Genomic DNA, 57,671 nt, shown 5'->3' with positions numbered 1-57,671 from the left:
TTCTACTTTTGTTTTTTTATTTTTTTGATTACACCGATTAAACAGATTGCACTAACACCATATCAATATGTGGAATGTTATCTTCAAGATACGTTTCTGAATCGATAACAAAGCCATTTGATTGATAAAATGAGACTAAATATGCCTGTGCCATTATTTTGATTGTATGGGTATTAAATTGACGGCACGTAGTTGCAATCGCCTCTTTTATTAACTGATGTGCAATACCACTTCCCCGCTGATTTTGAGCAACAATCACCCGCCCTATTGAAGCTTCTTTAAATGCGATACCTTGCGGCAACAAACGTGCATAAGCAATAAGTTGCTGACTCTCTTCCTCTTTGGCAAACAAGTGCAATGTATTTTGATCAATCCCGTCCAGATCTTGATAAGCACATTGCTGTTCACAAATAAAAACCTGATTTCTTAAGGCCAAAATAGCATATAGCTCATCTGTGGTGAGTTGTGAAAATGATTTTAAAATCCAATTCATGTGCTTTATCCCGTGGTTTAAAGTAATAAAAAGCACTCAATGATAATGTAATATTATCGAAAAAAGCTTTATTTTATCGTTTTGTTTAATATAAAGAGTGAAATAGAAATCGCCCACGTAGTGTAGGCGACATATTAGCTCATAGTAATTTGATAAATAATAATTTATTTAATCACGTCATAAAGTTGCTTATCTGATAAATAATCTGCAGTTAAACCTGCTGATGGATTATATTGTACGCCAACGATCTCAGAGAATGCTTTACCCTCTTTACCTAGTGAAACCTTACGTTCATCTTTACCTGTACTTTCATGGATAGAATAGGTTTTACGACGCATTGCTGTATATTTATCTGCATCATTAGCAATATCGGTGTGATAGCCCGTAATTTGTGCATCCGTTAAAGCTAATTTATTGGCTAAATCACAGCCCCAACGGGTTAAACAAACTTCTGCAAAATGGCGAACCACTAAACCCGGTGCATATAGTGCATTTTCACCTTCACTACCATCAATAGACGCATTACCTACTAATGTAGCGTGACGCCCTGAAATAGGGAAAATATGCATTTTAGTCTCAGATGTAACTGTTGGGATCACACAAGTAAATCCTTTTGAACGTTCATCTTTTGCATAAAATCCAACATATTCTTTGACGTTTTTACCCAAGGTGACTTTTTCAGGTTGGAAATTCAGAGGGCCAGGAACAGGGTCGATCGCAAAAATATTTACTGGAATATCTTTTAATTGAGGATCTGCCAACATCGCATTTGCTAGCATATGGCAAGTAATACCACCACGACTCCAGCCCACGAGGTTAACTTGTGTTGGAATAATGCCATCTTTACGGAAGATACGAATAATTTGTTGTTGGAGTTGCTGTTGAGTGACATGGCGATCGCCATAGTCATATTTACGCCATAAAAAAGAGCCTGTTACCTTAACATCATCAATAGGAATGCCCGCTTTTTTTAGTTGGTTATACTGCTCTTCTGTCAATTTTTCACGTTGCCAATCAAAGTTACCTTTCATTAAGCAAAGCGCATGGTTGACGTTTTCTTCCCAACCACTACCAAATAGCGAACCTTTAATATCAGAGTAATTAGGGCTTTCAACCCATAAATCATCCTCTTGTAGATTACCACTACCTGGGCCATCAACAATAATCCACTGTGCGAACTCTCGTCCTTGGTTATTTTGCGCTAAAGTGGCAACTAACTCCCCTTGCCAAAAGGTAGGATTATTATTATCAAATGAGTTAGAGCTGGTACCACATAAATAAACGGTTAATACTGTCATAGTGTAAATTTCCTTTTAATAATGACTAAAAAATCAAAATAATGATTTTTATTTCCTTGTATTGAGCTATTCCTTAGCCCACCAGCACATTACCTATAAGCCTTTTTTTGTTCAATTATAAAAAATGAATTAGCAGAGTCGAGATCACATAATTGAATTTTATTTAAGTAAAAGAAATGAAAAAACTCTATCAGATCAATGTAATTAAATAATATAAATGAATTCTTTATTTTTTATTATTTCTATTAGTAAATCAGCTTATAAAAAGAACATTAAATAACCAAATTTAAAATTTAAATAAAAAAAATCCCACATTAAATAAATGCAGGATTTTCTATTAGGTAGAATATCTTATAAACGATTAAAAGCAACTACTCTCACCGCAGGAATATCAGCTTGTGCCCCTTCAGCAACTTCCTGACATGCTTTATCTAACGCAATATGGGGTGTGATCCCACTTTCTGTTTCTACAATTTTATGTCCGGCGTAGGTATCACCATTTCTGGAACGCACTTTATACGCAATAAACCAATATTCCATATCATCACCGTTTACGTTATTAATCATGTAATTACCATAGCGGTTTATGACTCGCTTTAATGTGATAATAATCAATAATTTTTAGTTTAATAAAATTGTTTTATAAAAAAATGAACAGTATTGTAGAAAAATCAGGCGTGATATTCCATTTCTGATTGCACTAATTTTTTTATTTTTACTGCTTTTTCAAAGTGATCCAGTTTATGCGTTATTATCCACCATGTTGCAGCTTCCATTAATAATTCAGGGTTGTCATTTTTATTTGCAAAAAAAGCATAAAAGGATAATCCCACGCCCTCTCCTTTGGCTGAAATCTTATCATTACATATTTGAATTATTTTTTGTTGTAGTAATTTTCTCATATTCTCTCTATTTTTATTTTTCAACATGCCAATAAATAGGATAGAGCAAAGACCCTATCCATGAAATTTGTTCCATAATTGAATAAGTAACCAAGCAGCAATAACCCAGCAAATCACTGCCGTAACTAGTGCCGTAAATAATTTGACATAGTTAATCATCACATAGAGTGAAATTAGATAAACCATATAAGGAATAACTGCCCATAGGCTAAAAATAATGGTGGTGCGTAACGCTTCAATAGAGCGTTCAGAACCCACAATATAGTGTGCAATAAGCGCAAAAGTGGGAAATAGCGGAACCAATCCCGCAATATAGTAATGGCGAGATTTCGATAAAACAGCGATTAACACCACGACAAACGCACCTATCAGTGCCTTAACCAGTAAACCCATTATTTTTTCATCAAGTTATAGAAATCTTAGTACTATCATACCTATTCATATTTGTATGTGAGCTGATTTTATTTTTTGTGGTTTAAAATACGATTAAATACGACTCATTAGAAAAAGCCCAATAATATTATTGAGCTTTAAAATATTTTAAATTTTCTTTAAGCAAACATTAGTCTTTCTGCCAAGAAATATCTTGTTCACTTTCATTTGTTTCCAGCAAAATTAATTCACCTAACTCTGTTGTTTTATAGGTGTTACTTCTATAGTGCTTTGTTTTCTTCCCTGTTTCAGGATCTTTTGTAACCCATTCAATATCACCTTCAAAGTCCGTTCCCTGATAATAAGTCGAGAAACGTTTACGCTCACCATCATGCCAACCCACCACGATAACTGAATTAGTACCCGCATTTAATGCTTCTAAAGGAAATTCAGATAGCAACAATCCATTATGGCCAATATTAGCAGAACAATTTTTACCACCAACAAAAGCGGAACAACTTGCATCGAATCCACTAATTCCAGAGTGATCACCAAAAATTGCTGCTGCTTTAAAGTTTCCCTCGGAGACAACATTAGTGTTATTTCCAGTTGCTATACCAATACTTCCTTCAGTAAGATCTTGTATCCAAACATCATTGCCTGTTGATATTGCGACTGAGTCAGATGCATAGCAAAAAATAACAGCCTCATCACCTGTTGTAATAGCGACTGAATTTTTCACAAGATTAAGCTCTGTATCTTCATTACTTTCATCATGTTCAAATGGATACGATATTTCTGCTTTTTTACCTGATGCAAAAGCCACTGATTTGCTAGACGCTTCAATAAAACTTTCTTCACCAGTAGTAATAAAAAGTGAATTTTTACCGTGCTTGATAGTACCTTTATCTTCATCATACTCAGTGCCTTCATTATCATAAATCTTAGCTTTCTTACCGGTATGAATAATTTTGGCATCTTCACCAATACAATTAACAATTTGCTCATCTAACGTTAAAATGGCATTTTTACTTTCACCGCTTAAAACAAGCGCTTTATTTGTAGTTACCGTTGTCATAGTAATATCCTTATTTACATTTCCATTAGTTAACACGCTCAAAACACTGTTTAAATATACAGTGCAATTACTAAATAACAACCTCTATGCTAAATTTCAAAAAATAAAATAACGACAATATAATCAAATAGATAAAAACAAATAACACATAATATATTCACAAGTAGTCAAATAAAGAAAAAATAAGATAGAAAAAAACGAGAAAAAAACCAATGGAAGAACTTTATAAAAAACTAATCCAACAAGAAAAAACACTTCACAAAAGTACCCATCGAAAAAATACAGACGTACTTATTCAACTTTTACATAATGAGTTTATGGAATTTTGTCGCTCTGGTATTTGCGTTAATAAAACAGACACAATTAACAGCCTTACAAGCGACAATAGCAATATAGAGATTTATTCAGAAAACTATCAAGCTTCACAACTAAGTGATGATGTAGTGTTGTTAACTTATGTCAGTTATCAATTAGAAGATAACAGAAAAATAAAACAGACTTACCGTTCATCCCTCTGGATAAAAAACTCTCACGATGATTGGCAACTACGGTTTCATCAAGGCACAGCAAAATCGGAGGGATAATACACATCTCAAGAAATTTGGTTGAGCTAAATCTCATTATTTAGCTCAAAAGCAATATAAAGTCGCATTCTTAAGCATCTAAATGTGTTTTCTTTTTTTCTGGTGCCGTTGTTTCTTTTTTATTCTTACAGCAATCATGTGAACTGTTTTCACCATGATGATGTTTATGCATAAAGAGATGCATTAACGGGCAAAGTAATAACATCAAAATAAACCAATTATCTCTTAGAAGTTCCCACATAATCATCTCCTTAAATCACGTTTAAAAAGATGATAGGCCTTACTCTAAGAGGAAGGTCTAGTATGGATTTGTTATTTAATCCGTATTTTTGTCAATTACCTTTCCGCACCTTAATTTGAACTTCTTCACAATAACTCTCTTTATAAAATTCAACTTTATTCATCCCCTGCTATACTTTAATTATATTTAAGTATTGTTTGCTATAAGTCACTAATAAGATTTAAAAACTTATTTAACATGGAGGTTTCAATGAAAATATTTTTTAAAATACTATTGATGGTTTTATTTCTTACTGCCTGTTCTTCATATACAAAAATTGATAGCAACAAAAGTGGAGATATCATTAAGGTTAAATCAGCACTTATTGAAAATGATAATTTATATATCCTTAGTGATTCTACTAATTATCATTTTAAAGGTGAGGCTATTACTGCATTGAAAAAATTTGCCACATCTAAATATAATCAAAAAGTGATTTATTTTAGCGCTAGCCTAGGAATAACAGGGAGTATTGTTAACGGTAGCTATATGATTTATTTAGATCCTAAAGATTTCACTATAGATGAACTCGATGAACTTGCCAGTATTTATCATTTTTATAGCAGCAACTATCAGTCTAATAGTGATGAGGAAATGATTAAAAATCAGATACCTAATTATCAAAATAGATTTTTTATTATTGGCAAATTTTATGCTAATGGAGAGATGGTTAATTTATCTAATAAAGATGAATTATTAGATAAATACTCTTTACCTAAGCCTATTTTTGTTAACGTTAATTATTATTCCAAACATTTAAAGCCATCAGATACATTGAAAACAATTGCAGTAATGCCATTTCAAGCGATAAGTCTTATTTTAGTAGCACCACTTTATATTATTCTGCTTAGTGCCCCCTGAACTTCAAGTTATTATCGTTAGGTTCATTTATAAGTATTTTTATTTAAGGCTCCACCTATTGACCAGTTAAAAAAGTGTCCATTGGTGTGTTGAAAGCTTATAAGGCAGGTAAAGAATATAAAGTGTATTGCGTAGGCACAACCTGGTACTAACAGATAATTAATCGATGTTATTTTTCTATATCTATGCTCAAAGCATAGATACCAATAAATATGAGATAGCTATGAAAAAGAAAATGATTATAGGCTATATGACGTTAATTAGTTTTGGTGCCTGTGCAGAAAACGCTATTTATAACGAGCCAGCTCCATTGGGATTAACATGGGGAATGTCATTTAATGATTTTCAGAAGACAACAAATTTTGTAATAAAACCTATCGATAAATATCCCTCAACCTGTCCAATGACAGCAATAACCTTTGATGAAATTATTGATGGAAAAAAAGAAGGAAATTATAAGGTTTATTTTTATAAAAAATTCAAAGAATTAAAGTTCACAGGATTGTATGGCGTTGTCTACTCCTATGAAACAAATGATTTAAATAAATTCAAAGTTAAAGATAATAATATTATCAAAAGTCTTGATTCTCAATATAGCCAATATAAAAAAGTAGTTACTACCAGCGATGGTGGATTTCTTACTTATGATGCAAATAATATTCAACGTTCTTATTTTAGTTCTAGAGATATCATAAACCAAGATCAGAAAATTCAATACAAGAAAAATGAGGAAGGAAATTATGATATTTCCGTGAGTTACTTCTTTTATCCTGAAATATACATTGACGATTTATCAAGAAATATCAAAGAGATCAGAAAACAATGTAATGCATCATTAGAAACTGATTAAAGCTAAAACTTTAAAAATCGAATGATAAAGGATTGTGCTTACTCTAAGAAAAAATCTAGTATGTATTTTTTATTAAATATAAAAAATATGGCTAGTTCTTATTAAACCAGCCATATCTAATATTATTCATATTATTGCTGTTTCATAAAATAATGGGTTAAGTCACTTATTTGATAATCGCTTTTATCCGTTTTTAATACTAAGAAGAGATAAAAGAGTGAGTGGCTTTCGTATAGATGTGCAAAAACGCACATCAATAAAATGATGTGTTTATCCTTTGTGCACAAATCGGGGCACTCATCACCATAAATAACAGACAATAGTATAAGTATTCGAATGTTTAATTACATTCGAAAGCTTATATCATCCATTCAATGACGTTGAGCGAGATGCCCCATTCTGTTTTGATTAGGTGCTTCCTTTATAGCTATATAAAAGAAAAGCCACCTTTATCAAATGATAAGGTACTACACCTGCATCGACATTATTTCTTGATAAGCGGCGACCAACTTATTACGCACTTGTACGCCCATTTGTAATGAGATACTGGATTTTTGCATATCTACCATCACATCGTTTAATTCGACACCGGGTGTACCTAAGGTAAACGCTTGCACTTTGTTGGTTGCATTCACTCGAGTTTCATTAATTTTACCCACAGCTTGAACAAGCTGAGTAGCAAACCCTGCTTGTACTGGCTGGGGTTTTGCAATATTGGATGCTTGCAAAGTCTGGATTTGCATTTTATCCAGAACACTTTCAATAGCTGGAATTGACATATAAACCTCTGCGTTAATCATCTAATTCAATTACTGAATCAATGTCATAGTAAGGAAGTGAACCAACACGCTTACCGAGTTATACCCTAACACAGGGGCTTCATTCCAAAGCGAGTAATTGACGCAAAAGTTAAGGGCTAATTACGCCATTAAATGAAACGCAAAAGGCCAATAATGAGACACCTGAGAGTAGGTTTATTTATTTGCGTAAGGGGAGTCTGTTTTGTTACGCCACGCTTTTAGTATTCATCCCGAACTACAAGGCAAGGATTGTCTATGAATGCCGAAAAAACCGACGTTGTGAACCAGAAAAAAGGTTTTAACGCCATTATTAACCGGATAAAAGCCGATCCGAAAATTCCGCTAATTATTGCGGGTTCGGCGGCAATTGCCATTTTTGTTGCTGCATTTTTATGGTTACAAAGCCCTGATTATAAGGTGCTTTATAGTAATCTTAGCGATAAAGACGGTGGCGAAATTGTCACACAGTTAACACAAATGAACGTACCTTATCGCTTGTCACAAAATGGCGCAGCGATCATGGTGCCTGACAATCAGGTTCATGAATTACGCCTGAAACTCGCGCAAGCGGGACTTCCTAAAGGCGGTGCTGCCGGTTTTGAACTGTTAGATAAAGAAAAGTTCGGGATCAGCCAATTTAGTGAACAGATTAACTATCAACGTGCACTTGAAGGTGAGCTTGCTCGCACTATCGAGACATTAGGTCCTGTACAAAATGCTCGTGTTCATTTAGCACTACCAAAACCATCCCTTTTTGTTCGTGAACAGAAATCCCCTTCTGCATCCGTTACGGTGGGTCTTTTACAGGGTAGAGCGCTGGATGAAGGTCAAATTAATGCCATCGTGCATATCGTTGCAAGCAGTGTTGCAGGGATGCCTGATAGCAGTGTGACCATCGTTGACCAAAGTGGAAAATTATTGACACAACCTGATGCGTTAGGTCGTGACCTTAACTCTATTCAACTAAAATATGTTCAAGAGCTAGAAAGCCGCTACCAACAACGTATTGAAACATTACTTGGTCCAATCGTGGGTCGTGGAAATGTTCATGCTCAGGTAACTGCTCAAGTTGATTTTTCTCATACCGAAGAAACCGCTGAAGAGTACAAGCCGAATCAGCCACCTAATCAAGCAGCTGTGCGTTCAAAACAATTGAGCCAAAGTGAGCAAAATGGTGGCATGTTAGCGGGCGGTGTACCAGGAGCATTGTCTAATCAACCTGTTGCTCCACCTCAAGCGCCAATTGAAACACCAAAAGCGCAAGAAGATGAGAAAACAGATGAAGCCAATACAACGGGCACTAATCGTACATTAACGCGTAATCCAAACAGTAATAGCCGTTTAGATGAAACAACCAACTATGAAGTTGATCGCCGAATTCGTCATATAAAACGCCCTGTGGGTAATGTCGAACGTCTTTCTGTTGCTGTCATCGTGAACTATAAAACGATTGAAGATACGAAAGAAGCGGCTGAAGGCGAAGAGCCTGTTGTTGAAACTAAACAAATTCCGCTTACTGATGAACAAATTCAGCAAATTGAAGGACTTGTTCGTGAAGCGATGGGCTATTCCCAAGAACGTGGTGACTCATTAAGTGTCGTGAACTCGCAGTTCAATGATATTGAAGAGAAAGTAATTACTGTTCCTGTATGGGAAAACCCAGAAATTCTTGCGAAAGCATTAGATTTAGGTCGCTGGTTATTACTTGTCATCATCGCATGGATCTTATGGCGCAAACTGGTGAAACCACAGCTTGAAAAACGCCGTGAAGCTGAAATTGCCGCACAGAAAGCCGTGCTGAAAACGAAGCTACAAGTTAAAGATGATGTTGATGAAACAGAATTAGATGACGAAGCAAGACGTAAACAAGCACGTAAACGTGTCAGTGCCGAATTGCAAAGCCAACGTATCCGTGAAATGGCAGAGAAAGATCCTCGTGTCGTTGCAATGGTAATTCGTGAATGGATGAGTAAAGAGCAATGAGTAATAACTTAACTGGAACCGAAAAAAGCGCCGTTATGTTACTAACACTCGGTGAAGACCGGGCGGCGGAAGTATTTAAACATCTAAGTACGCGCGAAGTTCAACAGCTGAGTATTGCAATGTCATCAATGCGCCATATCTCAAATCAGCAATTGATTGATGTTATGGCAAGCTTTGAAGAAGACGCTGTTCAATATGCAGCGTTGAATGTGAATGCGAACGATTACTTGCGCTCTGTTCTGGTCAAAGCACTGGGTGAAGAACGTGCAAATAATCTGTTAGATGAGATCTCTGAAACCCGTGAAACAACAACAGGTATCGAGACGCTTAACTTTATGGAGCCACAAATGGCTGCCGATATTATCCGCGACGAACATCCGCAGATTATCGCAACCATCTTGGTTCACCTCAAACGGGGTCAAGCGGCGGATATTCTTGCCCTGTTTGATGAGAAATTACGTAATGACGTGATGTTACGTATCGCAACATTTGGTGGTGTTCAGCCGTCAGCATTAGCAGAGTTAACTGAAGTACTGAATAACCTGCTTGATGGTCAAAACCTCAAACGCAGCAAAATGGGTGGTGTTCGTACTGCTGCTGAAATTATCAACCTGATGAAAAGCCAGCAGGAAGAGAATGTTATTACTGCGGTACGCGATTACGACGGCGAATTGGCACAAAAGATTATCGACGAAATGTTCCTGTTCGAAAACCTTATCGATATCGACAACCGTTCTATCCAGCGCATTCTACAGGAAGTGGAATCCGACTCCTTGGTTGTGGCATTGAAAGGATGCGAACAAGAGCTGCGCGATCACTTCCTCAACAATATGTCGCAACGTGCTGCTGAAATCATGCGTGATGATTTGAATTCTCGCGGCCCTGTTCGTATGTCTCAAGTGGAAGCAGAGCAGAAAGCAATTCTGCTTGTGGTACGCAAATTAGCAGAGACTGGAGAGGTTGTTCTTCATGGAGGAGACGATACCTATGTCTGATAAACATACTGATACTAACTGGAAGCCTTGGGTTCCCAAAGAACTCACTGATTGGGCATTAACTGTCGAGGAAACGACAGAAGACGAAAAGGAAGTCGAAAAACAGGAAAAAGAAGTTGTTCAGCAACAGAAAGTTCTTGAGCAAATTAATATGCTTGATGACATGAAAGACAAGGCCCAGAAATTGGGCCACGCTGAAGGCTTTGAGGCAGGGAAAAACCAGGGTTATCAGGAAGGCTATCAGGCTGGATTACAATCAGGTATTGAAGAAGGTATTCGCCAAGGCATTGCTCAACAATCACCATTAATTAATGAGTGGCAAGGGTTATTAGCTGAATTTAGACATTCACTGAATGGACTAGACAGTGTGATTGCATCACGCTTAATGCAAATTGCCCTTACAGCAGCCAAAGAAGTTCTGGGTCAACCTGCTGTCTGCGATGGTTCTGCATTGCTTGCACAAATAACCTTAATGTTGCAACAAGAACAAATGTTCTCAAGCAATCCACAGTTACGAGTGAATCCAAGACATATTCCACAAATTGAAAAAGAGCTGGGTGATTCCCTTTCTGCTCATGGTTGGAAAGTGGTTGCCGATAACAGTATTCATGTGGGTGGATGCCGTGTTGTAACAAATGATGGCGATCTTGATGCCACGATTGCAACTCGTTGGCATGAGCTTTGCCGTCTTGCTGCACCGGAGGCGTTGTAATGACAGCAAGATTGGGGCGTTGGTTAGAAAAACTCAGTGAAGCAGAAGCACGTTTAAATAAAATTCCACGTGTGCGTCAATATGGCCGTTTAACCAGAGCAACAGGTTTAGTCATGGAAGCTAAGGGGCTAGTTATGCCTCTTGGCTCTACGTGTTTAATCGAACGTACCATTGGCAAAACGGTTGAAGAAGTTGAAAGTGAAGTCGTTGGGTTCAATGGTAGCCAGATGTTGTTAATGCCTTTACAGGATGTCGAGGGATTAACTCCTGGGGCTCGTGTTTATGCCCAAGCCACACCTGGAGGTGAAAATGAAGGTCGCCAATTACCACTAGGTGATGCGTTATTAGGACGTGTTTTAGATGGTTCTGGTTACCCTTTAGATGGTTTACCACCACCGGATACAGGTTATCGTGCCCCACTCATTACGCCACCGATCAACCCATTACAAAGAACACCGATTACAGATGTTCTTGATGTAGGTGTACGTGCAATTAATGCATTATTAACGGTTGGTCGCGGTCAGCGTATGGGGCTTTTTGCAGGCTCAGGTGTGGGTAAAAGTGTGCTATTAGGCATGATGGCTCGTTTTACTCAAGCGGATGTCATTGTTGTTGGCTTAATCGGTGAACGTGGTCGTGAAGTTAAAGACTTTATCGAGAATATCCTTGGTACTGAAGGCCTAGCTCGTTCTGTTGTTGTTGCCGCACCAGCTGACGTATCACCACTGCTTCGTATGCAAGGTGCTTCTTATGCCACACGTATTGCTGAAGATTTTCGCGATAGAGGTAAACATGTCCTGTTAATTATGGACTCACTTACCCGTTACAGTATGGCACAACGTGAAATTGCTCTGGCTGTTGGTGAACCACCAGCAACCAAAGGCTATCCACCTTCTGTCTTTGCTAAATTACCTGCATTGGTCGAACGTGCAGGTAATGGCGTTGATGGTGGTGGTTCTATCACGGCTTTCTATACCGTTTTAACGGAAGGTGATGACCAGCAAGATCCAATTGCAGACTCAGCGCGCGCCATTTTAGATGGCCATATCGTGCTTTCTCGCTCACTTGCTGAATCAGGGCACTACCCTGCTATTGATATTGAAGCATCTATTAGCCGAGCAATGACATCGTTAATTGATAAGACACATTACCGTCGTGTACAGGTGTTTAAACAGCTCTTATCAAGTTATCAACGTAACCGAGACTTAATTAATGTGGGCGCTTATGCCGCGGGTAGTGATCCAATGCTGGATAAAGCAATTGCTCTTTATCCGTCTCTCGCGAAGTTCTTACAACAAGATATCCAAGAGCAATGCAGTTATCAAAGTGCATGTGAGCAACTTAATCAACTGATCACAGTAAACTAATTCTGAACATAATCAGAGAAAGTAAAGAGGGTTCCAATGCGGGAGCAGTCACCTTTAGTGACACTGAGAGAACTGGCACAGACAGCGGCTGAACAAGCCGCTATTCAACTGGCTCAGGTCCGGCAGAGTCATCAACAAATGGAACAGCAACTCAATATGTTGATTGGGTATCAGGATGAATACCGTGTACGTCTAAACGAAACGTTGAATTTAGGGGGGATGTCGTCAGCATCGTGGCAAAACTACCAACAATTTCTCAAAACGCTCGAATTGACTATCGAACAACATAAACAACAACTTCAACATTGGCAGGCGCAACTCGATCTTGCAACTGAACAATGGCGAGAAAAACAGCAACGACTCAATGCATTTGAGACTTTGGAGCAACGTGCCGAAGATAGCCGTAAGCGACATCTCGATCGTATTGAACAGAAACAAATGGACGAGTACGCACAGCGTAGTACTTTACGGAGAACAACTTGATGGAGATAACGCTTCTGACCATGGATGTCGCTGCAGCCTCTCCGGGAACGACATCCGCTTCAAATAGTCAGCCCGGTGATAATGCCCCGACTTTCGCTCAGCTTTTGGGTTCTCAACCCCAAAATGCACAGAGTGATAAAAAGACAGCCAATATCACAAACCATTCAACAAAAGAGAATAAAGCACATTCACACTCTGATGAAGACAAAATAAAAGAAGACGGTAGTCATCTTGCGTCTGTCACCACAGAACCCAATGTGATAGAAGAGCCATCTCTTGAGAAATCTCAATTGACTCTTACTTTGCCTGATAATGAACAATTTGCAGCGATTGTTGAAAATAGAACCGCCTCATCATTAATATCAGCTGAAGAACTTGCCGCAGAGCTTCCTGTTCAGTTAGCAGGACTACCGGGATTAAAACGACTTACCCTTCCCTCAGAACAACTGACTCAAGCATTACAACAGCCTCAATCAGTTAAACGTGGTGAAGGTTTAGCCTCATTAGCACGCTCTATTTCAAAAGATAGCGATATGTCGGACTTCAACCTTACCGACAAGCTCAATCTATCGAAATCAGATGAAAAGTCACTGCTAACCCAGCTACGCCCAGAGACAGCGACATTAGCAACACAAAGTACACTTGTTGGTGCTAATCAAGCAGAAAAACCTTCTGCGAAAAAAGTCGATAGCATCGCAACACTTTTAACGCCAACAGCAGAAAAAGTGAATGCATTGCTAAACGGCGATAAACAAGCTGTAAATGCAAAATTAGCAGACAATGTTGCGCAGCAAATGGCGGCAGGTAACCGTGTTGCAGAAAGCGACCTTCACAACACACTCACTAACTCACCTTCTTTTGCTTCACAAGGCATTACGGGCCATGCTCACTCATCAACACAACCACAAATGCAATTTTCACCAATGGCAACACAGGTTTTAAATGCACAAGTGGGCACCCCTGAGTGGCAACAACAACTTAACCAGCAAATTGTCATGTTTAGTCGTAATGGTTTACAGAAAGCTGAGTTACGTTTACACCCTGAAGAGCTAGGTTCATTGCATATCCGCATGAAAATAGAAGATGGGCAAGCACAGTTACACCTTGCGTCACAAAGTGGTCAAGTTCGTTCTGTATTAGAAAATGCCATGCATCAATTGCGTCAAGCCCTCTCTGAAAATGGGATCCAGCTCACGCAAAGTCAGGTGTCTAGCGACACTAATGACAGTTGGCAACAACAAAATATGTCAGATTCCTCTCAATTTAGTGGAGATGGTGCCGATAATCATCAAGGAAGAGAGGGTAATTCAATGCAATTAGCCTCTGAACCGGCACTACAAAAGATAACCCTTACGCCTCAAGAATTAGCATCTGCTCGTGGTGGTGTTGATATTTTTGCCTAATACAAATGTATTGGGAGGACACACTATGTCAATAAACGTAAGAGTTAATGGTTTTTTCCCTATCTGTTTCTGCCATTAAAAAACAGAAATAGCGGGATAATTAAGGTTGATTTAGATGGATATGGAAGTCCACAACAGTGAACACGTATCCACTACAAAACAGGAATTTAACTGTCCATGTCTAATTACAGCAATGAACGTAAAAGCTATAGCTTAATTCTGATCATCGTATTATTGGTGATCGCCATTATTGCAGCGGCATTCGGTGGATATAGTTGGTGGGCATTGAAGCATGCTAAATCAGGTTCAGCGGGCACTAGTCAGCAAAAAGTTATACCAGCACCCGTTTTTATGTCATTAGAGCCCTTTACGGTAAATCTAATTGATGACGAAGAACACTTAGACAGAGTGCTCTACATAGGGATCACACTAAGATTGCATAATGAAGACACTCGTAAGCGTCTACATGATTATTTACCTGAAGTTCGTAGCCGCTTGTTATTACTGCTTTCTCGTCAACAAGCTAACAAGCTTGCGACAGACAATGGAAAACTCCAGCTAATGACGGATGTAAAAGAAACGCTGAGACCGACTCTCGTACCGGGAGAATCTGAACAGATCCTCTCCGATGTACTGTTTACCACGTTTATTCTGCGATAATCATTATGAGCGATAATATCCTTTCACAGGCAGAGATTGATGCTCTGCTGAATGATGACACATCAGGTGACGACGCCAAAAGCGCGAACAGGGAACCTGCGATAGCGAAGGATCCGAATGAACCGGATATTCAGCCTTATGACCCCAACACGCAACGTCGTGTGGTTCGGGAACGTTTACAGTCGTTAGAAATCATTAACGAACGCTTTGCGCGTCAATTCCGCATGGGGCTGTTTAACATGCTCCGTCGGAGCCCTGATATTACTGTTGGTGGCGTTAAAATCCACCCTTATCACGACTTTGCTCGTAATTTACCTGTACCAACGAATCTTAACTTGGTGCATTTAAAACCATTACGAGGAACCGCGTTATTTACCTTTGAACCGAATCTGGTTTATATCGCGGTAGATAACCTGTTTGGTGGTGATGGCCGTTTTCCAATCCCTGTGGAAGGACGTGAATTTACCAACACAGAGCAACGGATCATCAACAAAATGTTGAAATTGGCACTTGATGCCTACCGTGATGCTTGGGATTCCATTTTCAAAATTCAAGTTGAATATGTTCGTTCTGAGATGCAGGTAAAATTTACCAATATCACCTCATCACCGAATGACATTGTTGTTACGACACCTTTTCAGGTAGAGATCGGTTCGATGGTCGGGGAATTTAGCATTTGTATTCCATTTGCCATGATTGAACCGTTACGTGAACGACTGATCAACCCACCAATTGAAAATGTTCGTCAAGAAGATGGGGTTTGGTTAGATAGTTTAGTCAACCAGGTTCAGCATTCAGAACTTGAACTGGTCGCAAACTTTACTGACATCCCACTGCGTTTATCAAAAGTGCTGACACTTAAAGAAGGGGATGTTATCCCTATTGATAAACCAGAAAGATTGATTGCACATGTTGATGGTGTGCCCGTATTAACAAGCCAATACGGTACAGTAAATGGGCAATATGCCCTTCGTGTTGAACACCTAATTAACCCTGTTTTAAACGCTCTGGATGAGGAACAAACCAATGAGTGATGCAAATCGCCCAACTGATAATTCACAATCGGCTGAGGATATGTGGGCTGATGCAATGGAACAGCAAACTGGGAAAAGCCAGGATAATAGTTCCGATTTATTTGAACATCTTTTACCTGAAGACGATACGCTTAATCATCTATCCGATATTAATTTGATCATGGATATTCCTGTCAAATTAACGGTAGAGTTAGGCCGCACCAAAATGACCATTAAAAAATTACTCAGCCTGTCTCAAGGTTCTGTCGTTTCACTGGATGGTTTAGCTGGTGAGCCCCTTGATATTCTTATCAATGGCTATTTAATTGCTCAAGGCGAAGTTGTTGTTGTTTCTGATAAATACGGTATTCGTATTACCGATATTATTACGCCATCAGAACGTATGCGTCGTCTGAGCCGTTAATTTATGGAACAGCTTCCTTCCTTTTCCAGCCAAGGTGCGGTAAATACTACCGCGCCCGCTACAACACAAACAGTTCAAACGCCTACACAACCATTGCCTGTAGGTCAAAGCCTTGCTCAAGTTAGCACGGCGCTTGCGGGCATTATCGTTCTTATTATTGTTGCTATGTGGTTATTTCGCCGTTTTGGCTTTACCCGTGGTTCATTTAAAGGAACAACGGCACAACTGAGCGTCAAAGCAAGTTGTTCATTAGGTGCAAAAGAACGTGTAGTTGTTGTTGAAATTGAACAGGAATGGCTTGTATTAGGGGTAACATCATCGCAAATAAATCTATTGCATAAGTTACCTATCCCTGAAAAAGCCTCGCAGGAAGCGACAACATCATCTACATCGCCATTGTTTACTCAAATATTACAAAAAACGCTAAAGCGAGATAAAGGCAACTCATAATGCATCAGTGTGTCACTTTTTTTAACGCATTAACACGTTGGCGTCTCTTCGCTAGTGTACTGGTTTTAGTCTTGTTCCCAACCAGTGCGTTTGCTCAGTTTCCGAGTGTTATTACACAATCATTACCGGGAGGTGGTCAAAGTTGGTCACTGCCAGTACAAACCTTAATCTTCATTACAGCATTAGGCTTTATTCCTGCTGTTTTGCTGATGATGACCAGTTTTACACGGATTATCATCGTACTAGGATTATTACGTAATGCATTAGGAACACCATCAGCACCACCGAACCAAGTTGTTCTTGGTCTAGCGTTGTTTATGACCTTTTTCATTATGGCACCGGTTTTTGATAGAATTTATCAAGATGCCTATATGCCTTTTAGTGAAGATAAAATCTCCTTTGAACAAGCGTTAGACAATGGTTCAAAACCCCTGCGTGAATTTATGATGCAACAAACGCGCGAAACAGATTTAGCTCTATTTGCACGCCTTGCAGATGCCCCAGCATTTGAAACACGCGAAAGTGTACCTATGCGTATTCTAGTTCCTGCCTATATCACCAGTGAGCTAAAAACCGCATTTCAAATTGGTTTTATGATTTTCATTCCTTTTCTTATCATCGACTTAGTCGTTGCTAGTGTATTAATGGCGCTCGGTATGATGATGGTGCCCCCTGCAACAGTCTCATTGCCTTTTAAACTTATGCTTTTTGTTTTAGTTGATGGTTGGCAATTAATACTGGGCTCACTTGCACAAAGCTTTTTTAATTAGCGCTGAGGTAATCCATGACACCAGAATCCGTCTTAGCACTGGGCACAGAAGCGATGAAAATCGCTTTATCACTCGCAGGCCCTCTTTTATTGTCAGCGCTTGTGACCGGTCTTGTGATCAGTATGCTTCAAGCAGCAACACAGATAAACGAAATGACATTATCGTTTATTCCTAAAATTCTTGCGGTATTAGCGGCTATTTTAGTGGCTGGCCCGTGGATGTTAAGTTTGCTTATCGATTATATGCATAACTTATTTACAGGCATTCCAGGGATGATTGGTTAATAGCAATGATAACACTGACCAGTGAAATGCTTAACGGCTACATTAGTGATTTTTTCTGGCCATTTGTGCGTATTCTTGCACTGTTTAGTACTGCACCGCTATTTAGTGAAAAACAGACACCAAAGAAATTCCGTATTACGCTCGCCTTTTTGATAACCGCATTAGTCGCACCTGGTTTACCACAAAGTAATGTGCCTCTATTCTCGATTATTGCCTTTTGGGTATTATTACAACAAATTTTGATTGGCACGATTTTAGGGTTATCAATGCAATTAGCCTTTGCGTCTGTTCGTCATGCTGGTGAAGTGATTGGTTTACAGATGGGGCTTTCATTCGCCACCTTCGTCGATCCATCTGGTGGCCCTAACATGCCTATTTTGGCACGTATTTTTAATATGTTAACGATATTGCTATTTTTAGTCTTTGATGGGCATTTATGGTTAATATCAATATTAGTTGATACATTCTATGTGGTTCCTATTGGAAATCAAACTTTTAACTCTTCAGCCATTCTCACTTTAGTTCAAAGTGGTGGTACAATCTTTATTAACGGTATGATGCTAGCCATGCCATTAATCACCCTACTTTTAGTGCTCAACCTTTCATTAGGTATTCTAAACCGTATGACACCACAGCTTTCTGTCTTTGTGGTGGGTTTCCCTCTTACGCTGACTATTGGTATGTTAGCATTATCAATGATTATGCCTGCATTGCCTGTATTTACAGAGCGCGTCTTTAGCGATACGTTTAATCGCATCACTTTGATATTACATCAGCTGGTTTCTTGAGATTTAAATCGACTTATTTTTAATCGCAGTCCTCAAATTAAAATTTATCTGCTTTTTTGTAGTTAATATTGTTTGTTTATTCCACAATCAATGTATATCAATTGCTATACAAGGAGGCGTGATATGAAAGCTGACGTACAACTCAATATTCGCGCTAAAGAATCACAACGCGCACTTATTTGATACTGCTGCTGAAATTCTCCATAAATCTCGTACTGACTTTATTCTTGAGACAGCATGCCAAGCTGCTGAAGACGTCATTTTAGACCGTAGAACCTTTAATTTAAATGATGCTCAATATGCGGAATTTATAGAAATTATTGATGCGCCGGTTGATATTGACCCTGCTCTTGAAAAGTTATTAATAAGAAAACCATTATGGGAAAAGTAACAGCACCTGAGCCGTTATCAAATTCACATGAAGTGGTTGATTTTTATAGTAGTGAAAATGTATTAGATTACTGGATAAAACAAAGAGGTTTAAAAAACCAATTTTTAGGTGCATCACGTACATTTGTGGTCTGTGAAAAAATAAAAAACGTATTGTTGGATACTATTCTTTAGCAACAGGTAGTGTTAACCATACTGAAGCAATTAGTCATATTCGCCACAATATGCCAGACCCAATACCCGTGATCATTTTAGCTAGACTTGCTGTTGATAAAACTTTTCATGGAAAAGATCTTGGTGCCGATTTGTTAAGAGATGCTGTTTTGCGTTGTCATCATGTAGCTGAAAACATTGGTGTTAGAGCGATTATGGTTCATGCTTTAACTGAAAACGCAAAACATTTTTACCTTCATCATGGTTTCAAAGCTTCTTCGACTCAAGATAAAATCTTATTCTTAGCATTAAAAAAGAAAATATAGTTTATTGCTTTTAATAAATAAAAAAATCCCCTGATAAATAAATACCAGGGGTGATATCAAAATGTCTTAAAACAAAACTAAAATAATTAGCGATACATCTTGAACATCGACATGTCTTTCATGTCGTTAAAGACTTTATAAGAAGCCTGTAATACAGACTCTTCTTGGTAATAATCAGAAATTGCTTGAGTCCAGTCTAAATCGCGTAATTCGCTTAAACGTTTTGCATTTCTTAACGATGTATCCGCACCTAAATCATCTAGATTATCAATTTCTTGAAGTTGTAAACCTAATTTTGCTTCTACACTTGAAATATTATTTAAGGTTGCACGGTTAACGCGGTTCGCTGCATCAATTTTTTCTAATGCTGCATCACGATCAGCTTGTGGTTTACCTGTTAACGGTTCACGTAATGCAGTAATAGCACCATCTAATGCTTCAAAAATATCAGGCGCTGTTCCTTTACTCCCTGAAGATTGTAATGTTTCAATCCCAGTGAAGTTAGTGACCATTTCAATATTACTATCTACTTTTTGGGTAATTTGCTTATCACCACCTTGATAGGTGATTTTGCCTGTTGCATCAGCGACAAAAGGTGGTTTATCTGATTGGAAACCTGCAAAGATATAACGGCCAACACCATCTTTTGTATTGCCAATACCCACTAATTGATCTTTTAAACCTTGTAATTGATCAGCCAAAGATGAACGGTCTTCATCGCTTAATGTTGCATCATTACCCGCGGCAACCAGAGTCTCTTGGATCTTCGTTGTGATATTAACCATTTGACTGGCTAAGCTCATTTGCAAAGACATGCTGTTTTTTGCAAATCCACGAGCAGTCGCATACTGTTGGTTACGAGATTCAGATTGTTTCACCATAACCGCTTGGGAAGCTGCCATTGGATCATCTGATGGTTTTTCAACACGACGACCGCTGGAGATTTTATTGCCTTCCGTCATCCATTTACTTTGTGAACTGGTAATATTGTCCACTCGCTGGCTAAAAATTTGATTTGAACTTAAACGCACAGTGATATTCCTTATTCTGATGAAGGGTTACTTAGAAAACTTGCATAATCGCATCAAACATACTGTTTGCAGTTTGAATAACTTTTGCATTTGCCATGTAGTATTCTTGAATGCGATACATCTCACCGTACTCTTCATCCAAGTTCACACCAGAAACAGACTGTTGTTGTTCTATAATACTTTTAGTGATAGAAACCTGAGCATCGAAGTCAACTTGTGCCGTATTCACTTTGTTACCGACCATACTGATCAGTGAACCATAGCCACCAGCAATTGTTGTTTTGCCATCAATAACTTTTTCATCAGGTAACTCAAACAGTTTTTTCATGTTTTCGTTATCACTTGGTGCAGTTTCACCATCTGCATTTAACGAACCTGCAGCAGCAATTTTACTTGGATCAGTTACCGCAACTTTCATATCTGCAATCACATTACCTACAGATTGAACAATAATAGAATCGTCTTTTTGTGCTGTACCATTGATTTTGATACTCATGCCTTCGAATTCTAATTCGCCCGTTGCGCTTACTTTAGCATCAACTTTACGACCGCCCGGCTCTACCGTAACATCCCACTTACTACCGTCATATTTAACAGTATAATCAGCCGCTTTCACTGCTTTGGTATCGGTATATTCCACATTAAAGGAGGCATCACCTTTGTTCTTACCATTAGGCATAACATGAGCGCCACCAAGGTCGAAGAATTTCTCACCTTTTTTACCTTCTAAATCAAAACCTTGTTCGTGTTGTTTATTAAATTGATCACCCAACACTAATGCTAATTGATTTAATTGGTTACGGCTTGGATCTAACACTTCTTCACGGCTACGATATGCACCGCCAAGTTCACCACCTTTAATACGTTTTGCATCCACTTCACGAACTTCATCAATGCCATTGCTATAACCAATAACAAGGCGTTCGCTATTTTTACTTGATGGGATAGCAGATACTTCATAAGAGCGAGTACCAGATACTAATGGCAAACCATTAGCAAATGTGACGTTAACAAAACCACCATCCTGTTGAGTTACTTGAACATCAACCAGTGTATTTAGCTCTTGAATTAAACGATCACGTTGGTCTAATAAGTCGTTAGGATCAGCGCCATTGAAGCCTTTAGAACGACTAATTTCGTTATTTAGTTTTGCGATCTGTTTTGTATATTCATTGATATTTTTAGAGGTGTTTGTCACCTGACTATTAATATCTTTTTCTAGATCACGCAATGATTGGTCTGCTTTAGCAAACATATTCACCATTGCTTCCGCTTTACCAATTACCGTTGTACGCGCAGGGTTGTCTTCTGCGTTATTGGTTACGTTTGGTAAGCTGGTAAAAAATTCGTCAATCGCACTCGAAACATCATTCCCTTTATCTGCTAACAAATCATTAATTTGTGAGATATTTTGGGTATAACTATTAAGTGCGCTTTGTTTTGACATTGCACGGTTCATTTGACCGGCAAGGAATTCGTTATACTCACGATGAATACGGCTAACATTAACACCATTACCGATATAACCATTACCGGTCATTGTGCCGCTGTTTTCATTAAAAACAGTCATTTGACGGTTGTACCATTTTACATTTTGGTTAGCGATGTTATTACTCACAGTGCTCATCGCAGCTTGTGCCGCATTAAGTCCGCTCATCGCTGTATTAATTAAACTGTTGGACATTTGTCTATCCTTTTACGTTTAGTCATCACCCGTATGCACGGAGCATAGCTGGCAAGTTGGAATGAATGCTCTGGTCTTTATTATCGGTACTTCCCCTCTAAACTTGAGGGGAAAGCATTAAAATAGATCGCTTAAATCGTGAGTATAAGTTTTAGCAACTTGCTCACCGCTTCCTTTTAATTGACCAATGATTGAAACCAGTTTTTTCGCATAACCTGGATCGGTGGCATAACCCGCTTCTTGGATACGATAAGCGGCTTGTTCTGGGGTTTGAGCTTGAGGCACTTTTGCGTAACGAGGACTTTCAGTAATCAATCGGAGATAATCTTGAATGGCTTCAACATAAGAGCCATAAACGCGGAAATTATCACGCATTTTAATTGACTTACCATCAATCACTTCGGTTGTCATAATGTTTGTGACAGGCCCTTTCCAACTATTTCCTGCTTTAATACCAAATAGGTTATAACTTGGCTTACCTTCACCCGTTAGAATTTCACGTTTACCCCAACCTGATTCAAGCGCCGCTTGAGCAACAACTAAAAGATGGTGTACACCTGTGCCTTCTGTCGCTTGTTTCGCAGGCCCTAACAGTTTAGATGCAAAAGAAGCACTGCTTTCAGATAACCCTTTAAGCTTGCCAATCGTACTTTCAATTGCATTTTGGTAAGGCTGCATTGCACGATACATTTGTCCCAAGGCTTGCGTTGGCATGGATTGAAAAATATCACTGCCATCTAATGGCATTGGCGTTTTTCCCGCCATTTCGCTCGGGTCCATCGTAACTTTTGCAGAAAGCTGTTTTTCTATCATGTCAGCAAAGCCCAAGCCTTTTTGCGATAAGTCTTGAGCGATTTGTTGATCATAAAGTGAGGTGTACATTTTGGTACTTTCTGAATTAAACATGCTTTCTTGAGGTATTGCATCGCGCATGCTCTTTAACATCATTTGAACAAAAACACCTTCAAGTTGCTGCGCCACTTGGCGCAGTCCTTGTTGATCAGCATTTTGCCCGACCTGATATTTAAGTTTATTCAATGCATTACTGTCATATGCCGGCGCTGACATCGTCGGCATTGAAGAAAGCAGAGATAAATCTTTCATCAGATAATCTCCAATCTCGCACGTAAGCAACCCGCGCTTTCCATTGCCTGCAATATCGACATTAAATCAGTCGGTGTTGCACCTAATGCATTTAATGTACGGATCACTTCGTTTAGGCTTGCGCTTGCATTCACTTGCTGTAATGAGCCACCTTGTTCACTCATATTCACACTCGTATTACGTGTTACAACAGTGCTACCACCCGCAAATGGAGTATTAGGCTGACTTACATTCACTTGACTATCAACCGTGACAGAAAGGTTGCCTTGTGCAATCGCACAGCTTCCTAATGTCACATCACGATTCATAACAACAGAACCCGTTCTTGCATTAATGATCACTTTTGCATCGGCAATAACTCGTTTAATTTCGAGATTTTGAACTTCAGCCAAGAAACGGACTTGTTCACTTTTACCAATAGGAACACGTAGTTGAACTGTACGAGCATCTAAAGGAATAGCGGTACCCACACCTCTTAATTTATTAACGGTATCAGAGATATGTTGTGCCAACGTGAAGTTTTCTTCATTCAGTTGCAAGTTCAACAAACCAGTTTGACCAAATTGTGATGGTAGTTCGCGCTCAATAATCGCTCCGCTACTAATACGTCCACCCGCTAATTGGTTAACTTTAACGCTATTACCGCCTGCGGATGCACCAGCTCCCCCAACCACAATATTACCTTGAGCCAAAGCATAAACCTGATTATCAACACCTTTGAGTGGCGTCATCAGCAACGTACCACCACGTAAGCTTTTTGCATTACCTAATGATGAAACAACGACGTCGATTGATTGCCCAGTACGACCAAAAGGCGGTAATTTTGCTGTTACCATCACCGCAGCAACGTTTTTCAATTGCATATTGGTGCCGGGTGGTACGGTGATCCCCAATTGTGAGAGCATGTTATTCAGACTTTGTGTGGTAAACGGGGTTTGCATTGTTTGGTCACCCGTTCCATCTAATCCCACCACTAAACCATAACCAATCAGCGCATTTTCTCTTACCCCTTCAACAGAGGTGAGATCTCTGATCCGTTCGGCATGGGCGGAAAAACCGACACATGTCATCACGATAAAGAAAAGGCTCATCGCTATTTTTTTCATCTGGACCCTACTCATTAAAAAGGTGATACATTTAAGAAGAAGCGTTGTAGCCATCCCATAGATTGTGCTTCATTGATATAACCGTCTCCGATATATTCAATTCGAGCATCAGCAACTTGGGTTGAATTTACGGTATTGGCACCACTGATAGTTCTTGGATTCACAACACCTGAAAAACGAATAAATTCAGTACCTTGATTGATAGCAATTTGCTTTTCACCAATAACGTGCAGGTTTCCATTGGCGAGAAGTTGATCGACGGTCACAGTAATGGTGCCTTTAAAGGTATTGTTCGCATTTGCGCCACCTTTACCGCCAAAGTCACTATTTCCTTCCATACTCATATCGGTACGTTTATTACCAAATACCCCTTCCAAAAATCCTGGCGTAATCGCAGCAAGGAATCCTGCTTTACCATTACGGCTGGCATTCGCAGATGAGTTTTTGCTTGCACTCACATTCTCTTGCAATGTAATAGTCAACGTGTCACCGATATTTCGAGGGCGTCTATCTTCAAATAGTGGTTGATAGCCAAAATAAACAGGCTGAGCTGACTGAAAAATAGAGCCATTAGGTGCAGGTGCTGTTGGTGCCGTTGGAACCGCCGTTGTGTTGCCTTCTACTAACGGTTTTTTGGGTATATATGCGCATCCCGACAGTGTCAGTACCAACAGGGCGGTACCTAAACGTTGATGACGACGCCATCTGACACTAAGCTTTCTTGCCCCAGAATTGTCAGTAATGACCTTTGTATCCATCTTCGATACTCTTTTAGTAATACGCCTGACAGGAAATCCTGTCAGGCTAATGAACAAACGAAATTAGAGTTGCGTTAGTTTCTGTAACATCTGATCAGATGTTGAAATCGCTTTACTGTTAATTTCATAAGCACGTTGAGTCTGGATCATATTGACCAACTCTTCAGCTACGTTAACGTTAGAGGTTTCAACATATCCCTGATACAACAAGCCTGCGCCATTGATACCGGGGGCATTTTCAGTTGGTGCGCCAGAACTTGCGGTCTCTAAATACAAGTTTTCACCCACACTTTCTAATCCGCTGTCATTAATAAAGGTAGTTAGTGTCAATTGACCCACTTGTTGTGGAGCTGGATCACCTTCCATTTCAACACTGACTGTACCATCACGACCAATCATCACTTTCTTCGCAGTATCAGGCAAAATAATGGCTGGTACGACTTGGAAACCACTGGTGGTGACTAATTGACCATTTTGATCCATTTGGAATGCGCCATCACGGGTATAAGCGTCTGTGCCATCAGGTAACTGAACATGGAAAAAACCCTGTCCTTTAATCGCCACATCACGTGTTCCGTTTGTTGGCGCTAAGTTACCTTGGCTATGTAAACGTTCGGTCGCAACCGGACGAACACCCGTACCAATTTGTAAACCTGAAGGTGCATTCGTCTGTTCTGATGTCATTGCACCCGGCTGACGAATTGTTTGATACAGTAAATCTTCGAAAACCGCACGTTGACGTTTAAAGCCATTGGTGCTGACGTTCGCGAGGTTGTTGGAAATCACATCCATGTTTGTCTGTTGTGCATCCAACCCAGTTTTAGCAATCCATAAAGAACGGATCATGGTTTTCCCCTTACACTATTTAACTCAGTGATAGCAATTGGTTAGCTCGTTGCGCATTATCGTCAGCGCTATGAATAACCTTCATTTGCATTTCGAAACGTCGTGCGTTTGCTATCATATCGACCATGGCTTCTGCTGGATTAACATTACTGCCTTCTAACACACCAGCTAACACCTTCACGCTATCATCCGCAGGTAATTCCTCACCAGCACGCGCAGAGCCTTTCGGTGATAAATGGAATAATCCATCATCACCACGCACCAAGTCGTTTTGCTCTGGTTTTACCATTTTTAAACGACCAATCTGACCCAACATTTTTGGTGGATCAGTGGGAACATGCGCAGTCACAATACCGTTATTGGCAATACTGACATTTGCCTGAGGAGGTACTTCAATCGCACCGTTATCCCCCATTAACAAACGTCCTTGTACCATCAACATGCCATCCGCATTACGTTGGATGTTTCCGTTTCGGGTATAAGCTTCAGTGCCATCATCAAGCTGAACAGCCAAATAGCCGTTATCACTTAATGCAACGTCCATTGATCTGCCGGTATAGTTCATCGTTCCTTGACTCTGATCGCTACCTGGCGTTGAGGCTACCGTTAATGTACGAGTTGGTAAGGTATCGCCATTGACAGGTACGGCTCGCATTGCACTAAGCTGCGCTTTGAATCCAGGCGTTGATGCGTTTGCTAAGTTGTTCGCCACGACAGCTTGATTTTCCATCGAGTGTCTGGCGCCGCCCATCGCGGTATAAATCACATGATCCATAACAGATTATTTCCGGCGTTATTAGCGCAAGCTAACCAGAGTCTGCAGGATCTGATCCTGAGTCTTGATGGTTTGTGCGTTTGATTGATAGTTACGTTGAGCAACGATCATGTTGACTAACTCTTGGCTCATATCAACGTTAGATGCTTCTAATGCGTTGTTAGTTAATTTGCCGAACACACCAGAGCCTGCAACACCGACAATTGGTGAACCTGAACCGTTAGTTTCAGACCACATATTGTCACCTTGTGAGCTCAAACCACCTGCGTTTGCAAAGTTAGCTAATGCGATTTGACCAACAACTTGGCTTTGTTGGTTTGAGTAGGTCGCCATGATTGAGCCATCTTGCTCAATACGGAAGTTGGTGAATTCACCCGCTTGGTAACCGTTTTGCGCTAATTTAGATACGCTTGATTCAGCAACTTTCTGTTGGGTACTACCTGTAAAGTTCATCGCCATATCCATGGTTTCTGAACCTTTATAAGATACAGTAGTGAAGTTGTTAATGCTGGTTGCCGCTTCGTCTAATACACCGTTATTTTTATAAACTAACTTGCCTAAATTTTGAGCCGGCTCACCTGTTGTGGAATCTTGAGCATGAACTTCCCATTCATTATCTTTTGTTTTCACAAAAAATAAGTTCAAGTTATGTTCATTACCTAAGCTATCGTAAGTTGTTACGTTAGTACTGAAGTTATAAGAGTCATTATCTTTAGGATCAAACGCATGAGTCGTTTGGTCAATTGTCTCTTCAGCTGAGTTCAAGTTAACCGTCATATCCACTTTTTCGGTTGCACTTGCATTCATCATATCGGTAGGAATAACGATAGGCGCGGGTGTCGCCCCTTTTTGAACCACGTTTTTACCATCAACACTTTGTACTGGGTAACCTGTTACGCGCATACCTTGCATATTAGTCAGGAAACCATTTTTATCTTTACCAAATTCACCGTTACGTGAGTAGAAAACACCACCGTTTTGATCTTCAATACGGAAAAAACCACCGCCAGAAATCGCTACGTCTGTTGGACGGTTAGTGGTAGTGATACTACCGTCTTTAAAGTTTTGGCTAATACCTGCAACTTTAACACCCAGACCTGCACCAGAACCTGCAAAAACGTCTGCAAAAGAAACGTTTGCACCTTTAAAACCGTAGGTTGCGGAGTTAGAAATATTGTTACCGATAGTATCTAAGTTAGCGGCTGCTGCGTTTAAACCACTTACTGCTTGTGAAAAGGACATGCGCCCTCCAAGTTGAATATGTGTTAGTTAAAGAACCTGACGAATTTCATCCAATGAAACGGTATTACCTAAGCCAACATCAAGGCGGGCACCACCATCCACCATGGACACACTATTCACCAGCGCATAATTCAGTGTCTTAACAGGGACCTGAGCATCATTAAGCGTGGCGTTAACGGTAAATTTATAACTTCCCGGTGGAACAGGATTATCATCTTCATCAGTACAATCCCAAGAGAAGTTATAAACATCCGGTAGCATCTTTTTGTCCATATTGATCGTACGAACGGTCACACCACTCGCATTGGTGATGTTTATCGTAAGAGAATCAGTTGGACTGAGTAATTCAAAACCAAAAGGTGTTGAAAAAAGGTGTTCGTCGCTAGGCGCAGTTGGGTCAGTACTTTCTGATTTATACGTTCCCATTTGCTGGCGCGTTTTCTCATTTTGAGTATCAGGTGTTGGAATTGTGTCATCCCCGTCACCAGGTTTTTCAGTCTCACCTTTACCGTCGGTTGGCTGAAAGACAACAATTTTATTCCCAGAGACCATGACACCACGGCCAACTAAGGAAGATGCTCGCAACGCCTGACTTTGATCAATTTGCCCAACAATGTTATTTACTGTTTTATTCAGTGTTTCGATACCTTCAACGGTCGAAATTTGAGCCAACTGAGACGTTAACTCATTATTTTGCATTGGGTTTGTTGGGTCTTGATTTTTCATCTGAGTGATGAGAAGTGTCAGGAAATTCCCTTTAATATCATCACTACCACTTTTTTTCGTATGGTATGAAGAAGGTGCATCCCCGATAATGGTATTATCATAAGGTTCATTCATTGAGGAGGAAATACCCACAATTTATTCTCCCTATTGACCTATCATCAGTGTTTTTTGCATCAGTGATTTTGCCGTATTCATGACTTCAACGTTAGCTTGATAGCTACGAGAAGCGGAGATGGTATTAATCATTTCCCCTACGACATCAACATTCGGCATACGTACATACCCTTTTTCATCGGCAAAAGGATGCCCTGGCTGATATTCCATACGAAATGGGGCTGGATCATCCACCACCTCAGTGACACGCACGCCACCAATTTCTTGGCCGGCTGGTGCATTTACTTGAAAAACAACCTGCTTTGCACGATAAGGGTCGCCATCTGGCCCCGCAACACTGTCAGCGTTTGCCATATTGCTGGCACTCACGTTTAAACGTTGTGATTGCGCTGAAAGTGCTGAACTTGAAATATCGAAAATACTAAATAAAGACATGCTCTTTACCTTACTGTTGCAATACAGCCATCATGCTTTTAACTTGCGAATTAATAAATGTCACATCAGCCTGATACTTAAGGCTATTGTCAGCAAAATTACTACGTTCCATGTCCATATCCACGGTATTACCATCCATCGCAGTTTGATGAGGCACGCGATAGAGTAAGTCTGCCTCTAAGCGGTAACCGGGTTTGATTGGAATATGGCGCTCTGATGTCATCGCTAATTGCATGCCATGACTCCCCGTGCGTCCGTTTTCAATGGTTTTTTTCAATTCAGAAGCAAAATCAATATCACGAGCCTGAAAGCCTGGGGTATCTGCGTTAGCGATATTCGCAGCGAGAATTTCTTGGCGTTTATTGCGTATTGAGAGCGCTTCTTGTTGAAAATGAAACGTATTTTCTAATTTATCGAGCATCTTCTATCCTTGGTGGCTAAGCCACTTACCTCAGCTGATAAAACAATTTCAGTTGACAGAATAAACGCTCAAAAAAAAGATGATTGGAGGAATAGGCGTAAATTGGATTGCTATTTATGCGTTTAAGGCGTGTAAAGACGATGTACACTGTGCTGGCTAAATAAGTACAAATGCACAATTAGCATCAACTCTGTAAGGTGATACAAACTATGTTAGTTAAAACTCTTATCGGTCTGTTTTCTTTTTTCTTTATGGTGAATGTGAGTATTGCTAAATCACTCCCTGAAGAACTACAAGATTTCTTTGTCGCGCTTCATCAGCAAGGCGATAAAGTGACAGTGACAGTTTTAACACCTGAAGAGAAATGGCCTGTGTGTCAAACACAAGAGATCCAACGCCACGCTGGATCTCGCAATTGGGGACGTCTTTCGATTCCCATTCAATGTGATAAACAACGTCGTTTTATTCAAGTTGATGTTAGCGTTAATGGTGAATACTTAATCGCGAAAAAAGATATTAATCGTGATGACATCATTGAAACATCGGCTGTCAGCATGACAACCGGCGAGTTAGAAAAACAACCTTATGATGTATTGCGTGATCCAGCATTAATTAAAAATGCGATCGCAATGCGACAAATATCCGCAGGAAAACCCTTAACATCAACCATGGTTCGTCGCCCTTGGGCAATACTGGCGGGTCAAACAGTAACAGTTTTTGCACAAGGCCCTCACTTTCAGATCCGTTATGAAGGTAAAGCAGTAAACAACGCCGTGGCCAATGAAACGATCCGAGTAAGAGTAAAATCAGGCCAAATTGTCACTGGTGAAGCACTTGAAAATGGCTCTGTTCGCATTCCTCTTTAATAAATTAAAAAGCTGATAAGCAGAATAAGCCTATATTGAATTGCTTGTTACCGGTTTCAGTTACGGCAATCCAAGGTAAACTCTCTTGCGCTACAATTTGAACAAATACTGTATTTGTATACATTTTTTACTCTAAATAATTCAAGTTGTATTAAAAATACAACCATATACATACTCTAAATAATTCAAGTTGTATTAAAAATACAACCATATACATACTCTAAATAATTCAAGTTGTAGCTAGGCGACAAATGAACGAACCGCTAGGAGCATACATAAGTATGTGACTAGTGTGAGTGAATGCGGTCAACAACGCTACGGCTTGAAGTATGACGAGTAATGTGGTTAACAACGCTACGGCTTGAAATATGACGAGTATGACGACTAAGATTAAAGTTTTTGATTTCATAGCCGATATAAAGAAACAAGATGATAGGCGAAAACACATAGGTTGTTTTACAATGGCTTCATCTGACTATTAATTGATGCCTAACAAAGGATTTTCCTATGAGTATTGAACGCGCAAATCCACTGCTTCCGATTAACGCAATTGCACAACGTAACCCAAGTGAAGTTACACAGGGTTCACGTAAATCGGGAACAACTGAACAAAAAACTGCAACAGGTGACACTTCGGTTAAATTAAGTGAAGCGCAGAAAAAACTTGTTCAGCCTGGAAACAAAGACATTAACGTTGAGAAAGTTGCTCGCTTAAAAGAAGCAATTGCCAACGGAACATTAACCATGGACAGCGGTAAAATCGCGGATGCTCTTTTCCGTGAAGCTGCTGAAAGCATAACTCAATAATATTTTATATGATTATGATGGAAGAACTCCGCCAGACTTTAGATCTTCAATTATCACAGCTCAATACCATTGCTGGTATTCTACGTGCTGAACAGCAGTTATTGTGTGCAGGTAACATTGATATCAATGCACTTCACGAAGTTACTGAACAGAAGAATTTTGTCTTGTCGGCTTTAGGTCATACAGACCAACAGCGTCATACGCTAAGCTTACAAGCCGGTGTAGAAAAACCTTACACAGGGTTACCATTCTTATCTGATTTATGGATACAAGTAATGGATATTACGGCGGAGCTAAAACATCTTAATCAACATAACGGATTGCTATTAGAGCAACATATTTCTCGTAATAGTGATGCTATCCGTTTTTTGCAGAAGAACCACAGTCCAACCCTTTATGGTTCTGATGGTCAAGCACAGCGTTCTACATTAGCTGGGCGAAAAATTCAGGTTTAGGTTTTCTCGATAATTATCAGAATTCACATGAAACGCCATCAATATTGATGGCGTTTTCTTTATTGATAAAACTTTATTCACTTTAAGCCACCATACATCATTATTATCTATCTTCTTCTCGTAATCTTCATTTCTCTGATCTAAGTTTTAACTGTTATTTGAGCCTTTGATTCCTTGTTTCTTTGTTCCTTTCCTCATTTATTCACACCATTACTGCACTTTTTCATAACATCATTAAGCCACTTATTTATTGATGTACCTACTTCACCCTTTATTTTGAGTAAAAGCGCTAACACATCCCCCTTTATGTCTATCAATATAAAAAAGGCCACTTAATAAAGTGGCCTTCGCTTGTAGATAACGGTATATCAGCGAGAATGATTAATGCGGTTGCCCACCAATCATTGATGTCATACGGATACGGCGACCTTCACTAATTTCCATATTCGATAACACCGCCAATTGCGGTAAGCCACGGCGTAAGAAGCGTGAAAGTAATGGACGCAATGCGTGATTCACTAATAATACTGGCGCACCACCGGACATCTCTTGATGGCGTACAGCATCTGCCGCCTGTTGTTCAATATTTTCAGCAAGCCCTGGCTCTAATCCACCGCCACTTTGCATCGCTTGAACAAGAATACGCTCTAAGCTTGCGTCTAAACCAATCACCTGGATTTCATCTTGATCACCAAACCAGTGTTGTGTAATCGCACGCCGAAGTGCAACACGAACCACTGCGGTTAATTCAGCTGGATCTTTTTGTTCTGGTGCATGCTCCGCTAATGCTTCTAATATGGTTCTCATATCACGAATAGGCACTTGCTCAGAAAGCAGATTTTGCAATACCTTATGCAACACCGTGAGTGAAAGCATATCTGGGATCATATTTTCTGTCATTTTAGGGAGCTCTTTACTGACCCTATCAAATAACATTTGTGCTTCTTGACGACCAAATAATTCTGATGCGTACTTCGTTAATGCATGGTTAAAGTGCGTTGCAATAACGGTACTTGCAGCAACAACGGTATAGCCCTGCACCTGTGCTTGCTCTCTTAAACTGTCATCAATCCAAACTGCGGGCAAACCAAAAGCTGGCTCTTGAGTGATATCACCGTCTAAAGAGCCGACTGCATTACCCGGATTGATTGCTAACCAACGACCCGGATGCGCTTCCCCATGACCAATTTCAACCCCTTTCATTAGAATACGATAAGAGGAAGGTCTTAACTCCATATTGTCACGTATATGAACGACAGGAGGGAGATATCCTGTCTCTTGAGCGAACTTTTTACGAATACCACTAATTCGCCCTAATAACTCACCATTTTGGCGGTTATCTACCATCGGAATTAAGCGATATCCTACTTCCATAGCTAATGGATCTTCCAGTTGCACATCTTCCCATGACGCTTCAACAACACGGTTTTGCTTCTCAACTTCTTCCATCTCTTTTTGTTGTTGCACTTCGGGATTAGCGTTACGACGTAAGATATACCAACCCAATCCGCCTAATGCTGCCGTGAAGAAGAGGAAAACAAAATTAGGCATTCCTGGTACTAAACCTAACAAGCCTAATACCCCAGCTGTTAACATCAGTACACGAGGATTATCAAATAGTTGAGTCACCATTTGTTGCCCAACATCTTCATCTGTTGCAACACGAGTAACAATAACACCCGCTGCTGTTGAGATAATCAATGCTGGAATTTGAGCAACCAGGCCATCACCAATGGTTAAAAGAGTATAAGTCGTTGCTGCATCGTTTAACGCCATTCCGTGTTGAGCAACACCGACGATAAGGCCACCCACCACGTTAATCACAAGGATCATTAAGCCAGCGATGGCATCACCACGAACAAACTTACTCGCACCATCCATTGAGCCGTAAAAGTCAGATTCTAATGAAACTTCTTTACGGCGTTTTTTAGCTTCATCTTCGTTGATAATGCCCGCATTCAGATCAGCATCGATTGCCATCTGTTTACCCGGCATTCCATCCAACACAAAGCGCGCACCCACTTCAGCAATACGTCCCGCACCCTTGGTGATAACCATAAAGTTAATCAAAATAAGGATGATAAAGACCACAATACCGATAGCAAAGTTACCGCCCACAAGGAAATGGCCAAAGGCCTCAACAACGCGCCCTGCAGCTTCTGGCCCTGTATGTCCTTCCATTAAGATGATACGCGTTGAAGCTACGTTTAATGACAAACGTAACAACGTGGTAAACAGCAAAATAGTCGGGAAAGCAGCAAAGTCTAAAGTACGCTTGGTAAACATTGCCACTAACAGCACCATGATGGAGAGTGCAATATTAAAGGTAAATAATAAATCCAATAGAAAAGGTGGCAATGGCAATACCATCATTGACAGTATCAACAAGATAAGCACTGGCCCTGCCAGTATCTGCCACTGAGAACTTTTCCAATTTCCCGGCAAGCGGAGTAATGAGGCCAAATTAGCCATGACGATTATCTTCTCCAGCAAAGTCCAGTGCGGGAGGCACTGGCAAGTTCATAGGTTGTTTAGGTTTTAAACCACCTTCGGTTTTCCATCGTTTCAGTTGATAAACCCATGCAAGCACCTCTGCAACCGCAGCATAAAGGGTTGAAGGTATTGCATGGCCTATTTCACTGTGACGATATAACGCCCTAGCAAGCGGTGGTGCTTCTAGAAGCGGAATTCGATTTTCTGCGCCAATTTCTTTAATTTTTAACGCAATAACCCCAGCACCTTTCGCTAACACTTTAGGTGCGGTCATTTTGTCGTTATATTGCAGTGCGACAGCATAGTGTGTTGGGTTCGTAACAATAACGTCAGCCTTAGGTACATCAGCCATCATTCGACGACGAGACATAGCATGTTGTTGCTGACGAATACGCGCTTTAAGTTGAGGATCACCCTCTTGTTGTTTAAATTCGTCTTTAATTTCTTGGCGTGTCATACGTAGCTTTTTCAGATGGCTACGGATTTGGAAAATAATGTCGAATGCCACCATCGGGATCAGCATAAAAACCGTAATGTAGACGGCAAAAATCAGCAATTGCATTGCATTGGCTAATGCACTAAGCGGTGGAAGTGTGATCAGATGAAGAATATCGTTCCAGTTGTGCCATAAAAAAACTGTTGCAGCGATCCCCACAAAGGTTGATTTCAGTATCGCTTTAAATAACTCGGCTAACGCATTCATTGAAAATATACGTTTTAACCCAGAAATAGGGTTCCATTTTTTCGGATCAAACTTAATCGATTTACTACTAAAGTTAATCCCGCCTAATAAAGCAGAGCCACCAATTGCCACAAGCACTAACCCAAAAAATACAGGTGATAACGCAAAAACAGCTTGTTTAATCAAGCTACCAAATCGAGGGATCAACAAATTCTCATTACCAATAAGGTGATGATTAAACGTAAATCCTTCTGTTAACATGGCATATAGCCCACGAGTGATAAATCCACCACTCATCCACAGCAAACTCACGCCACCCAAGATCATTAAAACGGATGAAAGCTCTTTAGAACGAACAATTTGCCCATCCTTTTTAGCTTTTTCCCGTTTATGGGGTGTGGGGTCCTCTGTTTTTTCGAGATCGCTATCTTCAGCCACAGTCTGTCCGATTTAGATATTGAGATTAAAAGCATGAATGAAATGACTCTAAGCATGACAAATTCAGAGGAAATTGATGGGCTGAACAATCGCAAATTTACGGGGCTTTTTGGGCTATGACGGTAGGTGTTTAGAAACCGACCTAATGATAAAAATAACAATAAAGGTATTTTTGGCGCTAATAATAAGGAAATCAGCGAAATTCACAGAAAATAATGTATTTTTTATATTGATGCTTATTTAAGCAACCTCGAAAGCCGCTTAAACAAAGCGGCTTACATTTTCTTCAATAGCGTGGGCTATCAAAGCGTTATTACGTGATTTTTTATCCATAAAGTACACCATCCTAAAGAACAGAGCATAGAGCGAATGCGTTCTGCATATCTCAACGTCCTTATCGCCCTAAAACTCATCACAGGTCAAAAACCTAGACTTTCTAGCAAATCATCAACTTGATCTTGATTTTTGATCACACCAGCGTTGTTTTTATTAACCTGTGGACCATTTAATAAAGAATCAGTCTCTTTTTTCACATTAGACTTTTCAAGTTGCTCTGGTGGCAGGTTTTCCATTAATACCATCACGAGTTGTTTTTCAATTTCTTGAACCACACTCATCATGCGCTTAATCACCTGACCTGTCAGATCTTGGAAATCCTGTGCCATCATAATTTCCAATAACTGACTGTTAGTAAAAGCCGTACTCTCAGGGATATCCCGCAAATAATTGCGGGTATCGGTTACAAGAGAGCGTACATCTTTCAGCTCTTCTGGCTGTTCAAACCATTGGTCCCAACGTTCAGTAAGCTTAGTTGCATCGGCACTTAACGCATCCTGTTTAGGTTGCGCAGCTTCGACACAGTTCAATGTACGCTCAGCTGCCTGAGCGGTCATTTGAGCAACATAATCCAATCGTTCCCTAGCGTCAGGGATGGCTTCTGCTGCTTCGGCTATTGCTTTATCCAATCCTAATTCTCGCAAACTGTCGCGCAACATCCGCGTCAATTGTCCGATCCGGCTGATAATATCAGATGTCATTTCAATATTATCTTTCGGCATAATTGGATTCCCACTCATTGCGACTCCTTAGATGCCCAGTTTTTCAAAAATTTTATTTAGTTTTTCTTCAAGAATTGCTGCTGTAAAAGGTTTAACAACATATCCACTTGCACCGGCTTGCGCTGCTGCAATGATATTTTCTTTTTTAGCTTCAGCGGTCACCATTAATACTGGTGTTGCTGCAAGTCCCGCATCACTACGAATATTTTTAAGAAGCTCTAGACCATCCATGTTTGGCATGTTCCAGTCTGTTATCACAAAATCAATTGCCGAATTGCGTAATTTAGCTAACGCGTCAGCACCATCTTCTGCTTCTTCTACATTCGTAAATCCTAATTCCTTTAGCAAATTACGAACTATGCGGCGCATTGTTGAAAAATCATCAACCACTAAAAATTTCAGATCCTTACTTGCCATTGAAAACTCCTTCAAAATATATCGGCAAATTACTGTGTTGCTTTTTAAACTGAACTTAATCAGATACGCAATGATTGCGTGCTACTGATTTTCATCAGTACCGCTTTACTCATTGAGCTTATACTTTTCACCTCATCAACTGCGCCTATTTCAACCGCAGCACGAGGCATACCAAAGACGACACAACTCGCTTCATCTTGTGCAAAGGTATAACTTCCCGCTTGACGCATTTCTAATAACCCTGCTGCACCATCACTTCCCATCCCAGTTAAAATAACGCCAATAGCATTACGCCCCGCATATTTTGCGACTGAACGAAATAGCACATCGACTGAAGGACGATGACGGTTTACTGCTGGTTCTTTATTAATGTGGATCTGGTAGTTAGCACCATTACGACGAAGCTCCATGTGATAATCACCCGGCGCAACATACGCATGCCCTGGTAATACACGTTCTCCATCTTCAGCTTCTTTTACACTGATTTGGCATAAACGATTTAATCGTTCTGCAAATGAGTGTGTAAACCCTGCTGGCATATGTTGTGTAATCAACACCGCAGGGCTGGTAACGGGTAATGGTTCTAGAAAATTACGAATAGCCTCTGTGCCACCAGTTGATGCACCTACAGCAATCAACTTTTCACTCGAAATCATCGGTGTAAATGACAATGATTTAGAAGGCACGACTTGAACTTCACGCCGACTAATTCGAGCAAGAGCAGCAGCACGAATTTTTTCTGCAATCAGTTCACTATAAGCGAGCATACCTTCACGTAAACCAAGCTGTGGTTTAGTCACAAAATCAACAGCGCCCAGTTCTAACGCTTTTAACGTTACTTCTGAGCCTTTAGCTGTTAATGATGAAACCATAACGACAGGCATCGGTCTTAATCGCATCAGTTTTTCCAAGAAATCAATACCATCCATACGTGGCATTTCAACGTCTAACGTTAATACCTGTGGGTTGTACTTTTTTATTAAGTCACGAGCCACTATAGGATCTGGTGCACAATCAACAACCTCCATATCACTATGACTGTTGATGATTTCTCGCATGATTTGACGCATTAGCGCCGAATCATCAACACAGAGTACCGTTATTTTATTCATAACCTCTCCTTGCTGGTGTCAGCCCGTAAACGGTATGCCCATGCAAGTAGAAATCCTTGCTAAGCTGGCTTACATTTTCAGAATGCCCAACAAACAGCATTCCGTCTGGTTTAAGTAATGAGGTAAAGCGGTTAAGTAAGGTTTGCTGTGTCGTTTTATCAAAATAAATCATGACATTACGACAAAAAATCGCATCAAAACTACCTTCTAAATCCCATTGCTTGTCGAGTAGATTCAAATACTGAAAAGAGACCATCTCGCTGATTTGTGGCCTAATTTTCACGTATCCTTCAAAATCGCCGACACCTTTGAGAAAATATTTTTTCAAATATTCATCATTTAATGTTTTAAGCTCTTCTTGTCGGTAAACACCTTTTCGTGCTTTATCCAACACATTTGTATCGATATCGCTGGCAATAATTTTGGTTTTATAAGGGTTATTCCCAAAAACATCGCGTAAAGTCATCGCTATTGAATAAGGTTCTTCTCCAGTAGATGCAGCTGCACACCATACTCGGTAGACGCCTCCGGCTCTTTTTCTGGCATGTTTTGCCAAAATAGGAAAATGATGTGCTTCCCTGAAAAATGCAGTGAGATTAGTTGTTAAAGCATTAACAAACTCTTGCCATTCAGGGTTGCGTACATCACTTTTAAGAAACGCAAGATAGTCACCAAAGTTATTCATCCGTAATTCACGTAACCTCCTAGTGAGACGGTTATAAACCATCTCCCTTTTGTTGTTAGTCAGCACAATACCTGCCTTTTGATAAATCAATTGGCATATAGATTGGAACTGATCATCGGACAACATGAACCGTTGGGTAAAAATATCCAACGGTTGAGCAGCGATATCTGATAAGACTTCAGTAACATTACGTTTCATTGTTTTTTAATGGGTCTTTTTAAAAAATGATTTTTTATCTGCTTTTTTCAACCCATTACCTTCTAGGGATGAAGAAGTATTATTCTCATCCGTGTCAGGCAACTCGAATGCCGATACAGCATCAACAAGGTTATTAGCCTGATCTTCCAATGCTGCGGCAGCAGATGCTGATTGCTCCACCAAAGCAGCGTTTTGCTGTGTCACCTGATCCATCTGACTGACTGCATCAGCGACTTGGTGAATACCTCTGCTTTGTTCATCAGAAGCTGAGGCGATTTCTGCCATTAATTCAGTGACTTTATTTACTGATGTGACGAGTTCCTCCATTGTCTGCCCTGCATTATTAACGAGTTGAGAACCTTGAGAGACTCGTAAAACAGATTCATCAATCAATAATTTGATTTCTTTTGCAGCATCAGCACTACGTTGAGCAAGATTACGAACTTCTCCAGCGACAACAGAGAATCCTCGTCCTTGTTCGCCTGCGCGAGCAGCTTCAACAGCCGCATTAAGTGCTAATATATTGGTTTGGAACGCAATACCATCAATCACACTGATAATAGCCCCTATCTTTTGAGAACTTTGTGTAATCGCATCCATGGTTTCAACAACACTATGCGTAATTTGACCACCACGCATGGCTGTCTCAGAAGCAGATTCTGCGAGCTTACTTGCTTGCAGGGCGTTATCAGCATTTTGTTTTACCGTTGCTGTTAACTCTTCCATGCTTGCCGCAGTTTCTTCTAATGAAGCAGCTTGTTGTTCAGTTCTTGAGGATAAATCCGTATTTCCTTTGGAAATTTCTTGAATGCCAGAATACATAGCGTGGCTGTTATCTCGAACAATACGAATAGAACGCGCTAACTCACCACGCATATCTCGTAATTGTCTAAACACATCCCCTATTTCGTCATCCGTAAATACAAGAATTTCACGATTTAATTTGCCAGTCGCAACATCATTAAAATAACGGCTTAAACTTGCGAAAGGTTTAATGATATTAAAACTTAGCCAACGGTGAGCCGCGATTGACACAACAATAATCATCGCTATTGCACCGATAAACATTAAGATAGCGATAGTATAAGAACGATGTCCTTGCTCTATCGATTCTGTAATTTCTGTCTGCACGTAATTCATATAAGTATTAAATGAATTTTCCATTGCCGTTTGATAACGTTCCGTTGGTTGATCTAAAAAACCTTGGAAATTATCGTTTTTTAACATGCTATGTAATTCAGTTAATGCACCATATAAAACGCGGTAATCATTTTTCACCGCTTCAACGATTTCTTTTTCTTCTGTCGGTATTGCCTCTTTATTTATTTCAGCAAGGAAATTTTGAAAATGAGTATTCGCCGTTTCCAAGCGTGAAAGTGCAATTGATTCAATAGATTGAATATAATCCGTTGACTGTTCAGTTTTCATTGCGATAGCAACACGATTAATCGCATTACGTGTTTGTATTAAAGATGCCCAACTTAATCCTAATTCATCTCGCTTAGATGTATCTAAATCAACTCTGGTGATCTGTTCGTTATTCAAATGGATAATTCCTAGCGAAATACCACTAGAAATCACCTGCATAACGCAAAACATCATCAGTAATAAATATAGACTGGTGGATATCTTTAATTTGCGAAACCTAAACATGCCTTCACCTCGTTTAAAGCGGTGGTAAAAAGCCACCGCTTGTCAGCCACTTGTTGTTGTTAGAAAGTTTCCCAGTTAGCGGGATCTTCAACACTGCTGCTCTTTTTCTTTTCTGAGGTTCCTGGTTTTATAAGTGGAGCAGCGGCTTTAACTACAGGGGTTGCATCCGATTCCTTTCTTTCTAGCGTTTTTTCTTCCTGACCCGGTAATTTGAAGATTGAAACTAAGCGGGTTAATGCAACTGCTTGATCTTCAAGACCAGCAGCAGCGGCTGCAGATTGTTCTACTAAAGAGGCATTTTGCTGAGTGACACGATCCATTTCAGATACCGCAAGGCCAACTTGTGAAATACCTCGGCTTTGCTCATCTGATGCAGAAGCGATTTCGCCCATAATGTCAGTAACTCGAGTTACAGAGTCCACAATACGCGTCATCGTCTCACCCGCACTTTCAACAAGCACAGAGCCTGTTTCAGTACGGCTTACAGAATCTTCAATCAGTGTTTTTATTTCTTTAGCAGCTTCTGCACTTCTCTGTGCAAGGTTACGAACTTCACCGGCAACTACCGCAAATCCGCGACCATGCTCACCGGCTCTTGCTGCTTCAACGGCTGCATTCAGTGCCAAAATATTGGTCTGGAATGCAATACCATCGATAACGGCAGTAATATCGGTGATTTTCTGAGAACTTCCGGCTATGTCGTGCATTGTTTGCACCACATTAGCAACAACTTTTCCGCCTTGACGGGCGATATCTGAGGCATCGTTGGCAAGGTTACTTGCTTGACGAGCGTTATCTGCGTTCTGTTTTACCGTTGCAGTTAACTGTTCCATGCTTGCCGCAGTTTCTTCTAGTGAAGCCACTTGCTCTTCGGTACGTGCAGACAGATCATTATTTCCAGCTGCAATTTCACTCGTGCTGTTATAAATATTTTCTGTGCTCTGATAGACTCCACGAACGGTTTGAATAAGCTCTTGTTGCATATGCTTTAAGCCATTCGCTAACAAGCTCATTTCATTACGGCCATTCACTTCAATATTTGGACGTAAGTCCCCTTCGGAGAAGGTTTTAATACTTAATAGAAGTGAATTTAATGGTCTAATCAAGGCATTACGTAACGCAAACCAGCATAAAATTAATGCAGAGATAACGATAATGGCTAAAACAACCATTGTGATAACAGTACGTTGGTGAGAGGCTTCTAATGCCACGTTTAATTCATCATTAAACTTCTCATTACGCATAACGTAGGCAAGATATTCTTTATAAAAAGCATCTTGATAACCTGTCGTTGGTTGCTCAAAAAAGTCTTTTAAATTATTATCTTGAAGTAAAATTTCCAATTGATTTAATGCAGAGAAATATTCGATAAAACGCCCTTTTAGGCTACGAACATCATCTTCTGAGTGAACTTGATAAGCAGTAATATTCTTTTCAAATTCTTTAAATTTCTCATCTGCACGAGACATATTTTTACGAGCAAGACCCGTGAGATAGTCAACAGAAAGAGAATCATCCACATTCAGGTTTTTATCTTGTAATAAAAAGCTAATCGCAGCACGATTAATATTATTACGAGCTTGGAGTAAGTTAGCCCAACTTTCGTCTAGGCGCTCACGTTGATCCTGTATTATCAGTGTTTTATTCAGGTCATTTCTTGTCTCAACAATATTTGAGTAAAAAACTCCCCCGGAGATAAATTGCAAAACACCAAACAACAGAAGAATGGATAATAATCCAGTCACTATTTTCATTCGGCTAAACATAGTTTCCCTTTTTTATAATAAATGGTAATGAGCAAGTTATCGGCAGACTTAAGAGAAACTTTATAGGTTTCATTTCGTCTTAGTCACGTTTTTGCCCCATTAAAAAGCGGTGGTAATACTTGTTTTTAATTAAAATTATAAGTATAAAAAACTTTATATTTATTTCCGTCAGTAGAAAAACATTACAACTAGGTGATAGCTACTTATAAATTAATAAATAATAAAATAGAACTTAACTCAAATTATCAGTTCTTTTTTATCTTTAAATTTACCTTAAAGTTAATTTAATGCTTTAGCACTCGCTAATAAAATAAAAAAGACAGAAATAGCTATTCCGGCAAATTTACCGGAACAGTATTTAGATTATTTTTAAAAAATAAAAACTTATTTAGCCTGAATTGTTGCGCTATCAACTAATTCCATTTCTTCGCTGTTGAGCAATTTCTCAATATCAACAAGAATAAGCATTCTTTCATCTAAAGTGCCTAAACCTGTTAAATATTCTGTAGACATTGTGACCGCAAACTCTGGCGCAGGGCAGATTTGCTCTGGCTTTAGCGTAAGAACATCAGAAACGCCATCAACAACAATTCCCACAATTCTATTTAATAAGTTAACCACAATAACAACAGTATTGTCATTATAAGTTACACTTTCTTGTGAAAATTTAATACGCAGATCAACAATCGGAACAATAACGCCCCGTAAATTTGTTACCCCTTTAATAAAGCTAGGTGAATTAGCAATACGAGTAACTTGATCATATCCACGAATTTCTTGAACCTTTAAAATATCAATTCCATATTCTTCGTCGCCCAGCGTAAAAATTAGAAATCCTTGTCCAACAGTTTCACCGGATAATTTCTCGAAATGTTCCGAAGCCATAATCTTATTTTATCCTCACTATTAAATGACTGCGCTTGCAGTTGTATTCTTTTTCTTATTTGTCATTTGTGTATGACTTAAGCGTTGTAATTCTGGTACATCAAGAATTAAAGCCACACTACCATCGCCCATAATTGTTGCGGCAGAAATACCCGGTACTTTTCGGTAATTGCTTTCTATATTTTTAACGACCACTTGATGCTGACCAACTAATTTATCTACCAATAAAGCATAACGGCGTCCGGCACTTTGTACGATAACCGCAATCGCTTGAGTAATATCTGTTTGAGCACCTTCAATATTAAAAGTACGATGCAATTCGATGAGAGGTAAATATTCTCCTCTTACTTGCAATAATTTCTCATCACCCGCTAATGGATAAATATCATCCTCTTCAGGTTGTAAAGAACTAACTACTGTACCTAATGGCAGAATAAAGACTTCGTCTTGTACTTTAACTGACATGCCATCCAAAATAGCTAATGTAAGCGGCAGTAAAATACGAATACGAGTCCCTTTGCCCACTTCAAAACTAATTTGAATTTGACCGCCCATCTCTTGGATATTTCGTTTCACAACATCCATACCCACACCACGGCCAGAAACATCAGTCACAACTTCTGCGGTTGAGAATCCAGGTGCAAAAATCAGCATAGCAACTTCTTCATTGCTCATATTTTCAGAAACTGAAAGCCCTGAAGAAATGGCTTTTTTCAAAATCCGTTCGCGGTTTAAACCAGCACCATCATCAGTCACTTCAATACAAATATTGCCGCCTTGATGTTCAGCAGACAATGTTAATTGTCCTGCTTCTGGCTTGCCAACAGCAACGCGATCTGCTGGCATTTCAATACCATGATCGAGACTATTACGGACTAAGTGAGTTAGTGGATCGATAATTTTTTCAATTAAACTTTTATCAAGTTCTGTCGAGCTACCAATCATGTTTAGCTCAACTTTTTTATTCATTTTACCTGCTAAATCACGTACAACTCGAGGGAATCGGCTAAATACATATTCCATTGGCATCATACGAATCGACATCACAGATTCTTGCAGATCACGAGAATTGCGTTGCAGTTGTGCAATACAACTTAATAAATCGCTGTATATAGACGGTTCAAGGCTATCGCTATGCTGAGCCAACATTGATTGTGTGATAACCAATTCACCGACTAAGTTGATAAGTTGATCCACTTTTTCAACCGCAACACGAATACTGGTTGATTCTGTTTTAGGAGTTGGTGCAGTAGCGGGTCTTTTAGCAGGTGTCGACACTGTCGCAGCTGGTGTTTTAACCGGTTCTGGTGTTATTACTTTTTCAGCAGCAATAGATTGAACAGATGCTGGATGCTCAACTTGGTTTTCAATATGAGCGCCATCAGCAGATATTTCACTCTCTTCTGATGTCGTAATATGTTCTGCCGTTTCTTCTGTCGCGGTATTTTGTCTAAACGAGATTTGTTCAGGCTCAATCACAAAACAGAGTACCGCACTAATATCTTCTTCTGTTGCGGTTGTTTTTAATATTGCCTCAAGACCATGATGTTGTTTTTCAACTTGGCTTACTTCCCCAAGATGTTTTAATTCATCAAGCATTAAATCAATATCGGTCTCTTTAAGATCAGACAAAATAATGTGATGGTAATAATGTCCATCAGCAGCCATTTTCGATGTTTCTTCTACAATGGCGTCATTTTGTACACTTTCAACATCCGATGATGAGGCAGAAGTTTCAGTCTCAGTGACGTGTAAAACTGAAGTTTCAGATCCAGCAACGGCCTCAACATGAGGAGCTGATTGTTCTTCTTTTACATCGAGAGCCAGCTGACGCAACTTCTCACAAATATAGTTAAATGTTTCCTCATCAGGTTCTTGTGAGTTTTTATGTGCATCCAATTGCTGTTGCATAATATCTTTCGCTTCCAGAAACAGGTTAATAATGTCGTCGGTGAGCGCCATCTCATGACGTCTTGCACTATCGAGCAAGTTTTCAAGCACATGAGTGGTCTGTTGAAGTTTAACGAAGCCAAATGTTGCAGCTCCTCCTTTTATGGAGTGTGCACTACGGAAAATCGCATTCATCTGTTCTTGATCTGGATTTTCTGGATCAAGTAACAGTAAATGCTGTTCCATATCAGCTAACAACTCATCTGCTTCATCAAAAAATGTTTGATAAAACTCAGTAATATCCATCGTTACTCATTCACCTTTACGCGATTACCAACAAATTAGGGGGCTGTTCCCTGTTTTGTAGTAATATTTGTCGATTGTGATGGCAAACTTTCCCCAGAAACTCCTGTTTCAACATTTTCCTTTTTTGATTCGGGAAGCTCAGATGCAGAAGACACAGACGACCCCGCCTGTGTATTTGCTGCTTTTTCTTGTGGGGTTTCTTGCCCTGAAAGTAGAGGCTCAATTTCTGAAGCCTCAGTTACTGTCGGTGCAACCCGCTCATTTTCTTGTACAATTTTTTGTTCTGCTTGCTTCGTTAAGACCAAAATACTGATCCGTCGGTTAGCTGGAGCAAAACCATCCTCTTTAACTAAATGAACTGTTGATGCCATACCTACAACACGCAACACTTTCCACTCACTTAATCCTGCACCAATTAATTCCCGTCGAGAGGCATTAGCGCGATCGGTTGACAATTCCCAGTTACTATATTTAAAAGCGCCACTTGCATAAGGAATATCATCGGTATGACCCGATAAACTGATTTTATATGGTGTGTCATTTAAAATAGGGGCAATAGCCGTCAAAATATCCTTCATATAAGGTTCAACGGTGGCGCTACCAACTCTAAACATAGGGCGATTTGCTTTATCGATAATTTGAATTCGTAGGCCTTCATCCATCATGTCTATTAATAAATGAGGCTTCAGATCTTTTAATCTAGGATCATTTAAAATGACCTGTTCTAAATTATCTTTTAATCGGCGGAATTGTTGCTTTTCATTGAGCTGTTTATCTTCCTCGCCTTTTGGCAAGACATCCCCTTCGTTATAGACAGGATCACGCCCTCCTCCAGGAATAGGATTTGTTGCATCTCCACTAAATCGCCCTTTTTCAATCGCGACTTTTAACGGTGTACGAAAATATTCTGCTACACGAGTTAATTCTTGTGGACTAGAGATTGAAAGTAACCACATCACAAGAAAGAAAGCCATCATTGCAGTCATAAAGTCAGCATAAGCTATCTTCCATGCACCACCGTGAGCGTGATGTTGCTTTCTCCCTCGCTTTTTAACTCGAATGATTTGTGAATTACTCTTCATAATTACTCTTCTTTCATTGCATCAGGATTTGCCTGCATCGGTGTCCGTACCTGACGTACATGTTCTTCCAATTCAATAAAAGAAGGTCTGTCTGCCAGAAAGAGGGTTTTACGTCCAAACTCAACCGCTATCTGTGGCGCATATCCATTCATGCTAGATAACAGTGTTGTTTTGATACACTCCATCATTTTCATTTGTTGACTAGAGCGCTGTCTGAGTCGAGAAGCTAATGGCGAAATAAAACCATATGCTAATAAAATACCTAAGAAAGTCCCGACCATTGCATGACCAATGAGAACGCCCATTTCACCAGCAGGTCTATCGGCTGCACCTAACGCATTAACGACACCCATCACCGCAGCAACAATACCAAATGCGGGTAGTGAATCACCCATGGCAGATAATCCCGTTGCAGGAACTTCGCTCTCTTCCTCAAAAGTTGCAATCTCTTCATCCATCAGAGATTCAATTTCATAAGGATTCATATTTCCTGTCACCATGAGACGCATATAATCAGTAATAAAACTGAGCATATAGACATCTTTCATAATGCGGGGATATTGGGAAAAAATATCACTTTGCTGTGGGTTTTCGATATCTCTCTCTAATGCCAACATGCCGTTTTGACGCGCTTTTGACAACAAACGAAACATGAGTGCCATTAAATCCATGTACATCGCTTTATTGTAATTGGTACTGCGAAGTAATTTCGGTAGGATCTTCATTGTTGATACAATTGCTCTACCATTATTACCTACAATAAAAGCACCGATACCGGCACCAAAAATGATTATAAATTCGGCTGGCTGGTACAAGGCGCCTAAACTACCACCGACGAGAAGATATCCCCCGATGACGGCGCTCATAACCACGATATATCCTAAGAGTACTAACACGCGATATCCCTTTAGCTAATTTCGTTATAGAGAGAATGGCGAACATAGCAGCAAGAGATAGGAGTGGGAGAGGAAACGGCTCAGGTTATAGATAACTAAGCTCTATAACCTGATATTTAACTTTCAATCTCGAATCACATTGCAAACTGTTCAAGACCATCCAACAGTTGTAAGTTAATATCGGCAGGATTGGCGGAAAGTTTACGTTTTTTTATTGCGCGAGAAGGAGGCTGGCAAAGACTACAAACATAATTGCTAGCAGGCTGGTGTGCGTGTGTAATAAATGAACCATTACATTTGGTGCAAACTGAAAGTTGTAACATACCACTTTCAACAAAGCGTACTAATGTCCATGCTCTTGTTAGTGCTAAAATAGGTTCTTGATCTTTAACAGGTGGACATTGTTCTAAGTATAAACGATAAGCTTTAACAACTGCCTCAACTCCTACACATCCCCCATTTTTCAATAAAAAACGATAAGCATTGTAGAACATTGAGGAATGGATATTTTGTTCCCATGTCATAAACCAATCCGTTGAAAAAGGTAACATTCCTTTTGGAGGGGGGCTCCCTCTTAATTCTTTGTATAATTTAATTAAACGCCCCCGACTTAATTGAGTTTCACTTTCAAGCATTTGTAAGCGGGCACCCAAGGTGATTAATTCCATTGCTAAGCGAATGTCTTTCGCTTCTCGGACGATACTTTTCTCACTCATTGTTATGCCCGTTTCTTTGTTGCAGAAGTATCTTGTTCCGCTAACTGACGAAACAAGTTTGAAGAAAGAAGAATTCCAGTATGGATCTGTTGTAAATCATCCACTCTATATTCTTTGGTGAGTTGTTCTATTGTTTCGCTGTCTTCAAACCGGAAATTACAGATTAGTTGGTTTGTTTCAGCCAACTTAACCAATTGAGGCAATGTAAGCTCTGCAAGAGCATCAGCCATGGAATCACTAATACCAAGCCTAAACATTGCTGAAGCCTTTTCTTGGTTAATTAACCTTTGCGCCAAAAGCAAATACGATAAATTTATGTCATAAATATGCTTAAGCAATTCAACCGTACTCATCTCTTTACATCCCGTCCGATTATATTGAACAAAGAGGATCTTCCTAATGAAAGATCCCGAGGAAATTAATATAAATGTAATATTAAATTTCCAGGCCCCATTTTATGAACATGACACGTAGTAACACTACCTTGTATTACTTAGTTACGGTCATTTTCAAAAGTAGCGAAAAAAACATTTAAATTAAAAGTAAACTTTAAATGCTCGCTAATATAGCTCGTTAAGAATAATCCTAACGCGACAACTTTACTCCTTACGATTAAGTTATTCAACGGATAAAGTAGTCCAATTTAAATACTATGTGAGTCACATCACAAAAAGATAATCATTATTATGGAATTAGTTCATTAACTATTCAAGTGATAAAAGTAATAAAACTCTGTGTAAATTAATAAGCTAATCTACCCAAATTAAAATATTAATGATAATTTTTTATTTTATACGATCTATTAAACTTATAAACCTAAAAATACAGCATAAAAATTTGACAAATCCACAATTGAAGATTTTTTTGATCACAGTAACATATATTGCAATATCTACTCCTCATCTTTATCTAAACAAGCTCTTCCAGTTTAATAAATATTTCTACAGATATTATTTTTTTCATCATTTACTTAAACCCTCAGAAATGATCACTTTTTATTTACAATTTGTTTGAAAAATAGACTACCATAATTATTTCTAGTTATTCTTTTTTTTATCTTAATTTAAGCATCTATTTTTTCTTTTAAAATCAAAATGATAAATCCATGCTTTTATGATTCAGAAGGATAAGCCATATAAAATTAAATTCTTAGTTATGCACCATCACCCTTAAATCATTGAATATTTATTTCCACAAGATTAAAGTTTCATATGTAATAGTATAAATATACTTATATTTAAAGGTGGCCTTTTAACACTTAAATTACAGAACTCTTAATAAGAGTTTTATTGACTGTAAATTAGTCACGACTAAATAATATCCCCATATAAGTAAGTTTTATTTATGAATTATAGTTTATTTTATAAACAGACAATATTTGCGCTAGCTGTTTTTTTAATATTAAAGATAGAAATAAGAAAAAAGAAATTTAATAGTAAATAATTTCATACCAATCAAATTAATAAGTGAGAATATAAATACAATACAATATTTGGCTTAAGAAAAATGTAAGAAACACTGAGTTAATTTATAAAAATAAGCCCTATTTAATTAAATTAAAAAAAGAAAATTTAAAAATAAATATTTAAAAACACAATTACATATATTGATAAAATAAATTTCAATAAACTATAGACATTATATTCAATGAAGAAAAATAAAAAAATTAAGAAGAACTTGATTTTTTATATTATAAAATTTACCTTTTTTATTATAAAAAATAGACTGAAATTGAAATATTAATTTCAGTTTTATAAAAAAAATATTTAGAGTTCCCTAATATAAAGTGATTAATTCACAAAAGAACAGAATCGAATATAAATTTTGTTTCTTCTATTTGAGATTACAGCAAAATGCTGAAAAAGCCTGTACAGACAAACACACCACGCCATGCTTAACACTTGTATACCCAATCCTTTTAAATGTAAACAAGACAAAATGAATGCGATCAAAATAACATCTTATTGATTACTCCATTATCATTAATACAAACTATAAAATATCAAATGTTACTTTTTATCATTGAAACTAACTTTCACCGTAATTTGTTTTACTCCTAAAAATGATGAGTATTGTTTCACTTTCCCTCCCCTTCAGTGTTCAGAATCTTCATTTTAACCTAGCTAGCACAAGTCTTAATGCATTACAGAGCCAAAAGTGCTGATATTAAGTAACACCATTGCTTAACAAAAGTTGATGTTGACAGAGTTAGGCACAGGCTGATATTTAAACACCGTTATATTTTTATTTAGATAGCTAAAATACATATCTAAATATTCATCTCTACTTATCACTAATTTAGCCCGTATTATTACCCTTTTTTTGAGTAATTTGGGGTTTAAAAAGACATTTTCTCTCCATAAAAAAGTAATAAAAATATTGATATATCTAAGTAATTTAGATCTATATCTCATTTATTAGATCAAGCTTAAAAAGCAATAACAAGGTTCCATCATTTACACCCCAAAAGTGTTCTGTTTTTTGTGAAAAGAAGAATCAGCAAAAATATTGTAACTTTATTTTTCAAATCGAAAATAATTGAGATTATTCATGCCGTGAATACAAATAGTTTGTGTATTGCTTTCAGTTCTATTGAAATGAGCCCTATCTTTTTGAGATTGCTATCGTGAAATGTTTATCATCTTTTTTTGATGACATAGTTTTTTAATTAATGGTAGTTCGAACTTGTTTTTATCTTTTTAAGTAAATCAAAAAGGTCAATATCTCAATAATCCTTTATATTTATTTTCAGAATAAATGACAATGGCATAGCTATTTCACACTAAGATAATTCTCCTTCTGTAATAAGTAAGATTTACATCCTTGACAAAGTTACAAATAATAAAATCATGAAATTATTATTTTAAACAAAGAAATGCTTGGTATGATTTTTCTATTCTCATTATAAGATTACTTATTGGTATCATTTTTCCTACATGCTTTTTACAAAAAAAATCACATTCTTTCAAAAAATTTTGCACACCACTGATGAGCAATTATAAACAACATTACACAGCCATTCATCAGCTTTGCTGTAGCGGGTTAAACTTGCTATTTAACTACACTCGGCCCACTTTTTCTGGGCGCTAATTTGGTTAAATTAAAAATATTACTCAAAAATTGAAACTTAAACCAAACCTGATAAAAAACATTGATATATATTTCGCCAAATACATTGAAATAATTTGAGAGTATTATTTAGGTATTAAAAAAATTCCCAGTATAATCAATAGAAAACACGCTTTTCGACCCAAAATTCTATACTGCGCTAAGTCCCTTAATAACGACTTTTTGTCCTACAATACACCTAAGTACCTCATTTAATAAGTAAATAACTTGTAGCAAACGCTTACTTGATTTTGATGTTCATCGTTTATTCAAAATAAAATAAACAGTGATAAATCAAACCAATCTGAAATCAATAATTAATAAAATAGAGAAACCATATCAAATACGCTAAAACTCTATTCAGTCATTTTCACTTAAAGCTCACAAAATACGGGTTAACCACAATATAAATAATTGCATATTAATCAAATTACATAAAAATGGGTATTTAAAATAAAACGAAAATAATTCCTCTCTTTTTCTGTGTATTTCTAATTAGCCAGCTATGAATAAAAAGTCCTATTTTTTATTCCGTAGAGTAATAGTTACGCAAATAATAATTACGCAAACAAAATACTTTATTTATATATGTCAGTAATAATACTTAACACATGATACAGATCTCACTACCTTCAATAAGGTACTTAGTTTTAAAATTAACCATTACGTTTATTTGCTCACAAACAATATGGTTATATGCTTATAACTTTCTATAACATTTATATTCTTTTTAAATTATTTTTTAATATCTTCCCTATATTAAGGAAACAAAAAACTCCCTATATAGAATATAGAGAGCCATCATAAGAGACACATTTAACGCAAACTATTGTTAGTTAAGCAGGGTGTTCAGCTGCAATTTTCCAATTAATAGCACTTACACTTTTTTCTAAGCTAACACGGCAGACAATAGCCTCTATCTCTTTTTGTTCAACGGGAGTTGCAAGCAGCTCAGCACAAACTTCTAGTTGGCTAGGCATCAATGTATCTGCACTACTCAAAGATTGTAATCGAACATGTAAACCATTTATTGCTTGCAAAATAAGGGTTCTCACTAAAACTTCATCTTCTTCATGACAAATAATTCGAATTGAGTAACGTTGCTCAATATCTATCGCTTGGTGTTGTGGCTGAGCATTAATACGTTGAGCGGCTTCTCGTAATAAAATATTCGCACAAAGAATTAGAAGTGTTGCTATAGTCGCCAATTGATACAAACCTAAACCACATAACACACCAATTCCAGCAGAACACCAAAGTGTTGCCGCGGTGTTTAATCCTCGAATATTCATTCCTTCACGCATAATTACACCAGCGCCCAGAAAGCCTATTCCCGAAACCACTTGAGCCGCTATTCGGCCAGGACTATCAGGTGAAGTCTCGATTGAACTTAAGATAAAAACAGCTGCTCCGGTGGCAACGAGTGCATTCGTTCTTAAACCAGCCATTCTTTGTCGCCATTGACGCTCAGCTCCAATCAAAGCACCAAGACACATGGCAATCACCAAATTTAAAATATAAGGTGTCATCGTCATGTTTATTTCCTCTACATGATGATTAAAAAATAAGTATGAAAAATTTTCTCTAAATGTTCAGAGTATTGGAATTAACGTATCAACCTAGGTGGAGGAAATAGAGAGAAAAAAATGTAGCACATGCCTTTACCTTGTTTATTAGTAATATAAAGGAAATTTTTTGGGTAAGTGCAAACATCTGAATATATAAGAAAGGAATATTACAATGCACTGCCCACCAAAAATGGTAAGCAGTTTTAATGAAGAAAACAGCCTACCTATTGATTTGAACAAATCTATTTTGGGTTAACTGAGTTACCGTTAACCTACAACTTTGCGTATCCAAGGTGACTTCTCCCCACTAAAATTTAGCAAAAGTATAAGTAGCTGATTTAAAATTGTAAATGAACCGAACCTAAACACAAATCACTTTTCTTGTATTGGTCTAACAAATGTCCCTTCCCCACCCTCTTTTTCATTAAAAAACCAAATTCCTTTTGGATATTCAGGGAGTGATACTAAATACATAATACCTTCGTTAAATTCTTCAATAAGTAGGATGACCCCTTCACGATCGTCAACACCATCCGTTTTCACAACAACCTTATCATTAATCTGCATTTTCTCTCCTGATAAATATTATCATTCTCTTTTTATTTATTTTACCCATAAAGAAAAAGCCTGCCACCATAAGGTGACAGGCTTGAAGAAAATTTTTAAAAGGCTTTAAATTACAGAGCTGTTACGTTAGCAGCTGCTGGACCTTTTGCACCGTTTTCAATTGTGAATTCTACGTTCTGACCTTCAGCCAGAGTTTTGAAACCGTTACCTTGAATGGCAGAAAAGTGAACGAATACGTCTTTGCTTCCGTCTGCTGGAGTAATAAAACCAAAGCCTTTAGACTCGTTGAACCACTTAACTTGACCTTTCATTTTGTCAGACATGTGACTTTCCTATATATCAATAAAACGTTGCCTTCTCGGCATCTACTGGCCTGAACTACCTATAACTTATGGGCACACATGAAGAAAACGGTCAAAAAGCGATGCTGTTTAAAACTCATTAACTTAGAATGTCAATCATAAATCAGGTCTGTATTGAGGCCTTACTCATTAACGCATGAGACAAGTTTAATAGCAATAGTTTTATGCGTCTAAAGATTAAAAAAATGCGAATTGCACATTAAAAATACAATTCTTCCTCTATTTTTATCACTGTGTATAAAATTTATTTGATATTTTATCTCTATTATTAACAGTAACTAAGAATAATCTTAATGGCATTACAATAACAGTTAATGTCAGAATTTAAAAAAACTGTTCTACCTGCTTATCTTGTCTCCGTGATAATCTAGCAACAAGAAACAAGTTTGCAACATTCATCTCTTAAGGTGTTTACAATGAATGTATTAAAAGAAATCTTAGAGCGTGATTTAAACCGGATCAATAAAGCTGAAAAAAGAGACGGAAAGCCACACTTTAATAGTCAATTTTTGAAAAACCATATCTGGTTATGTATCAGCATGGTTCTCTCTTATATATTACTTGCCGCATTACTTATCTACTCTCCTTATTTTGGTATTATTTCACTAGTGCTTTTTACTTTGATGTTCCTAGTGATGGCCGGAGTGTTACTATTTGACATTAAGCCTATCTATAAATTTGAAGATATCGGCGTGCTTGATTTAAGAGTTTGCTATAACGGTGAATGGTATACTTTTGAGAAACTGTCTGATGAAGCAGTAAATGAAATTCAACAACATCCTGCAATTTCGCCACAAATAAAAGAAGACATTCGTGAGATTATTAGTAAAAAACAAGAAATTCATTTTTATGATGTCTATTTGATGGCGTTCGATCCTGTCCAGCAATCTATTTCAGCATCACAATTATCTCCCCAATCTTGATCTATTCTCCGTGTTAACCGTAAAAACACGGAGAATAACTTCTATTATTTAACCACTTTGTCGATAAACCAACCAAACAGATATTTAATCCACTTTTAGCGTTGACACTCTGATATATCATCGTTATTATGCGCCTCGTTCTCAAGAAGAACACGCTTCCTCCATAGTTCAGTTGGTAGAACGGCGGACTGTTAATCCGTATGTCACTGGTTCGAGTCCAGTTGGAGGAGCCAAATTTAGAAAAGCCCGCGCTATCACAGTGCGGGCTTTTTGCTATTAACTATTTCAACAATATTTTTCTATTAAAATCAGCCACTTTTCCTCATTTTTTAATCTGTTTTTTCATTTCTATCGCATTGTGGCTGTTTAGACCTCTTGTAAATAAGAGATAGCCCATAAATACGCTTGACTAAGTTTAACGATGCAAACCAATAATTTCTTGTTCTAAATGCTTTTTATACGCCTCAACATCTTTTTCAATTTGAGGTTGTTTTACCACATCAAACATTCCGAAGGTTTTTAATCCTTTCATACCTAAAAACTGATTTGCTTTGTGGAATGGAAAATACACAGCATCAATACCTTTTCCTTCAAAGAATTGCGCTTGTTCTTCAAAAGATTCAAATGGCGCATTCCAAGTCACAGAAAGTAAGTATTTTTTACCTTGTAGCAACCCTCCCGAACCATATTTTTTTGAAGGATCTTTTCGTGTGCGACCATCATCAATAAATAATTTACCGCTACCTGCACTAAATACATCATCAATATATTTTTTTAAGATCCAAGGCCCTTCCATCCACCACGCTGGCATTTGATAAATAATAACGTCAGCCCATAGATATTTATCAACTTCTTCATCATTATCGTAGCCATCATCAATACGAGTTGATTGCACATTTATCTGATGTGAAGATAGCAATGTTGTCGCAACTTGCGTTAAATGATCGTTGAGTTTTCCTTCAGAACCATCGAATTCTTTTGATGCATTAATAATAAATACGTTAGCCACTTCACACTCCTTTATATACCAAAATCTAATAGCATGACTGTAACGCAATCATTCATTATTGCTTTAACTCATTTCTCCATTATTCTTGCCTAATAATCCAAAGATACTCTTTCAGTGTCAGATTCTTTTAATCGTTGAATATCTTTTAAAGGGGCTAAACCAAATAATCGATGATATTCACGACTAAATTGTGATGGGCTTTCATATCCCACTCTAAATGCAGCTTCAGAAACGTCTGCCATTTCAATTAACATAATGCGTCGAGCTTCATTAAGGCGTAGCCATTTTTGATATTGTAGTGGTGTCATACCCGTTCGATTTTTAAAGTGGAAATGAAATGAAGAGGTACTCATTCCTACTAATGTGGTCAAATCTTCAATACGAATAGTATTTCGATAATGCATTTTAACCCAATCAAGAGCATGATTAATTTGGCGGCATTGAGGATGTTGCGATGCCAATAACTGCTGCCTTGCCCCACCATTTGATCGTAATAAGTAATAAAGGATCTCTTTTTGGATCAAAGGAGCGATAAAAGGCACATCTTCTGGTGTATCTATCAGTTTAATAAGTCTTGTGGCTGCTTGTAATATTGGTGCTGTGACGGGAACGACTTGTTGGGCTCTATGTTGATTGCTTTCTTGCAATAATTCAAATCGATTCTCTGCTAACAATTCAGGTAATAAAGAGAGATCTAATTTAAGTAAGATAGCTAAAAATGGCGCCTCTTTAGATGCTTCACAAACTTTAGCAAAAGTGGGTATATCAGATGATGTCAAAAGCATATTCATGGGACGATAACAATTTGTTTCTAAACCTATTGTTATTTGTTTTGCACCTTGAGCAGCAATAGCTAAACTTGGCTCATACATCCACCCTTCTGATTCTGTCGTTGTTGTATAGTGACACAGCGCTAATCCAGAAACAGCCGTATCCCAACCTCCTTCTTTATCTTTCGTATGGGAAAGGAGCGTTTTTTTAAATTCTTCGAACTCAATTAAAATCGGCGTTGATAAATCGGTGGTATTCATTATCTCTGGATCTTCTATTTAACCTCTGCATTACTTACATTGTATTATTAAACAGTATGAAAAACTTTCTTTTGAAAAGACCTCTTATTGTTCCTTATCGACTTTAGAATTACATCGCATAATAAAAATATCTTATTGAACATAATGTCTACTGATAACCATTTATTTTTTATACATTTTTATCAAAAAAGAAACAACTTGATGCACTCTTGAGCAAACAGTATTTTTTTTCATTTTTTTACTTTACAAGGTGACAAAGGATAGCTATTATTCGCCTCGTTCTCACGAGAACACGCTTCCTCCATAGTTCAGTCGGTAGAACGGCGGACTGTTAATCCGTATGTCACTGGTTCGAGTCCAGTTGGAGGAGCCAAATTTAGAAAAGCCCGCGCTATTATAGTGCGGGCTTTTTGCTTTCTAACTTTTTATTTTCTTCTTTGGTTTTTCTTGTCTCTTTTTCTTCAAGTTGAATCAATCGCTTTCTATAACTTAATGACTAATAAAAATACTCGTTTTTATATTTTCCATTTTACCTAGTGTGATTTATTGAATCATTTTTATCTTAAAGTAGCTTTATTTGATTTAAAATCTATAAATTAGTTATTTTTTAACCACTTAAACTATTATTTCACTTTTTTTACTTTACAAAGTTCATCACCCTCGCTATTATCCGTCTCGTTCTCACGAGAACACGCTTCCTCCATAGTTCAGTCGGTAGAACGGCGGACTGTTAATCC

At 38.4% G+C, this 57,671-nt stretch carries 58 protein-coding genes, 2 tRNA genes and 2 pseudogenes; 24 read left to right on the top strand and 38 right to left on the bottom strand.

The annotated features are described in order from the left end of the window. Nucleotides 1-37 precede the first annotated feature (37 nt). From GWI68_RS06115 to GWI68_RS06090, 6 genes are all read right to left on the bottom strand, one after another. Complete coding sequence (locus GWI68_RS06115) at nucleotides 38-493, bottom strand: GNAT family N-acetyltransferase (protein WP_166539700.1); 456 nt, start codon at nucleotides 491-493, stop codon at nucleotides 38-40. A 164-nt stretch (nucleotides 494-657) separates the two neighbouring features. Further along, on the bottom strand, nucleotides 658-1,791 hold the full coding sequence (locus tag GWI68_RS06110) for a hypothetical protein (RefSeq protein ID WP_166539699.1): 1,134 nt from the start codon (nucleotides 1,789-1,791) through the stop codon (nucleotides 658-660). Nucleotides 1,792-2,142: 351 nt separating this feature from the next. Continuing rightward, a complete protein-coding gene (locus tag GWI68_RS06105) occupies nucleotides 2,143-2,358 on the bottom strand; it encodes a hypothetical protein (RefSeq protein WP_006533140.1) in 216 nt (71 codons plus the stop codon). Nucleotides 2,359-2,462: 104 nt separating this feature from the next. After that, nucleotides 2,463-2,693: a DUF6500 family protein gene (locus GWI68_RS06100; protein WP_166539698.1), complete on the bottom strand. Its 231-nt coding sequence runs from the start codon at nucleotides 2,691-2,693 to the stop codon at nucleotides 2,463-2,465. A gap of 54 nt (nucleotides 2,694-2,747) precedes the next feature. After that, the gene (locus GWI68_RS06095) at nucleotides 2,748-3,086 is read right to left on the bottom strand and encodes a GlpM family protein (protein WP_208105127.1); all 339 of its coding nucleotides are present in this window, start codon (nucleotides 3,084-3,086) and stop codon (nucleotides 2,748-2,750) included. A 169-nt stretch (nucleotides 3,087-3,255) separates the two neighbouring features. Further along, nucleotides 3,256-4,143, bottom strand: coding sequence for a hypothetical protein (locus GWI68_RS06090; protein ID WP_166539697.1), 888 nt, complete (start codon nucleotides 4,141-4,143; stop codon nucleotides 3,256-3,258). 212 nt (nucleotides 4,144-4,355) lie between these two features. Here GWI68_RS06090 and GWI68_RS06085 point away from each other — a divergent pair, with 212 nt between their 5' ends. After that, nucleotides 4,356-4,727 carry a DUF4440 domain-containing protein gene (locus GWI68_RS06085; RefSeq protein WP_166539696.1) on the top strand — a complete coding sequence of 124 codons (372 nt, stop codon included), beginning with the start codon at nucleotides 4,356-4,358 and terminating at the stop codon, nucleotides 4,725-4,727. Between the two features lie 70 nt (nucleotides 4,728-4,797). Here GWI68_RS06085 and GWI68_RS06080 read toward each other — a convergent pair whose 3' ends face one another. After that, nucleotides 4,798-4,968 carry a DUF2933 domain-containing protein gene (locus GWI68_RS06080; RefSeq protein WP_166539695.1) on the bottom strand — a complete coding sequence of 57 codons (171 nt, stop codon included), beginning with the start codon at nucleotides 4,966-4,968 and terminating at the stop codon, nucleotides 4,798-4,800. A 249-nt stretch (nucleotides 4,969-5,217) separates the two neighbouring features. Between GWI68_RS06080 and GWI68_RS06075 the strand changes: the two genes are divergently transcribed. Next, entirely contained in the window at nucleotides 5,218-5,868 is a 651-nt protein-coding gene (locus GWI68_RS06075) for a hypothetical protein (RefSeq protein ID WP_166539694.1), read from the top strand. A 223-nt stretch (nucleotides 5,869-6,091) separates the two neighbouring features. Next, nucleotides 6,092-6,718, top strand: a complete 627-nt coding sequence (locus GWI68_RS06070; RefSeq protein WP_166539693.1) for a hypothetical protein — start codon at nucleotides 6,092-6,094, stop codon at nucleotides 6,716-6,718. Between the two features lie 467 nt (nucleotides 6,719-7,185). On the opposite strand, the gene fliE is transcribed toward GWI68_RS06070, so the two are convergent. Further along, nucleotides 7,186-7,497 (bottom strand): flagellar hook-basal body complex protein FliE, encoded by a 312-nt coding sequence (gene fliE / locus GWI68_RS06065; protein ID WP_004248328.1) that lies wholly within the window; start codon nucleotides 7,495-7,497, stop codon nucleotides 7,186-7,188. A 276-nt stretch (nucleotides 7,498-7,773) separates the two neighbouring features. On the opposite strand from fliE, the gene fliF reads away from it, so the two are divergent. The 15 genes and pseudogenes from fliF to GWI68_RS05990 all read left to right on the top strand — a co-directional run bounded on the left by fliF (nucleotide 7,774) and on the right by GWI68_RS05990 (nucleotide 19,719). After that, complete coding sequence (gene fliF / locus GWI68_RS06060) at nucleotides 7,774-9,501, top strand: flagellar basal-body MS-ring/collar protein FliF (RefSeq protein WP_166539692.1); 1,728 nt, start codon at nucleotides 7,774-7,776, stop codon at nucleotides 9,499-9,501. Then, nucleotides 9,498-10,496 carry a flagellar motor switch protein FliG gene (gene fliG / locus GWI68_RS06055; RefSeq protein ID WP_109407804.1) on the top strand — a complete coding sequence of 333 codons (999 nt, stop codon included), beginning with the start codon at nucleotides 9,498-9,500 and terminating at the stop codon, nucleotides 10,494-10,496. The genes fliF and fliG overlap by 4 nt, the downstream gene beginning before the upstream one ends. Next, nucleotides 10,489-11,208 carry a flagellar assembly protein FliH gene (gene fliH / locus GWI68_RS06050; RefSeq protein ID WP_109407805.1) on the top strand — a complete coding sequence of 240 codons (720 nt, stop codon included), beginning with the start codon at nucleotides 10,489-10,491 and terminating at the stop codon, nucleotides 11,206-11,208. Before fliG ends, fliH begins: the two co-directional genes overlap by 8 nt. Further along, nucleotides 11,208-12,575: a flagellar protein export ATPase FliI gene (gene fliI, locus GWI68_RS06045; RefSeq protein WP_166539691.1), complete on the top strand. Its 1,368-nt coding sequence runs from the start codon at nucleotides 11,208-11,210 to the stop codon at nucleotides 12,573-12,575. The genes fliH and fliI overlap by 1 nt, the downstream gene beginning before the upstream one ends. A gap of 36 nt (nucleotides 12,576-12,611) precedes the next feature. After that, on the top strand, nucleotides 12,612-13,058 hold the full coding sequence (gene fliJ / locus GWI68_RS06040; RefSeq protein WP_006533149.1) for a flagellar export protein FliJ: 447 nt from the start codon (nucleotides 12,612-12,614) through the stop codon (nucleotides 13,056-13,058). Continuing rightward, the gene (locus GWI68_RS06035; RefSeq protein WP_166539690.1) at nucleotides 13,058-14,461 is read left to right on the top strand and encodes a flagellar hook-length control protein FliK; all 1,404 of its coding nucleotides are present in this window, start codon (nucleotides 13,058-13,060) and stop codon (nucleotides 14,459-14,461) included. Before fliJ ends, GWI68_RS06035 begins: the two co-directional genes overlap by 1 nt. 177 nt (nucleotides 14,462-14,638) lie before the next feature. Beyond that, entirely contained in the window at nucleotides 14,639-15,121 is a 483-nt protein-coding gene (gene fliL / locus GWI68_RS06030; protein ID WP_006533151.1) for a flagellar basal body-associated protein FliL, read from the top strand. Nucleotides 15,122-15,126: 5 nt separating this feature from the next. Further along, nucleotides 15,127-16,155: a flagellar motor switch protein FliM gene (gene fliM, locus GWI68_RS06025; RefSeq protein WP_088495228.1), complete on the top strand. Its 1,029-nt coding sequence runs from the start codon at nucleotides 15,127-15,129 to the stop codon at nucleotides 16,153-16,155. Next, nucleotides 16,148-16,558 carry a flagellar motor switch protein FliN gene (gene fliN / locus GWI68_RS06020; protein ID WP_006533153.1) on the top strand — a complete coding sequence of 137 codons (411 nt, stop codon included), beginning with the start codon at nucleotides 16,148-16,150 and terminating at the stop codon, nucleotides 16,556-16,558. The genes fliM and fliN overlap by 8 nt, the downstream gene beginning before the upstream one ends. 3 nt (nucleotides 16,559-16,561) lie before the next feature. Continuing rightward, on the top strand, nucleotides 16,562-17,008 hold the full coding sequence (fliO, locus tag GWI68_RS06015) for a flagellar biosynthetic protein FliO (RefSeq protein ID WP_109407808.1): 447 nt from the start codon (nucleotides 16,562-16,564) through the stop codon (nucleotides 17,006-17,008). Then, the gene (gene fliP, locus GWI68_RS06010) at nucleotides 17,008-17,778 is read left to right on the top strand and encodes a flagellar type III secretion system pore protein FliP (RefSeq protein WP_072068515.1); all 771 of its coding nucleotides are present in this window, start codon (nucleotides 17,008-17,010) and stop codon (nucleotides 17,776-17,778) included. Before fliO ends, fliP begins: the two co-directional genes overlap by 1 nt. Nucleotides 17,779-17,792: 14 nt before the next feature. After that, nucleotides 17,793-18,062: a flagellar biosynthesis protein FliQ gene (gene fliQ, locus GWI68_RS06005; RefSeq protein ID WP_072068516.1), complete on the top strand. Its 270-nt coding sequence runs from the start codon at nucleotides 17,793-17,795 to the stop codon at nucleotides 18,060-18,062. A gap of 5 nt (nucleotides 18,063-18,067) precedes the next feature. Then, nucleotides 18,068-18,850: a flagellar biosynthetic protein FliR gene (gene fliR / locus GWI68_RS06000; RefSeq protein ID WP_109407809.1), complete on the top strand. Its 783-nt coding sequence runs from the start codon at nucleotides 18,068-18,070 to the stop codon at nucleotides 18,848-18,850. A 123-nt stretch (nucleotides 18,851-18,973) separates the two neighbouring features. Next, a pseudogene (locus GWI68_RS05995) lies at nucleotides 18,974-19,241 on the top strand (DUF1778 domain-containing protein). Further along, nucleotides 19,229-19,719: pseudogene (locus GWI68_RS05990) on the top strand (GNAT family N-acetyltransferase). Before GWI68_RS05995 ends, GWI68_RS05990 begins: the two co-directional pseudogenes overlap by 13 nt. A gap of 86 nt (nucleotides 19,720-19,805) precedes the next feature. On the opposite strand, the gene flgL reads toward GWI68_RS05990, so the two are convergent. From flgL to flgB, 11 genes are all read right to left on the bottom strand, one after another. Next, entirely contained in the window at nucleotides 19,806-20,750 is a 945-nt protein-coding gene (flgL, locus tag GWI68_RS05985) for a flagellar hook-associated protein FlgL (protein WP_166539689.1), read from the bottom strand. Between the two features lie 31 nt (nucleotides 20,751-20,781). Then, complete coding sequence (flgK, locus tag GWI68_RS05980) at nucleotides 20,782-22,434, bottom strand: flagellar hook-associated protein FlgK (RefSeq protein WP_166539688.1); 1,653 nt, start codon at nucleotides 22,432-22,434, stop codon at nucleotides 20,782-20,784. 117 nt (nucleotides 22,435-22,551) lie between these two features. Continuing rightward, nucleotides 22,552-23,538 (bottom strand): flagellar assembly peptidoglycan hydrolase FlgJ, encoded by a 987-nt coding sequence (flgJ, locus tag GWI68_RS05975; RefSeq protein ID WP_109407814.1) that lies wholly within the window; start codon nucleotides 23,536-23,538, stop codon nucleotides 22,552-22,554. Then, the gene (locus GWI68_RS05970; protein WP_109407815.1) at nucleotides 23,538-24,644 is read right to left on the bottom strand and encodes a flagellar basal body P-ring protein FlgI; all 1,107 of its coding nucleotides are present in this window, start codon (nucleotides 24,642-24,644) and stop codon (nucleotides 23,538-23,540) included. Before GWI68_RS05970 ends, flgJ begins: the two co-directional genes overlap by 1 nt. A gap of 14 nt (nucleotides 24,645-24,658) precedes the next feature. Further along, nucleotides 24,659-25,402, bottom strand: coding sequence for a flagellar basal body L-ring protein FlgH (locus GWI68_RS05965; RefSeq protein ID WP_166539687.1), 744 nt, complete (start codon nucleotides 25,400-25,402; stop codon nucleotides 24,659-24,661). Nucleotides 25,403-25,465: 63 nt separating this feature from the next. Next, the gene (gene flgG / locus GWI68_RS05960) at nucleotides 25,466-26,248 is read right to left on the bottom strand and encodes a flagellar basal-body rod protein FlgG (RefSeq protein WP_072068525.1); all 783 of its coding nucleotides are present in this window, start codon (nucleotides 26,246-26,248) and stop codon (nucleotides 25,466-25,468) included. A 19-nt stretch (nucleotides 26,249-26,267) separates the two neighbouring features. Next, nucleotides 26,268-27,023 (bottom strand): flagellar basal body rod protein FlgF, encoded by a 756-nt coding sequence (locus GWI68_RS05955; protein WP_166539686.1) that lies wholly within the window; start codon nucleotides 27,021-27,023, stop codon nucleotides 26,268-26,270. Between the two features lie 21 nt (nucleotides 27,024-27,044). Then, the gene (gene flgE, locus GWI68_RS05950) at nucleotides 27,045-28,265 is read right to left on the bottom strand and encodes a flagellar hook protein FlgE (RefSeq protein WP_166539685.1); all 1,221 of its coding nucleotides are present in this window, start codon (nucleotides 28,263-28,265) and stop codon (nucleotides 27,045-27,047) included. A gap of 27 nt (nucleotides 28,266-28,292) precedes the next feature. Then, a complete protein-coding gene (locus GWI68_RS05945; protein ID WP_109407818.1) occupies nucleotides 28,293-29,123 on the bottom strand; it encodes a flagellar hook assembly protein FlgD in 831 nt (276 codons plus the stop codon). A gap of 12 nt (nucleotides 29,124-29,135) precedes the next feature. Continuing rightward, nucleotides 29,136-29,540, bottom strand: coding sequence for a flagellar basal body rod protein FlgC (gene flgC / locus GWI68_RS05940; RefSeq protein WP_023581815.1), 405 nt, complete (start codon nucleotides 29,538-29,540; stop codon nucleotides 29,136-29,138). Nucleotides 29,541-29,550: 10 nt separating this feature from the next. Next, a complete protein-coding gene (gene flgB / locus GWI68_RS05935) occupies nucleotides 29,551-29,961 on the bottom strand; it encodes a flagellar basal body rod protein FlgB (RefSeq protein ID WP_006533174.1) in 411 nt (136 codons plus the stop codon). A gap of 209 nt (nucleotides 29,962-30,170) precedes the next feature. On the opposite strand from flgB, the gene flgA reads away from it, so the two are divergent. The 3 genes from flgA (at nucleotide 30,171) to flgN (ending at nucleotide 32,089) form a co-directional block, all read left to right on the top strand. Then, entirely contained in the window at nucleotides 30,171-30,827 is a 657-nt protein-coding gene (gene flgA, locus GWI68_RS05930) for a flagellar basal body P-ring formation chaperone FlgA (RefSeq protein WP_166539684.1), read from the top strand. Nucleotides 30,828-31,334: 507 nt separating this feature from the next. Next, a complete protein-coding gene (gene flgM / locus GWI68_RS05925) occupies nucleotides 31,335-31,634 on the top strand; it encodes a flagellar biosynthesis anti-sigma factor FlgM (RefSeq protein ID WP_099075771.1) in 300 nt (99 codons plus the stop codon). Nucleotides 31,635-31,651: 17 nt separating this feature from the next. After that, nucleotides 31,652-32,089, top strand: coding sequence for a flagellar export chaperone FlgN (flgN, locus tag GWI68_RS05920; RefSeq protein WP_227335692.1), 438 nt, complete (start codon nucleotides 31,652-31,654; stop codon nucleotides 32,087-32,089). Between the two features lie 381 nt (nucleotides 32,090-32,470). On the opposite strand, the gene flhA is transcribed toward flgN, so the two are convergent. The 17 genes from flhA to cspE all read right to left on the bottom strand — a co-directional run bounded on the left by flhA (nucleotide 32,471) and on the right by cspE (nucleotide 53,932). Further along, nucleotides 32,471-34,561: a flagellar biosynthesis protein FlhA gene (gene flhA / locus GWI68_RS05915; protein WP_166539683.1), complete on the bottom strand. Its 2,091-nt coding sequence runs from the start codon at nucleotides 34,559-34,561 to the stop codon at nucleotides 32,471-32,473. Continuing rightward, nucleotides 34,554-35,702 (bottom strand): flagellar biosynthesis protein FlhB, encoded by a 1,149-nt coding sequence (flhB, locus tag GWI68_RS05910; RefSeq protein WP_166539682.1) that lies wholly within the window; start codon nucleotides 35,700-35,702, stop codon nucleotides 34,554-34,556. Before flhB ends, flhA begins: the two co-directional genes overlap by 8 nt. A gap of 419 nt (nucleotides 35,703-36,121) precedes the next feature. Further along, entirely contained in the window at nucleotides 36,122-36,778 is a 657-nt protein-coding gene (cheZ, locus tag GWI68_RS05905) for a protein phosphatase CheZ (protein WP_023581808.1), read from the bottom strand. Nucleotides 36,779-36,787: 9 nt separating this feature from the next. Next, nucleotides 36,788-37,177 carry a chemotaxis response regulator CheY gene (gene cheY / locus GWI68_RS05900; RefSeq protein WP_023581807.1) on the bottom strand — a complete coding sequence of 130 codons (390 nt, stop codon included), beginning with the start codon at nucleotides 37,175-37,177 and terminating at the stop codon, nucleotides 36,788-36,790. Nucleotides 37,178-37,236: 59 nt separating this feature from the next. Then, on the bottom strand, nucleotides 37,237-38,289 hold the full coding sequence (locus tag GWI68_RS05895) for a chemotaxis response regulator protein-glutamate methylesterase (protein WP_109407821.1): 1,053 nt from the start codon (nucleotides 38,287-38,289) through the stop codon (nucleotides 37,237-37,239). Next, on the bottom strand, nucleotides 38,282-39,172 hold the full coding sequence (gene cheR / locus GWI68_RS05890) for a protein-glutamate O-methyltransferase CheR (RefSeq protein WP_109407822.1): 891 nt from the start codon (nucleotides 39,170-39,172) through the stop codon (nucleotides 38,282-38,284). Before cheR ends, GWI68_RS05895 begins: the two co-directional genes overlap by 8 nt. Nucleotides 39,173-39,178: 6 nt before the next feature. Continuing rightward, nucleotides 39,179-40,825, bottom strand: a complete 1,647-nt coding sequence (locus tag GWI68_RS05885) for a methyl-accepting chemotaxis protein (RefSeq protein WP_166539681.1) — start codon at nucleotides 40,823-40,825, stop codon at nucleotides 39,179-39,181. Between the two features lie 59 nt (nucleotides 40,826-40,884). Beyond that, on the bottom strand, nucleotides 40,885-42,591 hold the full coding sequence (locus tag GWI68_RS05880) for a methyl-accepting chemotaxis protein (RefSeq protein WP_109407824.1): 1,707 nt from the start codon (nucleotides 42,589-42,591) through the stop codon (nucleotides 40,885-40,887). 384 nt (nucleotides 42,592-42,975) lie between these two features. Continuing rightward, nucleotides 42,976-43,476: a chemotaxis protein CheW gene (cheW, locus tag GWI68_RS05875; protein ID WP_023581802.1), complete on the bottom strand. Its 501-nt coding sequence runs from the start codon at nucleotides 43,474-43,476 to the stop codon at nucleotides 42,976-42,978. A gap of 21 nt (nucleotides 43,477-43,497) precedes the next feature. Further along, entirely contained in the window at nucleotides 43,498-45,672 is a 2,175-nt protein-coding gene (gene cheA, locus GWI68_RS05870) for a chemotaxis protein CheA (protein WP_166539680.1), read from the bottom strand. A gap of 35 nt (nucleotides 45,673-45,707) precedes the next feature. Beyond that, complete coding sequence (gene motB, locus GWI68_RS05865; protein ID WP_109407826.1) at nucleotides 45,708-46,754, bottom strand: flagellar motor protein MotB; 1,047 nt, start codon at nucleotides 46,752-46,754, stop codon at nucleotides 45,708-45,710. 2 nt (nucleotides 46,755-46,756) lie between these two features. Beyond that, nucleotides 46,757-47,650, bottom strand: a complete 894-nt coding sequence (motA, locus tag GWI68_RS05860) for a flagellar motor stator protein MotA (protein WP_036935706.1) — start codon at nucleotides 47,648-47,650, stop codon at nucleotides 46,757-46,759. A gap of 134 nt (nucleotides 47,651-47,784) precedes the next feature. Further along, the gene (flhC, locus tag GWI68_RS05855) at nucleotides 47,785-48,366 is read right to left on the bottom strand and encodes a flagellar transcriptional regulator FlhC (protein ID WP_006533207.1); all 582 of its coding nucleotides are present in this window, start codon (nucleotides 48,364-48,366) and stop codon (nucleotides 47,785-47,787) included. Between the two features lie 2 nt (nucleotides 48,367-48,368). Beyond that, on the bottom strand, nucleotides 48,369-48,719 hold the full coding sequence (gene flhD / locus GWI68_RS05850; RefSeq protein WP_166539679.1) for a flagellar transcriptional regulator FlhD: 351 nt from the start codon (nucleotides 48,717-48,719) through the stop codon (nucleotides 48,369-48,371). A gap of 3,591 nt (nucleotides 48,720-52,310) precedes the next feature. After that, nucleotides 52,311-53,009, bottom strand: coding sequence for an MgtC family protein (locus GWI68_RS05845; RefSeq protein ID WP_072068540.1), 699 nt, complete (start codon nucleotides 53,007-53,009; stop codon nucleotides 52,311-52,313). Between the two features lie 405 nt (nucleotides 53,010-53,414). Beyond that, on the bottom strand, nucleotides 53,415-53,609 hold the full coding sequence (dsrB, locus tag GWI68_RS05840) for a protein DsrB (RefSeq protein ID WP_166539678.1): 195 nt from the start codon (nucleotides 53,607-53,609) through the stop codon (nucleotides 53,415-53,417). A 110-nt stretch (nucleotides 53,610-53,719) separates the two neighbouring features. Continuing rightward, nucleotides 53,720-53,932: a transcription antiterminator/RNA stability regulator CspE gene (gene cspE, locus GWI68_RS05835; protein WP_004243573.1), complete on the bottom strand. Its 213-nt coding sequence runs from the start codon at nucleotides 53,930-53,932 to the stop codon at nucleotides 53,720-53,722. Between the two features lie 455 nt (nucleotides 53,933-54,387). Between cspE and GWI68_RS05830 the strand changes: the two genes are divergently transcribed. Together GWI68_RS05830 and GWI68_RS05825 are read left to right on the top strand one after the other, a co-directional pair. Further along, nucleotides 54,388-54,894 carry a YlaC family protein gene (locus tag GWI68_RS05830; RefSeq protein ID WP_164526463.1) on the top strand — a complete coding sequence of 169 codons (507 nt, stop codon included), beginning with the start codon at nucleotides 54,388-54,390 and terminating at the stop codon, nucleotides 54,892-54,894. Nucleotides 54,895-55,051: 157 nt separating this feature from the next. Continuing rightward, a tRNA-Asn gene (locus tag GWI68_RS05825) sits at nucleotides 55,052-55,127 on the top strand. A gap of 182 nt (nucleotides 55,128-55,309) precedes the next feature. Here GWI68_RS05825 and GWI68_RS05820 read toward each other — a convergent pair. Then, nucleotides 55,310-55,903 (bottom strand): NAD(P)H-dependent oxidoreductase, encoded by a 594-nt coding sequence (locus GWI68_RS05820; RefSeq protein WP_166539677.1) that lies wholly within the window; start codon nucleotides 55,901-55,903, stop codon nucleotides 55,310-55,312. 89 nt (nucleotides 55,904-55,992) lie between these two features. Then, nucleotides 55,993-56,934, bottom strand: a complete 942-nt coding sequence (locus GWI68_RS05815; RefSeq protein ID WP_166539676.1) for an AraC family transcriptional regulator — start codon at nucleotides 56,932-56,934, stop codon at nucleotides 55,993-55,995. A 297-nt stretch (nucleotides 56,935-57,231) separates the two neighbouring features. Between GWI68_RS05815 and GWI68_RS05810 the strand changes: the two genes are divergently transcribed. After that, a tRNA-Asn gene (locus GWI68_RS05810) sits at nucleotides 57,232-57,307 on the top strand. The last annotated feature ends 364 nt before the right edge of the window (nucleotides 57,308-57,671 follow it).

It is taken from the genome of Proteus sp. G2669 (genome assembly GCF_009915245.1).
GTDB lineage: Bacteria > Pseudomonadota > Gammaproteobacteria > Enterobacterales > Enterobacteriaceae > Proteus.
Note: the sequence above shows the minus strand (reverse complement) of the source record. Positions and strands in the feature narration are given on the sequence as shown.

Coding starts and splice junctions, on each gene's coding strand:
- GWI68_RS05845 (WP_072068540.1), bottom strand. CDS start 53,009: ATGACGATGACACCTTATATTTTAAATTTGGTGATTGCCATGTGTCTT.
- flgM (WP_099075771.1), top strand. CDS start 31,335: ATGAGTATTGAACGCGCAAATCCACTGCTTCCGATTAACGCAATTGCA.
- flgA (WP_166539684.1), top strand. CDS start 30,171: ATGTTAGTTAAAACTCTTATCGGTCTGTTTTCTTTTTTCTTTATGGTG.
- cheA (WP_166539680.1), bottom strand. CDS start 45,672: ATGGATATTACTGAGTTTTATCAAACATTTTTTGATGAAGCAGATGAG.
- fliG (WP_109407804.1), top strand. CDS start 9,498: ATGAGTAATAACTTAACTGGAACCGAAAAAAGCGCCGTTATGTTACTA.
- flgC (WP_023581815.1), bottom strand. CDS start 29,540: ATGTCTTTATTTAGTATTTTCGATATTTCAAGTTCAGCACTTTCAGCG.
- fliN (WP_006533153.1), top strand. CDS start 16,148: ATGAGTGATGCAAATCGCCCAACTGATAATTCACAATCGGCTGAGGAT.
- fliL (WP_006533151.1), top strand. CDS start 14,639: ATGTCTAATTACAGCAATGAACGTAAAAGCTATAGCTTAATTCTGATC.
- cheY (WP_023581807.1), bottom strand. CDS start 37,177: ATGGCAAGTAAGGATCTGAAATTTTTAGTGGTTGATGATTTTTCAACA.
- cheW (WP_023581802.1), bottom strand. CDS start 43,476: ATGGCTTCGGAACATTTCGAGAAATTATCCGGTGAAACTGTTGGACAA.
- GWI68_RS05830 (WP_164526463.1), top strand. CDS start 54,388: ATGAATGTATTAAAAGAAATCTTAGAGCGTGATTTAAACCGGATCAAT.
- GWI68_RS06090 (WP_166539697.1), bottom strand. CDS start 4,143: ATGACAACGGTAACTACAAATAAAGCGCTTGTTTTAAGCGGTGAAAGT.
- GWI68_RS05815 (WP_166539676.1), bottom strand. CDS start 56,934: ATGAATACCACCGATTTATCAACGCCGATTTTAATTGAGTTCGAAGAA.
- flgB (WP_006533174.1), bottom strand. CDS start 29,961: ATGCTCGATAAATTAGAAAATACGTTTCATTTTCAACAAGAAGCGCTC.
- fliF (WP_166539692.1), top strand. CDS start 7,774: ATGAATGCCGAAAAAACCGACGTTGTGAACCAGAAAAAAGGTTTTAAC.
- GWI68_RS06100 (WP_166539698.1), bottom strand. CDS start 2,693: ATGAGAAAATTACTACAACAAAAAATAATTCAAATATGTAATGATAAG.
- fliO (WP_109407808.1), top strand. CDS start 16,562: ATGGAACAGCTTCCTTCCTTTTCCAGCCAAGGTGCGGTAAATACTACC.
- cspE (WP_004243573.1), bottom strand. CDS start 53,932: ATGTCTGACAAAATGAAAGGTCAAGTTAAGTGGTTCAACGAGTCTAAA.
- fliJ (WP_006533149.1), top strand. CDS start 12,612: ATGCGGGAGCAGTCACCTTTAGTGACACTGAGAGAACTGGCACAGACA.
- GWI68_RS05895 (WP_109407821.1), bottom strand. CDS start 38,289: ATGAATAAAATAACGGTACTCTGTGTTGATGATTCGGCGCTAATGCGT.
- dsrB (WP_166539678.1), bottom strand. CDS start 53,609: ATGCAGATTAATGATAAGGTTGTTGTGAAAACGGATGGTGTTGACGAT.
- GWI68_RS05970 (WP_109407815.1), bottom strand. CDS start 24,644: ATGAAAAAAATAGCGATGAGCCTTTTCTTTATCGTGATGACATGTGTC.
- cheR (WP_109407822.1), bottom strand. CDS start 39,172: ATGAAACGTAATGTTACTGAAGTCTTATCAGATATCGCTGCTCAACCG.
- GWI68_RS06070 (WP_166539693.1), top strand. CDS start 6,092: ATGAAAAAGAAAATGATTATAGGCTATATGACGTTAATTAGTTTTGGT.
- GWI68_RS06085 (WP_166539696.1), top strand. CDS start 4,356: ATGGAAGAACTTTATAAAAAACTAATCCAACAAGAAAAAACACTTCAC.
- fliR (WP_109407809.1), top strand. CDS start 18,068: ATGATAACACTGACCAGTGAAATGCTTAACGGCTACATTAGTGATTTT.
- flgE (WP_166539685.1), bottom strand. CDS start 28,265: ATGTCCTTTTCACAAGCAGTAAGTGGTTTAAACGCAGCAGCCGCTAAC.
- GWI68_RS05885 (WP_166539681.1), bottom strand. CDS start 40,825: ATGTTTAGGTTTCGCAAATTAAAGATATCCACCAGTCTATATTTATTA.
- flgG (WP_072068525.1), bottom strand. CDS start 26,248: ATGATCCGTTCTTTATGGATTGCTAAAACTGGGTTGGATGCACAACAG.
- GWI68_RS06115 (WP_166539700.1), bottom strand. CDS start 493: ATGAATTGGATTTTAAAATCATTTTCACAACTCACCACAGATGAGCTA.
- flgJ (WP_109407814.1), bottom strand. CDS start 23,538: ATGAAAGATTTATCTCTGCTTTCTTCAATGCCGACGATGTCAGCGCCG.
- flgN (WP_227335692.1), top strand. CDS start 31,652: ATGGAAGAACTCCGCCAGACTTTAGATCTTCAATTATCACAGCTCAAT.
- motB (WP_109407826.1), bottom strand. CDS start 46,754: ATGAAGAGTAATTCACAAATCATTCGAGTTAAAAAGCGAGGGAGAAAG.
- fliH (WP_109407805.1), top strand. CDS start 10,489: ATGTCTGATAAACATACTGATACTAACTGGAAGCCTTGGGTTCCCAAA.
- fliI (WP_166539691.1), top strand. CDS start 11,208: ATGACAGCAAGATTGGGGCGTTGGTTAGAAAAACTCAGTGAAGCAGAA.
- GWI68_RS05955 (WP_166539686.1), bottom strand. CDS start 27,023: ATGGATCATGTGATTTATACCGCGATGGGCGGCGCCAGACACTCGATG.
- cheZ (WP_023581808.1), bottom strand. CDS start 36,778: ATGAGTGGGAATCCAATTATGCCGAAAGATAATATTGAAATGACATCT.
- GWI68_RS06075 (WP_166539694.1), top strand. CDS start 5,218: ATGAAAATATTTTTTAAAATACTATTGATGGTTTTATTTCTTACTGCC.
- flhC (WP_006533207.1), bottom strand. CDS start 48,366: ATGAGTGAGAAAAGTATCGTCCGAGAAGCGAAAGACATTCGCTTAGCA.
- GWI68_RS06110 (WP_166539699.1), bottom strand. CDS start 1,791: ATGACAGTATTAACCGTTTATTTATGTGGTACCAGCTCTAACTCATTT.
- GWI68_RS05880 (WP_109407824.1), bottom strand. CDS start 42,591: ATGTTTAGCCGAATGAAAATAGTGACTGGATTATTATCCATTCTTCTG.
- flgK (WP_166539688.1), bottom strand. CDS start 22,434: ATGTCCAACAGTTTAATTAATACAGCGATGAGCGGACTTAATGCGGCA.
- fliQ (WP_072068516.1), top strand. CDS start 17,793: ATGACACCAGAATCCGTCTTAGCACTGGGCACAGAAGCGATGAAAATC.
- fliM (WP_088495228.1), top strand. CDS start 15,127: ATGAGCGATAATATCCTTTCACAGGCAGAGATTGATGCTCTGCTGAAT.
- fliP (WP_072068515.1), top strand. CDS start 17,008: ATGCATCAGTGTGTCACTTTTTTTAACGCATTAACACGTTGGCGTCTC.
- GWI68_RS05965 (WP_166539687.1), bottom strand. CDS start 25,402: ATGGATACAAAGGTCATTACTGACAATTCTGGGGCAAGAAAGCTTAGT.
- flhA (WP_166539683.1), bottom strand. CDS start 34,561: ATGGCTAATTTGGCCTCATTACTCCGCTTGCCGGGAAATTGGAAAAGT.
- GWI68_RS06035 (WP_166539690.1), top strand. CDS start 13,058: ATGGAGATAACGCTTCTGACCATGGATGTCGCTGCAGCCTCTCCGGGA.
- fliE (WP_004248328.1), bottom strand. CDS start 7,497: ATGTCAATTCCAGCTATTGAAAGTGTTCTGGATAAAATGCAAATCCAG.
- flhD (WP_166539679.1), bottom strand. CDS start 48,719: ATGAGTACGGTTGAATTGCTTAAGCATATTTATGACATAAATTTATCG.
- GWI68_RS06105 (WP_006533140.1), bottom strand. CDS start 2,358: ATGATTAATAACGTAAACGGTGATGATATGGAATATTGGTTTATTGCG.
- GWI68_RS06080 (WP_166539695.1), bottom strand. CDS start 4,968: ATGTGGGAACTTCTAAGAGATAATTGGTTTATTTTGATGTTATTACTT.
- GWI68_RS06095 (WP_208105127.1), bottom strand. CDS start 3,086: ATGGGTTTACTGGTTAAGGCACTGATAGGTGCGTTTGTCGTGGTGTTA.